Source organism: Paenibacillus polysaccharolyticus (genome assembly GCF_023714295.1).
In the GTDB taxonomy this organism is placed as follows: domain Bacteria; phylum Bacillota; class Bacilli; order Paenibacillales; family Paenibacillaceae; genus Paenibacillus; species Paenibacillus polysaccharolyticus_A.
Genome location: NZ_JAMAUN010000006.1, coordinates 230,687 through 288,357 on the forward strand (window position 1 = coordinate 230,687; position 57,671 = coordinate 288,357).

Here is a 57,671-nt window from a genome sequence, read left to right on the forward strand (position 1 = left end):
AAATCTACAGAAATTGTACTGCTTGTGTGCGTTTCGTATCCGTCCTTCGTTACGACCAGATAGTAATCTGCTTCAGGGAATACCATGTACGCATAGAATCCATTGACGTCGCTATCCTGCTCTGGACTCTTGTTGTCATGCGGCGGGAAATTCGGAACCGCCGGGAGCGTTACTTTTGTACCCGGAATGCGACCTTTATCTCTATTCCGCTGTGTATCCGCATAATACAGTGTAACTTTGGCTCCTTCAATTTTCTTGCCCGTGCTCGCATTTCCTGTAGTTTCATCATAGACCGTACCGTAAGGGTCAACTAATTCCTCAGAGATATTCAACTCTCCGTTAGCTTTCACGTCAAGTTGCGTCACTTTAAGGAGCAACTCCTCACCAGTCTCCACTTGATAACGAACTTCCATGGTGTACTTCTGTTCGCTTAACCCTTCCACGGAGAAAGTTCCGTTTGAAGCCATTGGAAAGGCCTTAGGGCTACCATTTTCCGTAATATAATTACCGTTCCTGTCCTTCAAGTAGATATACATATGGCTGGTATACAAGTTGTTAAATAACTCGGTTGTTCCGTCCATTTGTTTGAGCAGAATGATACCTACAGCCGTAATATCCGCTGGAACGGTCTCGTCTGTAACACTGCTATTCACATTCGCTTTTTGTGTAAACTTAACAGGTACATCTTTGCCGCCTACCCGATACACCTTCGTATATGTGATTGTGTAGTCCGTATCAGCTACGGCTGGAACAGCATATTCACCCTTCTCGTTCGTCTTAATCTGAAGCTCTTCGCCTGTCTTCAAATCGGTCACTGTGATGGATGCATTCGGAATGATTTCTCCTGTATTGTTGTCACGCAGTACACCTTCCAGATAAGGGCGAGTATTCTTGAATTTAGCTTCAGCCACGTTTTTCTCCGGAATCACACCCGTGCGAACAAAACGTTCAGGGTCCGTCACATAACCATCTTTCGTATAATCATTCTGGGTTACCGTATACTCAAGAGATGACGGCAGTCCTTGCACAACAAGTGTCTGGCCATCGGTAAGCTCGAAGTGATCACCGTTCTTGATTACGCCCTTGCTACCATCTGATTTCTCATAGACATAGAACTCATCTGATCCCTCACCTGTGAAGGCGATGGTGTACTTAAACAGCTTGCTCTTATCTTCCTCTTTGCCTTTCACTGTGTTGCTGATGAGTAGTCCGCCCTTCAAGACGCGCACGTTCGTGAATGGAGCTTCTTCATCCATGCCTTTCATCACTTCGGTATAATTCCGTTCCTCCGGAGTAGTCATGTATTCATCGGTCGTGTAGTCTTTTTGGCTAACGGTGTATTTCAGATTTTTAGGCAAACCTGAAATATTCAATGTCTCTCCATCCTTAAGGCGGAAGGTATCGCCAGACTTGATCGTACCTGCACTACCATCCGACTTCATATAAGAGTAACTTTCAGCTTTGCCTGTATTCTCAAAGTGAATGGTGTACTCGAACTCCTTCGTCTTATCGCCACCGTTGCCCATGACCGTATTACTAATGGTCAGCTTATTAACGATTCGTTCGTTGATGAAGTCCGCTTTATGATCACCTTTGTTCACAATAGAGCCGGATAGCTCTCTCGTATCAGGAGTTGTCGTATAGCCATCAACGGTCGTATAATCGTCCTCGGTTACGGTATAGCTCAGATTCGCAGGCAACGCCGGAAGAACTACAGATTCCCCATGCTTGAGGACAATCTGGTCTCCATTTTTGAATGTTCCCGACGTATTATCCGACTTTTTATAGGTATACTCTCCGTCCTTACCTTCACCAGTGAAGGTCACGGTGTATACAAACCCTTTGTTCGGATCACTTCCGTTGCCTTCTACCTTATTGGTAATGGTCAGCTTGCCTTGGGCAGGTGTAGGCACAACCAGCGGTTGATCGGAGGTTACTTTTACTCCGTCTACCCAGAGCGGTTTCCCCGGTGTATTTCCTACATAAACTTGATAAATCCTTGTCGTAGGCAACCAAGTATTTGTATCAATATATGTTTCCTTCAGCTCATAGTAGCCTGGGTCAGGGAATAGCAGATTAAGTTTCCCTAAACTATCGGTTTTCCCTTTGGTAACTGTAGTTCCATTGTCTTTTTTATAGAGTGTAAATTCTACGTCTTTAAGCGGATTTCCATTCGGATCTACTTTTCTTAGAGGCAACAAGGCATTCGAGCTTGAACTGCCTGCTACGTCTGAGCTGTCCAATGTACTTTCGCTTCTGGCACTAACAGCACTCAGACTGTCATCGCCCTCCAGTTTTACCTCGTTGCCCATTTTATCTCCGGCTTTCGCTGTAGAGGGATCAACTTCTGTCTGGTATACAAACTGGTAAAACTTATTAGGGTCATTCATTTTGAATTTCAGAACCGTAGTTCTTCCTGCACCTGGTGCAACCTCTACTTGAACTTCGCTATTTGGGTCGCTTAGGTCGAGTGCTTCGCCTCGTTCCAGAGTACCACTAGCTGTTAGTTTCGCTGGATAGACAGCCATACTAGGTGATGTCAGTACAAGCTTTCCGTTATCTTCATAACGTAGGTTCATGCCTGCGCCAAGGGTATCCTCCAGATAAACGCCCTGTTTCATGTTAAATGGTGGAGTATAGTTTACTGTCCATTCCAACACACCTGGAACAGGTTTCGTTACCGATTTGCCTAAAGTCTGAATAGGTACGATAATCTTACGCTGTTCAGAGACAATCTTTTCGACTCCACCCCAAGACATATGAAGGTCAGCTTTGTTATATAAAACCTGCTTGTCGGTGCCATTGGTGGTGTAGTCGTTCAAATATTCCTCTAAAGCTGAGTTAGAAGGTCTTGCCTTCACTAAGATAACATAAGGACTTTCCAATTTAGAGAAAGTGAACGTTCCCACGTTGCCATTATGGATAAAGGAGCTTACGACATGAGCATCCGTGCCTGGTTCAATAATGGTTTTGGCATCGTTTCTCGTACCGTATTCTGTACCTGCACCATTGTCGGAAAACCCTTTCCAAAGCTCATAATCTTTACCTTCAGAAAACGGAACAAACTCCCATCCTTCAGGCAAAGTGTCCACCAACTTCATATTGCTAATGACTCGATTACCGCCATCTTTAGCCATTTCTTCTGTGTTATATCCAGGCATGTTTACCCCTAGACGGAAGGTGACTGTTTTGGTTGTCCGGTCATAAGCCGAAATCGTCCATGGATCATTATTATCGTTTCTAATGTAACTGTTAACGTTATTTGGGGTAACATTTTCGAGTGTGCCATCGACTTTCAATGGTCTCGAAGCAAAGAGCATATCCTTGTTCAGCATACGCAAGTGTAGATTGGCACTGTTTTGTGCTTGTCTTACGGTTTCCCCATCAATGAGCAAAGCACGATTCGAACTTGTTTTCCCTACGTTGATGTCCTGTCTAAAAAGGATATCTGGGTTGGTCTCCAGTGCACGGAAGCTGAAGGATGCGGAATTTTCCGTATACCCAGTCACCTTAATCAAGTCCGCCACCACTTTACCATCCACCGTTAAAGGGATCGCCTTCATCGTCAGATTGGTCGCGCCCGTTTTCAGCGTTCCTGCCTTGTACTGCTTCCAAAGTTGAGCGGAAGTTACATTTGCTTTGATCTTCGCAATGGTTTCTGCACTCACTTCACCATTCTCATCTACAGCGTTGTCCAAGACGTCCAAATTACCGCCATGTACCAGGACATCATATACCGCCGCATTCGGCAGAGCATATTGTGGAGCAAGGTTGACTGTCCACGTGATGCTGCCTTGGTTATAATCCTCTATTGAAACAGCGCCTGATTTTGTAAAATTGTGCGCACCGATGTTGACGATAGCCTCGTCCGTTACTGCGGCAGGTCTTATACCCGCTTTCACATCGTTGTTCTGTATGCCAGCCGGTGTATCCAAATTCCAGTTGGCACGAGGATCAATTTGAAAGCTGGAACCACTGATTACTTTGCTTTTAATAATTAAATCCACTTTACCGTTAATATTTCCAAAAGAATACACGCCGTTTGCATCCGGTGTAATGGGTGTTACTCCAGAATCGGTGCCCTCCTCTTGCCATTCAGCCGATACAAAATTCAGACCGGCAGGTAAAACATTGGTAATCGTAACGTCCTTCAACCCATTTTTGTTATATCGGTTAACTGTGACTCTCCAAGTAATAGTTTCACTCGCATGATCGTAAGAAGCACTGGATTGAATCCAGTCGGGAGCAAAGGACATCTCCAGCCCGGCCTGCACCAGCATGCTAGTGTCTTGTCTCAGTTCCACTTTACCAGTCGTATCCCGATGGCTGCGCCCCAAATTGCTTGGTGGATTCCGATACTCGTAATAATACGATTCCTTAGGAATCCAGGTTTTATATTCAACTTTGGGATCGGGACCTGTTCCCGATGGAAAAATGTAAGTCAGCGATCCGTCTGCTTCAACCACTGGGGTCACGTTCTGATCGTTAACTTTGAAGGAACCTTCCACATAAATACCGCGTGAATTTCCAAAGCCTGTATTATATGCTGAGGGATTCGTATAAAACGTCTTTCCGTCTAATGGCAATTTGATCGTTTTATCAAACTGATCAGATGCAGATACGGTTGACTGCCAAGTAATCGCACCTTCAACGAATTGAGCCGGCTGAAGCCCGCGATAACTATACTGATCCCATCTGATCATTCCAGGCGAGGTCAACGTGATACCGTACTCTGCTGTAACATTGGGATTCTCTAGCTGATATGTACTACCAAAGATGCTGACAGGTTTTTTATCGCCATAATTCAATCCTGTTACATCTGCATCAGCTGTCGTTTCAAAGCTGAAAGTAATACCCCGTCCTACCCCATTGAAAAAGTTATCATCACCGTCGAAGACAACTCGAATGCTGTTTGGAGTAAAATAGGTCGTACCAAGCTGTTTGGTGCCTGAGTCCGTCTGTGCATACAGGGGTCTCGTCGCTGTCGGAAGCACGACTTCCTTAAAGTGATCTTCTCGTTTCAGCTCAATCCAATCACCCTTTTGAATGTATTTCTCAGGATCTGCATTCGTTGGATTGGAATCATCCCCATTGACGGGTACCTTGAGCCCTTCGGATTTGAGCGTAAATGGTTGTCGTCCCTGAATAGTGCCGTTCTGATTAATGACCACATTCCCTTGCTTCAACTCCAGCGGAAAGGATGCATTGGATCCCATAAATACAGATGTTTTATCCATTGGGACTGCTGCCATCATTAAGGATTGTTCAGGTACATCTTGTACTTCCTCCGATCCCGAGGACGGTTCGTCCACAATCGGTGAGTTGGGCTCGTTAGCCGTTTCCTTGGATGGTTCGTCCACAATTGGCGAATTGGGCTCGCTAACCGCTTCCACTTCAGTATCGTTAGGTACACTCTCTGCATATGCAGCAGTAGAGAACATCACTGTCTGCATAACAAGCATAATTGCCAGAAATAAGGACAATAACGGTTTACCTACATTGCGTCTTTGCTTCAATACGAGAATCTCCTCCATTTCTAAAATTTTGGCGGGACCGAGAGACTTTTTTTCTCTCCCCCTACCCGCTTTTCTCCTTACGATAGGAAATTGATGAAAGATCTCATCAAATTTATATGGCATACCTGACCATTATAAATTAGAGGTCTAACCAAATTCTGACCACGGGTATATATGCCCTTATAGACGTGTTTTGCACTGAGTTACTTCTATTAAATATGTGCTACATTTTAGCGATAATATGGGTCACGAATCTTATATAGAAGCAAAAAAACGCCCTGTCTACTGATTTAATACTCAGTAAACAAAGCGAAAATGGAGAGCCTGAATTCAATTTTTAATTTTTAATTCTAATTTCACATCATATTTATTCCCTGCACGATGTCGACGTGGCGTGCTATTCTATCAAATCTATTCGGGTATATACGGAAGATCCAACATCTTCGGAACGTTGATCACATGCTTTTCCGTATACGTGAGAATACCCTCTGCCCCGTATTCACGTCCAATACCCGATTGTTTGAAGCCACCAAAAGGGAACCGAACATCAAGCCCCTGCACAGCAGCTGTATTGATCATCGTCGTTCCAGCTTCGAGCTCACGCGCCAGGGAGATGGCATCCTCTTCTTTTCCCCACACAGAACTGGTAAGTCCATATATACTTTCATTGTGCAGTCTAATGACCTGCTCTTCATCGTCAAATGGCAGAACCGGAACGGTAGGACCAAATTGCTCCTCCACAACGATCGGATCATGAAAATCGCACTCCAAAACAAGCGTAGGTCGCAGGTAGTAGCCTTGTTCAAACTGCTCTTGATCCAGGATTTGGCCAAGAGCAATGACCTTGGCCCCGCGTTTCTGTGCATCTTCAACCAAACCATTCACGTACTCTCTCTGCTTCAGGTTATTGACGGGCCCCACCGTCGTATTTGGATCAAATGGGTCACCAATTCGAATCCAACGATTGGCGGCCTCTATATATTTTTCTACAAATTCATTATAAATCGAACGGTGTACATATACGCGTTTGGCAATCATACAGATTTGGCCTGTCGTCAAGAAGTTAGAGATGACAATCCGGCGCATCGCTCGCTCATCATGAACATCAAAGCTTTCCAAGAAGATTGCCGCATCATTCCCACCAAGCTCCAGCGTCATATCTTTAATCGTTTCGGAAGCGGCTTTGATAATATGCTTCGCTGTCGCGGTTCCACCCGTAAAGGCGATTTTCGTAATAAGAGGATGACTCGTCAGTTCAACGCCCACATCCGCATCACCGTATACAACATTGATTACACCAGCCGGGAACTCGCTCGCAATGATCTCTGCCACCTTCGCCGCCGCCAGTGGTGCATATGGACTCGGTTTAAGCACGATCGTGTTGCCCGCAAGTAAAGCTGGAGCGATCTTGATCGTAGATAGAGCAATCGGGTAATTCCATGGACTAATCGCTGCCACCACACCTATTGGATCATAGGATACAATCGTTTTACCATGGTCATGCTCGTGGATCTCTTCCGCCAGAACGGCTTTAGCTTCATCACAAGCAAACTCCATCCACATCAGCGAAACAAAAATCTCACCATGTGCATCATACAGCGGCTTACCATGCTCTCTAGACAGCAATTGCACAATGTCATTCTCTGCTACTCTAATTTTCTCTATCGCCTTGCGCATCCGATTTATGCGCTCTTCAACGGAGGTCTGTTTCCATGTTTTAAAAGCGCCTGCCGCCACTTCAATAGCGGTGACTGCCTGTTCTTTGGTCGTGACTGGAAAATACCCTACGATTTCAGATGGATTAGCCGGATTTTCTTTGGCTAACTGCGAAAGGGATTTTGCATGTTGACCGTTAATAAAAGCTTCAACTGTAACCGTCTCTTGATCTGCTTGAATTGTCATATGAAATCCCTCCGTTATTTAGATAAGTTGAACTAAAGATTTTACACAATCACTCCGATGACAGAGTAACCTTCCAATCGCTGTTATCCCCAGATTTTCTTCGATTCCCTTTTTAAAAGGGAAAATCCGGTGATAAAGGCGAGGCGGTTGCTTCCGATGTGGCTTTCTTTCAGAAAGCTTTTAGCTCCGCTTTTTCAGGTTTTTTCTGTCCTCTCCGTTAATGTGTAAATGAATCCAACTTATGAAAACTTATTAATTCCATACTTCCTCTGCAATTTCCTTAACGTAACGAAGTTTACGCCATTGTTGTTCTTCAGTTAAAATATTGCCTTCTTCCGTAGAAGAAAAGCCGCATTGTGGGCTCAAACAAAGCTGCTCAAGAGGTACGTAGGTTGTCGCTTCTGCAATCCGCGCTTTGATCTGCTCTTTATTTTCTAATTCGCCGGTTTTCGATGTGATCAACCCAAGCACGATTTTCAAATCTGTTCGATTTACATATTTTAATGGCTCGAAACTACCTGAGCGCTCATCGTCAAATTCTAAGAATAAGCCATCTACGTTTAAGCCTCCAAAAATAACTTCGGAAGCATAATCGTAACCACCGGTTGAGAAAAAGTTGGATTTATAGTTACCCCGACAAATATGCATCGTCACAACTAAATCTGCCGGTTTATGAGCCAAAGTTTCATTAATCATACGTTGCATCGTTTTCAACTCTACTGCCGGTTCCAACCCTTTAGCGCGCAGTTTATCATGACCAGCCTCTGAGAATAGGTCTGCCCAAGCTGTATCATCTAATTGTAGATAACGACATCCTGCATCATAGAAGGCTTGAATGACCTTTTGATAGGCTGCAATCGTATCCTGAAGGAATTGCTCACGATCCGTATAGCTGTTGGCGCCGTTTTCCAATCGATAGAGAAGCATATTCGGACTTGGAATAGTTTGTTTTGCCACGGCGTCCACTGCATGTTTTTTCAAAAACTTAAAATGATCCACAAAGGGATGCGTAGAGAAATCAACCTTACCTACAACTCGAATTCCGCCCTTGCGAGTCTGCATGTTATGGAATTGAGGTCCATCAATCTCCTCATACAGCTCTACACCGTCCAAACCACCCAGGAAATCAAAGTGCCACCAGCTTCTGCGAAACTCACCATCCGTGATAGCGAGTACGCCATTTTCTTTTTGTTTTTCAATCAATCCGATGATCTCTTGATCTTCCACATCTCTTAGTTCTTCATATGTAATAGTGCCAGCTTTATATTGTTCACGCGCCTGACTCAAGTTCGCAGGACGTAGGAAGCTTCCAACATGATCGTTACGGAATGGTATCATAGAAAAATCTCCTTCTAACATTTAGTTTCCTGAGTATAGCATGATCAAAATGATTACCTGTAATATGAAAAAAGCATGACTGGTCATAGCTTTTAGCAATAACAAAAAGAGTTCAACGGCAAAAAATCCACAACCTCATAGGGAAGTGGATTTATAGGGTAGAGCGAGATGCTGTGGTCATCATGATCACGACCATCTCATGTGCACTGGAGAACAAACGTAATCATTTTGGACTGAATATAATCGAGATACGGAGCTCGGTCTACTTGCTGAGCGCCAGCATTGATGATTATAGCTGCTTAATGATTCCTTCCAGCTCATCGACCAAGCCTTTTGCATGTTCAAAATCGGTATTTTTCAAAGCCAATTCAATCTGCATTTCAACAGCCTTTTTATTTTGTTCATTTTGCAAATAGTCTTTATTGAAATGACTGGCGTATATCATCTGTCTGAACTTGCGCATACTCATTTTTCTGATCGTCTTATTCTCAATGATGAGTACATAATCCATACCGTTGACGACCGAGTAGAAATCATGCGAAACCATGAGGATCGCGCCTTGATATTCTTCGATGGCTTTCTCCAGTGCAATCTGCGAATAGATATCCAGATGGCTTGTCGGTTCGTCAAGAAGCAACAGGTCCGCTTGCACCCCGGCAGCTTTAGCCAGTTGAAGCATGTTTTTTTCGCCGCCGGACAGTGATTCGATCTTTTGATCCATGATTTCGCCTTCAAAGCCGTAGTTCACAAGATAGGCTCTGATCTCATCATACGTTTCAAACCCGGCATCGATGAATTCATGTAGGATTGTATTCGAATCTTTGAGCGTTTCGCCTTGAAGCTGTGATAAATAAGCCAATTTGAGATCCTCATTGATTTCGATGGATGGCTGATTGTTTTTGAAAATATCCCGAAGCAACGTTGTTTTTCCAGTACCATTGGGGCCGATGATGGCCACTTTATCTGTCGATTTGATCTCGAAGTTCACATCTTGCAGAACTAACTCATCAAAGGAAACACTATAGTTATTGACCTTGATCGCGATGCTGTCTTCCACTTGATGATCCAGGCCAAACCGAATATTCGGCTGCTTGATGTCGACAAACGGTGCTTTGATTCTGCGCGCTTCCAAACGTTCTTGAAATTTCACTCTCGCTTTTAACGCTCTTCCTCTGGAAGCTTCCGAATTAATCGTTGCTATGGCTCTGAGATTTTCGATGACACCATCGTATCTTTCGATCTCTTCCGCTTCAGCAACTGCGATTTCCTGCAGTTCAATCTTCGTCTGAAGCAAGGAGAAATTATACTCGATATATCGTCCGTCAAACTCCTGAAGCTCCATGTTCTCAAGGTGAATGATTTTGTTGAAGCAATGATTCAACAGATAGCGGTTATGCGTAACGACGAGTAACATGCCTTTATGGGAATTAATCAATTTTTTTAACGCATTGAGATTTTCAAAGTCTAGAAATACATCCGGTTCATCCATGATCATCAGATCCGGACTGCGGAGCATTTCCTTCATGACTTGAATAAGCTTGAATTCGCCACCGCTTAAGGACGATAGCCTTGCATCCTTCAGCTTCATGAGATTGGCCAGATTCAACTGTTTATGAATGGTGTTTTCATAATCATCTCCGCCCATAGCCTCCAGTGCGTCCAAAGCCAATTGCACTTTTTCCATCAGTGAATCCATATCCGATGTGTTGCCCATTTCCGCATATATTGCTGTGATCTTATCCTGAAGCTTGATAAATTCTTCTGCGATATATTCAAAAACCGTCATTTCGGTCGTTGGGTCTACCTGTGAGAACTGACTCATATACCCGATTGTACAATCCGGATCGATCTCCAGCTTCCCCTCGAACAAATGTCTTTCCGGATCCATCAGGATTTCAATCAACGTACTTTTGCCACTACCACTTGTGCCGATAAAAGCGCAGTGTTGGCCCTCTTCGAGTGTAAATGAAATGTCTTTATAAAGTTCTTTCTGCGGAAAAGAAAAAGATAAGTTTTGGGCTTTGATCATGGTGTTACCTTTCTTGGTATCTAGAATAGTAATTTATTGTTTGGGGTTGTTACAGAACGTAAGTTTGAATAAACCTGAGGTTGTCGATTCTCAGCGTAACACTGATTGAGGGCGAGTACAATTGATTTGTATTTCTAGGCCGAAACCAAAGTTTGGCTATGTCGATTACGCATATGACCAAAGAAACCATGTCTTAAAGAGAAATCTGTATGCCGCCATATGAGGGCAAGCTTTCTAAATCCTCTATATTCTCTTTAAACTGCACGTTTAAGGGCATCCTTTGTCGGATGTCCCTGTCGTTATGCGTTATTACGGACGACTAAATAGCTTCATAAAATGGACATAGATCGGGTGGACCATAAGACCTGTCGGGCTTACGGAGTATCTTTTTCCCGTATCCAAGCGGCGAATTTGTTCCATTTCATCTGTGTTCAACTCAAAGTCGAATAGATCACTGTTCTCTCGTATTCTTCGAGGATTGGACGATTTCGGGATCGCAATAATGCCCCGCTCCAGATGCCAGCGCAAAATGACTTGTGCCACCGATTTTCGGTGTTTATTAGCGATTGCGAGCAGTTTCGGGTGCTCCAGCAATTCTTTGCTCCCCTGACCCAGCGGGCCCCAGGCCTCGTGCAGAATCTGATTTTTCACCATATAATCATGCAACTCTTGTTGCTGGAATTCCGGGTGTGTCTCGATCTGATTCACCATCGGCAAAATCCGGGCATGTTTCTTAAGATGCTCCAAATGCTCGATCTCGAAATTAGCTACGCCTATGACTTTGAGCCGGCCTTCGTCGTATAACTCTTCTATCGCTCTCCAGGCATCCACATAATGAGCACCAGCAAAATGAATTAAATACATATCGAGGTAGGTTACGTTCAGTCTTTGGCACGTTTGCTCGAATGTTTTTCTTGTCGCGTGGTATCCGAGATCCGTTGTCCATGCTTTCGAGGTGATGAAGAACTCCTCTCGAGGAATATCACTTTTTCGAATGATTCGCCCTAGCGCTGCTTCATTCCCGTAGATTTTCGCAGTATCGAAATGGCGATACCCAACTCGAATAGCTTCCTCAACCGTTCTTTCGAAAGACTCCCCTTGCTTAATCTTATATAGGCCGAATCCGAGTTGCGGAATATCGACTCCGTTTGATGCTTGTATTGTACGTTTCATCGAAGATCGTCCCTTTCATTGGTTCGGGGTCGTGATTCCGTGGCTGGCTCCTCGCATTGTTCAAATAGCTTATCAATTTCACTCGCCAAGTTTTTCAACGACTTCAGCTTGCTTCCGGCGTCCAGCCGATAAAAGTTACGAGTTCCTTCTTTGTGAACGCTGATAATCTGCGCGTCTTTCAATATTCTCAGGTGATGCGATACAGCAGGCCGGGAGAGGTGTGTTTGCACTCTGATCTCACCCACACGCATTCCCGTTTTCTGCGGCCCTTGAATCAAGGCCATTAAGATCGCCTGCCGAGTCTCGTCTCCGATGGCATTCAGCACCTTCTGGTTGTTCTTAAATTCGATCGCGATTGTATTTAAAAATTGCTGTTCGACGGAAATCTCCCCTTTTCGTTGAACCGTTTAATTCTTTTGACGAATATAAGATACCACGATCTCAGACACAGCAGCACTTCGGGAAAGAAATCCAAGAACAACATTTTTCCAGTTACTTTTTTCAGTTATAAGGGGTTCTCAAAAAATTGCTGTTACTTGTGGTGGTGCGCTTCACCATGTTGTCTAGAGCATATAGCTTTATAGGCTAGACATACTGATCTTCCATCTACTACATAGATAGCAGTGTAAATCAACTAGGCCATATTTTCAAAATGAAATGTGTTAAACTTAAACGAGCATTGCGTGTCTATCCTAAAGAATGCTACATACCTGAATGTACGCCGCTTATACAACAAATATAGTTAGAAAGGAACTGCCATGAAGCGTTCTCCGAAGCAACCAATGAAGTCATTATTAATGCCTGTGATTCCCGGTGGAATCATGACGATTCTTATACTTTATTTGGATTACTTCCAATTCCAACTTGTTGAAAAGTTCATACTGTATGCGGCATTCGTCATCGTTCCTCTTGTCATTTTACTTTTGAGATATGATGCACAGAATAAACAGCAACGAATAATGTTTGTTCTTATGAAGTGGCTTCAATATCCTGCCGCGCTTCTTACCCTATTTTCCGTCATGAGCAATAAGATGTGGGGTTTCGAAGGCACGGCAATACCAGGCATGCTCTCCCTGGGTTGGCTACTGTTCACACTACTGCTGGGCATCTATGGCTTGACCACGATTGTGATGGCTAAAGGAAAAGCAGCGGAAATCGCGATTGGCGCGGGACTTGTTTATTTTTTTATCGGGGGAATATGGTTTACGTTATATCAATATCAAGTGGAGCTTTTCAATGCCAATGTTACTACGCATGCCTTAAGCTCGGTTCACTTTCATTTCTCATCTGCGATCGTTCCGATTTTCATTGGTGCACTGGGACGGATTATGGCGAAAAAAAGCTGGTATCCCTGGGTCGTTGCCATCGATATTATCGGACCGCTATTGATTGCTTTTGGTATGATTTTCTCCAAGCCGATCGAGTACGTTGGTGTCGCTTTGTTCGCTTGTAATATTGTGGTGTATACAGCTTATCTCCTGACTTACTTGAGGAAAAATAATTTAAATATGAAGGCATCCTTCTTCCTGGGCCTTTCTTGCCTGGCCTTTTACACAGTTGTTATCATTTCCATCTTCTATCCGTTACTGAAAAAGATGTACTCCTTAACCATACTCGACTTTATACCTATTTACGGAGCTCTACACGCATTTGGTTTTGTCTTATGTGGACTGATTGGATGGGTGTACGTGGTAGACTCTAGCTCTAATCAGAAGTGGGAGATTGGCAATGAGGGTAGATCAGTTGGAACATCTTTATGAATTGGGTGAAAGTGGTTTAGACTAGCCCATCGGCTTCAGAGGAGTAGTTTAGCAAGGTTAGTGCTATAATAGGGATCACATAAATAACATTCATCATTTGCCAAGACGGCGATGATTAAGGAGATTGAATTTTGACGAACAACCATGATACTGAAGCAGTTAACGGACTGCCGGAAAATTTTGAAGAGCTCAAACGAGCGGCTAATCGGACATCAAGCTGGAGAGACAGACTGAACGCGGTGAACGAACTGGGGAACTGGGATACAGAATCAACCATTAAGTTGCTGCAGAATGTTTTGAAAAATGATCAAGTGTTTCAAGTGCGCGAAGCCGCATATCTCAAACTCAAACATTTGGGCGAAGATGTACAAATGCCTGCCAAAAACAAAGGCGAGCTGTTCAAAGGCACTCACAAAATTTTGCTACGGATCAAAAAAAGCCTTCCCGAAGGTCACACATTCGAGGAATTCAAGGAAAAACTGCAAAAGACACGTCTGGATCTCTATGATACTTACGAGGGCGACAAAGATGCTGAGTTCGACTCCTGGCTCCATGGAATTTGGGAGACACTAGGTAGAAGATAAGATGTTTGCTGTTCACCATATGAATAGACGAATGCAAAATAATAGCCAAGTAAGAAACCACTCCAAAGATTGGAGTGGTTTCTCTATTTCTTCAGGGTCATCTCCATCAGATCAATGTCACCAGAGCAGCTGTTCATAAAACATCCATCTTCCTGTCTCTCCCATTACATTGATTTTCTAGTATAATAATGGAAAACAATAAAACATTTTAAAATGAGTCTGCCTTAAGCTTGCAAGGAACGCTTACGAGCTGTTTAAGGTAGGGAGAAGGAGAGCTGTTATGGAATATCATGTATCCATACACGGGAATGATCAGGGCAAGGGAACAGCCGATCAACCCCTTCGTACCATATCACGCGCTGCGGCTCATGCCCTGGCTGGTGATACAGTTATCGTTCATGCCGGAGTATACAGGGAATGGGTTAACCCGGCGAATGGAGGAACAGCGGAGCATCGAATCGTCTATCGATCCGCAGGAGACGGGGAAGTCGTCATTACAGGAGCTGAGCGGATTACCGACTGGAAGTCCGAAGGAAATGACGTTTGGAGCACCGAAGTGCTCAATTCGATCTTTTCCGTTCGTAATCCCTTTGAGGTGGAACTCAGTGGAGACTGGTTGTTTGACGGGCCCTTCCCGGTTCATCTCGGCGACGTCTATTTGGATGGCAAATCATTGTATGAATGCGCTAATGTTGAAAGCGTTCACAATCCCGAAGTTTGGTCCCAAGCCAAGTATCCCGAGGATTCACTGTTAAAATGGTATGCCGAGGTCGGTTCTACCACGACGAAGATCTGGGCTAGTTTTGGCGGAAAAGATCCTCGTAAGGAAAATGTAGAGATTAATGTACGCCCTTATTGCTTCTGGCCCGAGAAACCAGGATTGAACTATATCACCGTGAGTGGCTTCACATTGCGTCAAGCTTCGCCTCAATGGGCACCCCCTACGGACTACCAGGAAGGTCTGATCGGACCACACTGGAGCAAGGGCTGGATTATCGAGAACAACATAATCAGTGAATCCAAATGTGTTGGTGTTAGCCTAGGTACCGAAATCGGGACAGGTCACACCAACGCTTTGGAGAAGCGTAGTAAAGGCGGGACTCAACGGGAGCAGGAGGTTATTTTACGCGCATTACGCTCCGGTTGGCATAAAGATCACGTTGGCAGTCACATCGTTCGAGGGAATATAATTCATGATTGTGAGCAGGCAGGTATTGTGGGTCATATGGGCGCAGCTTTCAGCCACATTTACCAGAACCGGATTTATAACATTCATCACAAACGGCTCAGACACGGTGCCGAAGTCGCGGGAATTAAACTGCATGCTGCACTAGATACTAAAATTAATGAAAATATAATGTATAGTTGTTACCGCGCGCTTTGGCTTGACTGGCAGGCACAGGGCACTCGGATTAGTCGTAATGTATTTTTCGACAACATTTCAGAAGACCTCTTCGTTGAGGTATGCCATGGTCCATATATGGTGGATCACAATCTATTCCTCTCACCTATGAATTTCAGAAATATGGCTCAGGGCGGGGCATTTGCTCATAACTTATTTGCTGGCCGATTTGTCGTCCGTTCCGAAATCATGCGGATTACGCCGTATCACTTCCCTCATGAGACAGCCATGGCGGGATACTCCAATATCACTGGAGGAGATGACAGGTATTACAACAATATCTTCTTGGGTGATAACAACGCTGACACCAATAAGGAACCTGTTCCAATCACCTTTTTTGAACATCTCCCCCTCAAACCAAGGGATGCCATTGGAGAGAACGGGAAGACGGTCATGGATGGTGTGCCGGACGATTCCATTTGTTATCTGCATGCTGTGGGACTTGGCGATTACGATCAATATCCGAATGTGAAAGATAAGAAGTGGTGGGAATACACCAAAGAGGAGCTTATGGAGCTTGGCGATGCCGCGAAGGATTTCTTTATAGGAAACGCTGTTCTTCCGGTAGCTATGGGTGGCAATGTATATCTCAATCATGCGGTTCCAAGTCATCACGAGTCAAATGCGAAGATACATTCACAGAAGGGCATAAACATTGAGGTTGATCCTGCTCTAGGTAAGGTGCACATTCAGATTAATGAGCCCGAATTGCTTCGGGGCACCTCTGCCATGGTGATTACCACCGACCTGCTTGGAAAGACGTATCACGCCGATATGAATTACGTGGAACCCGACAGCACTCCATATCGCTTCGACTCCGACTTTTTCGGCACAAAAAGACCCGATGCAGATGTCACACCAGGTCCGTTTGAGTTGAGCGAGAAGGGTAATGTTGAGTTTGAGTTTGAGATTTAGATTGTTATTGAGGGTCCAGTCACTTTGGGTGACTGGACCTTTTTTGTGTGAAGCCTATATTTCGATAATCAGGAAATAAGGCTTTGCTTGAAACAACACTCTAATTGTATTTGGGATAGCCTCTTACTTCAAAGAGGTTCAGATCGTTTCTGATCTCAGAATGAAGTTCGTCCACTAATATCTTTAGGATTGTTATGGAAGTGGCTACATTGCTCATTGGAGCAACGAAAACATATGATAAAGTTACAGAAGCCTATGTTGAGAATGCTATCAAAAATGAGTTTAAAGATGAACTTCCCTTCTTAGTCACTCGGAATTCTTTAATTGAGGAATTTGGGCTTATTGGAACGAATGAATATGTGAAACTTAAATTCGGTACTAGTGACTGAGGATTAGAACATATCTTAAGCAAACAATAGTAGTAACGTTTCAGTAGATGGTACTTGTGACGTTAAAAAGTATAGACTTGTTGTTAGTAGCGACTATGAAGTAGTACTTTATATCCTTTGGGCTGGAACCTAGCTGAATCTAAATCAAAACGATATACTAATAAACTACAATTCCATCCATTTAATACATGTTGGACGAGTTTTCGTCTTGAAAAATTCTGTGCACGCATCAGTCATTTGTTTAACTGTAATAACCATTGTACTTGCTAAAACTACTTCTGCGCCATGAACATCCTCGTAAAAGGTAACCGTTTCGTCCCTAATATTGTCATCACCGTAAGAAGCAAAAGTTCCCTTTTGTTCAGCATCTAAAAAGTACAACACACAATAATCATCCCGAACAAAAGCACATAATTGAGGGGCACCACTTCCTTCAAAGGTAAAAATAAACTGATTGGCATTAAATGCTGGACGATTTCGAATAAACTCAATTACCTGCGATTCTTTATTTATTACAATTTCTCCATTAAAATCATTAGCATACATTTGTAAGACCTACTTTCAGTAGCATAAAAAGGGATTTCCTCACCTATACAAGTCCTTGAGGCACATAAGCTAAAAAGAGTTTAAGAGCCCTCCTTATTTATTCTCATGTCCAATTTTTCACCCTACTTGTGGTACGGTTCTCCGTATCGGGTCTATCGGCGTAAATTGTGCTGCGATGTACCGTAGTCAAGATTCTATACCCGCTTGGTGAATTTCCATCAAACCTTAACATAAATGAAATGCCACCAAAGTAATCAGTAAGATAATTTCGCTAAATAGCTTCGGAGGCGTTATCAACGGGTATTCCTTACCCAACAACGATGCTTCTTTGTAACGGTAGAATCCCGGGCCCATCTACTATTATTTCGAGAGCTTGCTCAGAGGTGATTTTTTGATTCGGATCTCCGCTGCCTCGCACCAGGCGGCAGTTCTCTAAAGGGCTTTTCCGGATCTACTTGTCTTCTTCATTACATTTGAAAGCAATATAATTAGTCCACTTTATTATTAACTAAACATTCCGTCAATATAGAAAATCTTATTTCAATTCCTTTATTTGTTCCCTAATTCAATAACGGAACAAATTCTAATTCAGACATTTAGCCCAAAGCCTACGCACATACAAATCTATTTTACACAATAAAAAGGCTGGGCGAAAAACCGTAAGGTTTTCCGTCCAGCCTTTTGGCATATTTGTCTTGCAAGGAAGTGTGAACTCTCCCTAGTCGCCTTTATGAGATTATTCTTTATTCATATTCAAAAGCATAACAATCGCTTCCGCTCTTGTTGCTTGTTTATGAGGATTAAACGTATTTACCCCCGTTCCGTTCACTATACCGCGTTCTTGCAGCATGGCTACTACGCTTTTAGCCCAGACTGGGATTGTCCCGTCATCTGCGAAGGAAGTAACGGCATTCGGGTCCAGTGGCAGACCAAATGCTTTCCCCAGCATCGTCGCCATCTCTGCGCGCGTAATTTTTGCATTCGCCTGGAAGGTACCATCGCTGTAGCCGCTAATAATGCCCGCTTGCACAGCTTGTGCTACCGCAGCCTGTGCCCATTCCCCAATGGTCGCTTTATCTGTGAAGGTCAGCGCTTCGCCTGCTTCCTGAACCTGCACTGCATTCATCAGCATGACTGTAAACTCCGCACGGGTTATCGTTTTACCTGGCTTAAACGTTCCGTCATCGTAGCCTTTCGCGATTCCGTCTTTGACTGCTTGCTTGATGCTTGCTTCAGCCCAATGTCCCGCGATATCGCTAAATCTACTTTCAGGTTCGGTAGGGGTTACCGCCCCTTCATCTGACACAGGAAGCCCTGTCGCCTGGTCTACAACAAGTACCGCGAACTTCGTAAAGTGATCAACCTCTACTGTAATCGAATTTCCACTTGTCTTACTGCCTTTCACTTCTACCCATTCTTTCTTCTCTTCATCGAAATAGAAGACCGCAACCCCTTGACCGCTCTTCACATGACTCGCATCGAAGGTAAAGGTTAACGTTACAGGCTTGATGAAATTACCCGGAATGTTTTTCAACACTTCATATACCGGGCTTGCTAGCACCTCTTTATGAGTGAGAACACTTTCCGTATCCAGCCATTTTGAAATTGTTAATTTCAGTTCCTGATTGACTGCGCCTACAGGAACAGTAATCTTCAACTGATCTTCCAGACTAACCTCGCCAAGTGATCCAACTGGAAGCGTTAGACTGCCGTCTGTTGACGATACTTTAGCTGGCGTTGATGGTTTTGGCGTCGGCACGATAGCTGGTGTTGACGGTGTCGGCGACGGAACGGTAGGTGTTGGTGTGATCGGTGCTGCTAGTACGGTTACCGTATAGGTCGTTTTCGTTTTTCCATCCTGCGCCGTCACAACGACCTTGCTACCTGTCAATAATGCAGTCGCAAGATCAGTCCCATTCGCCGCATACACCTCAAATGTCGCATCTGCAGATGGAGTGATAGCGGCCTTCAATGCGGCTAACGTTGTTCCGTAAGGAATGTTCGTCAGCGTTTCATTGGCCGTCCCGCCTGTGCTTACGGTTCCAATTGTAGAGGTTAACGTTGAAAGGGTGCTGACCCATTTCGCAAACAATGTCTTACTCGCCGTAATCGTAAAACGATCTGCCTCCGAATAATTTTTGCCGGATCCATCCGCTAAGGTATTCCATCCCGCAAAGGTGTAACCATTTCTGACCAAATTGCCTGTGTTTCCACTAACGCTAACCGTATCTCCTCGAACATGAGAGGTTTGGGCAATCGGCAATTCTCCACCCGTTTTACCATTTCCGTTATAGGTGACTTGAAGCTCTGAGCTCCGCAAGTAAGGATATCCATTATTAACTGCGGAATCTATTGTCCAGATCTGACCGAAATCCCAATCTGTATAACTGGCTTGCGTCTTCATCTCCGCTGTCGTTAGTGCCGTCCCTACACTCGGTTGTCCGGTTGTCTCACTCTCGTAAAAGCTATTTTTTAACGCACCGCCACCCATCCCAACTAAGCCGCTTAAACTTCCTTCTCCTGTTAGGGTAGCCTTTGCATAGCTGTTATCGACACGAAACGAGTTTGCTGCAACTAATCCCGCTGCAACATTTTTCCCATCTACGCTTCCATGGAAGTAGCTATAAGATAGTGGTCCATCATTCGATCCTACAAGCCCACCTGTGTACAGACCGCTAATACTTCCGATAGCAAAGCTATTTCTAATCGTCCCCTCATTATAGCCGACTAACCCGCCTGCAACGTCCGCCGTTCCGCTCACATTTCCCTTATAGAAGCTATCGCTAATTGTGGAGAAGTTATCACCAACCAACCCGCCTGTATATGAGCCGTCCCCCCCGCTTACACGCCCTGTGACGACCCCGCTGTTTGTGATGTTTCCATCGCTCGCTCCAACTAGTCCACCTACATAGCCTTTACTGCTGACTACATCGATATTTTCCAGAATGACATTATTGACCGTCGCGCTTCTCTCGATATAGCCGAATAACCCTGTAAAATCAGAACTTGTTGTATTTATCGTTAAATTCTTGATCGTATAACCATTGCCATCGAAGTTTCCTTCAAACGCATTGTACCAATCGGAACCGATTGGCGCCCAGCCTGCTCCTTCTGCATAGCCGCTCAAATCGATATCCGCTGTTAACTTAAAGCTCGAATCCAAGAAATCTCTAATCTTATTCAGTTCAGATGCCGTTCCAATCAGATAAGGATCCGCTACTGTTCCCGAGCCACCGGAAAATAGGAACTTTGTTGCCGGGAATGTTACCGTCACTACACCGGAATCGGCTGAATTGGTGACAATCGTCGCACCTGCTACCGTGAAGAAATTCGCAGGCACCCCCGTTAACCCATACCCTCTCTTGGGTGTAATCGTCAGGGTAGCCGTGTAAGTCTCTCCCTGAGCATACCGGGAAGCCACCTCTGGAGACCAAGTCACGGATGCGGTATATTCATTTGTATCTATCTGTCGAATTGGCTCTTCGCCCACGACTGGAACAGCTAACCCGCTGATCGCTGCCGTCTTAATTGCCGTTGGAGCACTCATCGTCACGGTATACGTAGTCTGCGTCACTCCATCTTCAGCGGTAACAATGACTTTTATGCCCGTCACCAGTTCAGTGGCTAACGTGGTTCCATCCGATTTGTAAATCTGAAACGTAGCATTCGCCGCTGGCGTGATCGCTCCCCTCAGATCTGCCAAACTCGTACTGTATGGAACATCGGTTATGGATTCATTAGCTGTTCCGAGTTGACTTACTGTTCCGATTGTCGAGGTCAGCGTAGCATCTGTTTTTAAGCCGATATGTTCCTCAGCTACCAGTAACTCTTGCTCATAAGACGCTGGGTTCTCATTGTCGGCAAGGAATCTAACATAGATTTTATCGCCCGGTTGCACAGAAATATTATCTACATTTGTCCCTGTAATACGTTGAAACGCTCCATCATTCACCTTATATTCCATCAGGCTCGTCACATTATTTAGCTTCGTTCCATACTGTGACCCTTTCTCCAACGTTGCGGTTGAAGGAGCTGCTGATCGTACAATCTTATAGCTCTTGCTCATAATCGGGCTATCTAATTTCCCCGGATACACCGCCATCGCTTTGATCGTGACATCGTCGTTGATTACGATTGGCGTGCCTGAATCGTATAATGCACTAGCTCTTGTCGGCGTCTCGCCGTTTGTCGTGTAATAAATTTCAGTATCCGCTCTCTCACCCGTAAGCGTCACTTCTGAACCTACCGCGACAGATCCATCTGCAGGGTCTGGGGAAGCTACAGGTTCAGCATTCACAAATATTCTTAATTGAGGATATTGATGAGGTGAAACAAACCAAATCTGATCGAAATCCCAACCTGCAAATGTAGCTTGGAGCTTCATTTCTTCTGTACTTTTTCCGTTCCCTACACCACTACTAACTCCTGTCGTGATTTGGTCGTAGTAGCTATTAATAACGAGGTTAGATCCACCATCACCTACTATTGCGCCTTGCTGCCGAGTTGCTGCTACGTTTCCTGTAGCATACGTATTTTCGATCATAACCGTTGGATGCTTAAATCCAGCTATTCCACCCACATTACTATTCCCCGAAGCGGCAGCCATCGAATAGCTGTTTTTAATCGACGAATTGTTAACAGCTTGTCCAACCAGTCCTCCTACATAATAACTCGATCCCGATACGGTACCTGTTATATAACTGTTCGAGATCTCACCCTCTAAGCTTCCTGCCATACCTCCAACAACGCCATACCCTATTATACGGACATCTTCCAGACCAATTGCCGTAACAGAACCAGTATCCTTTATAAAACCAAAAAGTCCAACAAGAGAATTAAAAGGAAGGTCTATATTCAATCCTGTAATGATATGCCCGGCACCATCCAATGACCCTGAAAAATTATTGATCGGCTGCCATGACGTACTACCGTCAAGACCATTGCCCTCCTCAAGAAACGCTGTCAGGTCAATATCATTTGCCAGTTTATAATGCTTGTCCGGATAATCACGAATAACGTTTAGTTCCTCCGGTGAAGTAATCAGATAAGGATTCTCTACCGATCCATCACCGCCGCTAAAATCAGCCGCAAAAACCTTACCTCCTTCTGTTGTAAGCAATCCCGGCATACTGCCGATTACCATCATCATGATAAGTAAGAGCGCCGTTACCTTCCTACCTACTCGAAATCTTGTACTCATGTCGTTTTCTCCTCCATACCACTATTGAATTCGGTCCTCAGTATAGGGCCCAAGCCATAAAAAAAACACTAACCAAAGTTAGTGTCTCGAAAATATTGTAGAAAATAGCCTAATTAATGAGTTCCAACTCCTTGGCGCGGGCAATCGCCTGACTTCTTCGTTTCACTCCCAGTTTGCCATATACGTTATGAATATAACTTTTGACGGTTCCTTCTGTTAACCCGAATCGATAGGCAATCTCTTTGTTCGACAATCCATCTGTCAGCGCGTACAAGATCTCTGTTTCACGATTCGTGAGTGATTCGAAGACCTGCTTTGAAGCTACGGCAGGAGTGGATGATGGTTTAATTGACGAAACAACGGGTGAATCACTCTGGCCGCGTGATTCATTCAACGATGTTACATACATCATTTGGGCAATCATTTGCTCTAGCATGGTCCGCGTATCCGGAGTAAAAACGCCGGCGATGAGACTGTTCTCCAAGTAAAGCGCGAAGGGCGTTCGTTCGTTTGTGAAAAGAACAGGCATACACAGTACGGATTGGGACTGGCGGCTACTCATCGAAGGATCAGCCGAATAAGAGCTGTACAAAGCATCCTCAAGTATGACCGACTCTCCTGTTTTCAGAACATATCTGACAATCGACTCCCCATACGAAGCTCCCTTGTGATCGCTCAACGTACCTTCTTTTTCAATGGCGCAAATTGCTCCTTCACTATCGCTACCCACAATACAACCTCTTTCCGCACCCGAATAGCGGATAGCAAGCGCCAGAAATTGATCCATGGTATGACAATGGTCTACTGATTCCATCCATTCTGGCTGTTGCTTGAATTGCCGATTGTTCGCAATACGCCAAGCCATCGCTTCAGAGCTGATATCGATTGCGCCATTCTGCTCTGTGACTGGCTTGTCTTCCTCCACTCCCTCATTCGTAGCTGCTCTTAACTCTGGATGGCTAGCTCTCAGTTGAACGGCTTTAGCCGTAGCACCCCATCTTGAATAAGCGTCGCAAGCATCAGCCATAAGTGCCCTCGCACCGCTCACGCTCTCCATATGCCCATAGAATACAGCGGCTCGTTCACAAGCAATAGCCTCCATGAGCCCCTCTCCTGCGTGGCGAGCTGCTCGTATAGCCTTTTCGTATAATTGTGCGGCATCGACTCTATTGCCCTCTATCCGATAACATTCAGCGGATAACAGCAAATAAGTAGACGAATCCTTGCCGCTATAGCCAGACCATCGCTTCATGGCACGCAAGTGCTTACGCAGCTTCATACGGATCTTCTTCTGCTCGTTGAGTGACGCTTCCGAGTACATAGCAGCAAGCGTCAACGAATGATACATCCTTTGTTTACGAACATGCGGCCGCGTCTGGAGGAATGTATTCTTCTCCCCTCTATGGGCCCATTCAAGAGCTTCATGGTACCGACCGAAGAGATAAGCAATTTCCAGGTTACAGGTACACGTGTAATAGACCTCGTTATTCACAAAATCCTTGTATGTCTCGTTCAGTAATGGCGTAACAGGGTCATCGTGATCTTCAGCCCCATCTTGCATTTGTGCGATATACGATTTTGCCCTCCGGAAAATGTTGCGTGTGACGCCGTCCACAAGCTGCTGCGAAGTCTCTTCATACGCTTGGATCCGTGCAGCTAATGAATGCAAATTCTCGGTGTAGTTGGTTATCGTCGTCATCATCGCAATGTTAACATAGGTTAGATTAGTCGATTCCATCCCGGCTTGGATCGATTTCTCAAACTGCTTGATTCCTTCATCCGGGTCGATAATTCCTACGAGACCTTTCAGATAATACAATCGGCTTTGCAGGTCTGCGCTATCAAAAAAAGAGGCTAGACGGGATGCCTGATCTACATATTGAGTCCCCGTACGGAAACCTGATATTTTGTAAATAACCATCCCGTAGCTGGCAAGCATAAAGGAGAACGCCTCATTGTTTCCATGCTTTAGACCATATCGTACAAATCTTGAGAATAACACAGCTGATTGCTCAATACTTAGTACATAGGCAGGGAGCGAAATTGCCATGACCAAATCTGACAATGCTTTATAACGGGGATCAGAATTAATCGGTAAATGAGAAATATCGTTAGCCTTATTGAACAATGCGCTTTGGGTGAGTAAGATTTCCTTGATCACTAATGCTTTGGAAGGCTTGCTTGGGAACTGCCAGCCCAACTCTGCCAACGCCTGCTGCCCAATATGGACAGCTGTATCATCCTTCTTCAAATACGAATACATGGCAATACGGATCAAATAAATACGGGAACGTTCCACATCGTTCGTTGTACAAGACATCAAGTTCGCCAGTAGTTCCTCTGCACGATCTGTATGACCACACATGTATTCACATTCGGTTATCTCCAGCATGATACGGTAATCAAGGGAGGCTGTATTCTTCCAATCACCATCAGACAGACGTAAAGCAATCTTATAGAAGTAAAGGGCAGACGCAAATGCGGTTGATGCCTTAGATTTCAATCCCGCCTCATAGTTAAATTCAGCCAGCTCTCTTTTCTCTGCGTCATCCTCTATCTTCTCACTACCCAAATTCAAGTGGTGTACCCGATCAAAAATCGTAAATCCACCTTCATTGGATAAATCATCGCGTATCACCCGGCCAATGGTCAGATGTAAGCTCGTTTTGTTTGATTCAGACATGGTCATGTAAGCCGCCTGTTGAATACGGTCATGCAAAAATCGATAACGTTCCACATCGTCTGATGTATCGCTCTCATGTTCTCGACAGATTAGCCCCTCTTCCTCTATAGCATGCAGAAGTCTGCGTACTTGCAGCAGAGGATGTCCACTTACTAATGAGATCGTTAATGAATGGAAACGATGTCCGATAGCGGCACCTATCGCTAACAGCTCGATTTTGGCAGGGGATAGCATACGAATACGAGCCTCAATCAAGTGGGCAATGTCAGGATCCTCAGGGATTTCCATAATGACAGATGGATTCCATGCCCATGACGCTTCTATCTCATCATAATAAATCTTATTCTCCCGATATAACTTATCTAGCAGACGATTCAAATAGAGGGGATTACCGCCTGTTCGGTGGTATAACACCTCAGCGAGCGCACGAATACGGGCTGAATTCTCATTCAGAACATCGGATACGAATTGTCTCACTTCGATATAGGACAGCGCCTCCAGATGGATATGATGGACAGATAATTGTGATTCATCGTCCAAGGCAAACGACTCTGCCATCCATGCTGCTGCATCTACTTTATTTCCTTCGTTTGTCTTCCAGCCTGGAGCGAACTCCTCCCGAAACGCGCTGATTACTAGTAAACCAGGTCGTGCCTGATCGTGTACAAGGGTACGAAGAACATCTATCGTGGCAGGATCTGCCCATTGCAGATCATCGAGGAATATAATTAAGGGATTCTGCTTATCCACAAACACCTTGATGAATATGGGTATTAACCGGTTAAAGCGAATTGCAGCCTCCGCAGGATGTAGCGGTTCTATCGCTGGAATGACATCGAACAGCTCAGCAGCTTCCGGTAAAAGCTCTATAATAACAGCTGCTCCCTGGCCTAAAGCCTTTGTTAATTGCTTCTTCAGTTCCGCTACTCGATCCGGCGATTCACTCCATATTTGTCGGATTAGGCTTCGCAAAGCTTCTAGTAAAGAAGAGAACGGAATGTCGCGATTCATCATATCGCATTTGCCGCTAATGAACCGACCTCCATCCCTTCTAACTACCGTCTGAAGCGCTCGGACGAGTACCGTCTTGCCACTGCCTGCACTTCCGCTGACGAAAACGAACGAGGATTCACCCTTTTTAGCCTGTTCGAAAGCATCTCTTTGAGCTGCTTCTTCCCTTTCACGTCCAAAGAGAGTCTGAGGAAGCCGAAACCGGCTGGCCTCATCTGCACGGGCGATCTCGAAAGAAGTCAATTCTCCCTTTTCTTCCAGCAATAAAGCGCACCGCTTCAAATCACTTAATAAACCATAAGCACTCTGATAGCGCGCCTCCGGATCCTTCGACAACAGCTTCATAATAACAGCCTCAAGCGAGTCGCTCAGATCTGAACGCCATTCACTCAGCGGCTTCGGTACAACAGCAAGGTGCGCATGTATCCATTCTTCCACACTGTGTGCGTGAAACGGCAGACGGCCTGACAGCATTTCATAATAGAGCATACCCAGGGAATACAAATCGCTACGCCCGTCTGGGATATAATTGATTTTGCCCGTTTGTTCGGGAGACATATAGGTGTAATCCGTCAGTTGCGAATCTGTAAGAATAACGACTTCCCGATTGAACTGAATACGGATATTCGCCGGATTCAAATTCCCACATCGTTCCTTCCGCTTATGAGCATGATGCACCGAATCCGTCAGTCCTATTGCTATATGTAAGAAGGTACCGACTTCCATTAAGGCACCGTCCATCAATTCATTTAAAAGAATCCCTTCTGTAAAAACCATCCCTGTTCCCTCTCCAATCCGAACGCAGTGCTTCTTGTTATTTTATCATTATTTTTGGGATGTTAGAGCCACGAATTTAATATTAAAGGGTATTATATGACGAAGGGCTTTGCTTATTTATGATACGGTTCACCCCGATTTATCTTCACTGCGCGATAAATCTGCTCAACCAACACCAGCCGCATTAATTGATGCGGCAGGGTCATTCGCCCAAAGCTCAAGCGCTGCTTCGCGCGGCGCAACACCTCATCGGAGAGCCCGTGGCTTCCTCCGATGACAAACACGACATGGCTCGTCCCATACGTGCCGAGCTTGTCGATCTCTACAGCCAGCTCCTCCGAACTCCAGAGCTGGCCATCCAGTGCGAGCGCGACGACATGCGCCTCGCTCTTCACATGCGCGAGGATGCGTTCGCCCTCGCGCTCTTTTACCGCCCTTACCTCAGCTTCGCTCAGGGTATCGGGCGCTTTCTCGTCTGCGACCTCGATCATCTGAAACTTGATGTACGGGGCGAGTCGCTTGGCATATTCCTGAATGCCCAGCGTTAAATATTTTTCCTTCAATTTGCCTACGCCAATAATTTGAATCAACATCTCATCATTCCTCCTGAATCGTCCTCTTGCCATCCAGCTATATGTTAGATGCTTCAATCGCATCGTTCATCCACACCAAGTTCATTCCAAAAACTCTAACGATCACCACAAACCTTATTCAGCCCGAATTGCCCACTTTTAAAATCTAACGATCACAGATGACGCTATTTCCTCCAAACTGTGCATTTTTCACCCTGTTTGAGGCAATTTTATCAAAATAAGCTCTATACGGATCGTTAGAATTTCAACCATGCTCATTCTCCCCAAATAAGCTCTCTCATGATCGTTACAATTCGCACTCGCTAACCACGCCCTCAATCACCACCCAAAGCTCTAGCCCATTCTGCTTTTACCGCTCTCCAGCTCTTACATGCCGATGCCTACGCTACGCCTTGCCGCTCCACACTTACCTTCGCAAAGTTCTGCAGTCACCCTTTCTCTTACCGCTAAAACTCGCTAATTCTTAATTCTAGTCCACTGTCACTTTATTTCGCATGGCTCTAAGCGCTTTTCCTGCCTGCGTCTTACCACTTTCATTCTCTCCGCTCTCCTCCTTGCCCCAGCCCATTCGCTCACCAACACACACTCACGCCACAGCCTCTCGCTCTCCCCACAAATACAAAAAGAGCGCTCAACACGCTCTCTCTGCACCTTGCTGTGATGTTCATACCGGATCGAACCAAGACTAACGCCAAGCGCTCTACCGCTGCTACGCCATGCACAACAACATCATCATCTCATAGCAACATCCAATAGCACCCCTGGCGGCCTGCTCTACAGTACGCTAAACGACAAGGAATTCCGCGTGCTGATCGCACTCAGCGCATTTGGCAGGCGGGTCCCAGTCGGCAAATTCCGTCTCCTTCAGATCCACGATATCCGGAGCGTCCTCATATTCATCTACAAACATGTCGATGGCAATGTCCACGTGTTCTTTGCATACAACGTACATCCGTTAAGCATCCTTTCTGTCACCAGCTATGTTCCCGAATCACAACCGCTTATCCCATTACAGGATAGCCACTTCTCAGTTCTATCACACCTGCCGCGGAAAAGAAACCCCTACATCGCTGATCCGCGCAAAAACTTGCCACTCTTGCAACGAAAAAAGCCTCTTCCTCAAAATGTGCACATCTATCTTTCCCATAAGATCAAAAAAGCACCCCCCCAACGATACCCACCCACAGGTATCCTTGCTGGAATGCTTCAACTTTAATTTTAACTTCAAGCGTCCATTCACGTTTTTACTCTTATCCTTGCTCTGCCCTTGTCGTTACCTATACTCTACTCTTATTCAATTCTTAACTTGCTTCTTACTCCTCAGCTACCAGCCTACTCCAATCCCGACTGCGCCTTCGTGAGCAGTTTTCCGCTTTGAAAAGCAATTACTGCGTTGCCGCCGTTGCCCGCGGTGCCTTTATAGTTGTACACCACCATGTTCTCCGCTTCACTTAGCGCTTCACCTTCACCGCCTAGAATGTTGATGACCTCTTCAACAGTCATGCCAACCTCCAGCTTCTCATACTGTGCAAACGTAATCAGCACTCCGTCTCCTTTTCCAGCAGATCCGTTGTTTCCGCCAGCCACAGGCTTCTGACCGCCAGTCCCTTGTCCAGCAATGCCAGCTGTGCCAAATTCGTTCAGCTTTTTCTCAAGTGCAGCAATTTTCCGTGCTTGCTCATCACTTTTGATTCCCTGCTCGGTCAGCTTTTTCTCCAGCCCAGCGATCCTCTCTTGTAGCGCACTTGTATCTACAGATGCAGCTGGTGTGCTCTCCGATCCACAAGCTGATAGCAATAGCATCGATAATGCTAGTCCTGTTCCGCCAAGTACCTTTTTCTTCAATAGATTCATCTCCGAATCCCTCCATTCTCAGATTAGCCAGTTAAATCACACGTTATCCAGCTGTTATTTGCAACAACGATCTATGTAAACACATTAAGAACAGTTTACCACACAGACACATATATGTATCTGCGCCTTTCGTTTCAAGTCTTTCTATCTATATAAATTGAACTAAAGGTTTTACACAATCCACTCCGATGACAGAATAACCTGGAGAGTAGCTGTTATCCCCAGATTTTTTTTAATTCCCTTTTCCAAAGGGAAAATCCGGTGATAAGCGTATGCTTCCGATGTAGCTTTCTTGCAGAAAGCTTTCAGGCGAGCGCTTCGCTTTTCCAGGTTTTTTCTGTCCTCTTCGTTAACGTGTAAAAGAATAGTTCAACTTATATAGTTGTGTCCTGCCCTACCCTTAGCTTCTACCTCATGCCCCATGAACATAAAAAGAGTGGTCAGATATTCTGATCACTCTCTCTACTCTCATCTTGTCTCATGATCACTTTATCAGTATGACCATGTTCCATGACATATGATCATTTCAGTGAAAACAACCTGCACATCTTACCCTACTGTCACAGCCCCACAAACTTCATTAGCTCGGCAGTCTTACTCCGGTTTATCGGTCAGCTTCACAGAGATCTTCTCCGCTTTACCATCCCGATAGAACGAAATCTCTAGGGTATCGCCGATCTTTTTCTTATCGTACAGGAATTTCCGCAGGTCCAGCGTGGAGGTAATTTTTTGCCCATCAAATTCCGTAATCACATCGTTCAGCTTCATACCTGCCTCGGATGCCGGGCCGGAAGCCTCTAATACGACTACACCGCTATCCACGTGGGATGGCAGTTTGAGGTCCTTGCGCTGATCATCATCCAGTGGAGCATACGGATTGCTCAGATCAACGGTGTACACGCCAAGATAAGGACGGGATACTTTGCCGTTCAGCAAAAGGGAATCCACCGTTTTCATCACTTCGTTCATCGGAATCGCGAAGCCGAGACCCTCAACGCCGGTATCCGAAATTTTCATCGTGTTGATGCCTACAACCTTGCCGTTCAGATCAACCAGTGCTCCGCCGCTGTTGCCTTCATTAATGGCTGCATCTGTCTGAATAACGTTTTGCTCCCAGTCGTATACCCCGTCCTGATTAATCGATACGGGCAAAATCCGATCCGTATAACTAACGATCCCCGATGTCAGCGTACCACCAAGACCCAGCGGATTACCGATTGCCAGTACCGTCTGGCCGCGTTGCAGCTTGCTGGAATCACCGATTTCCGCCGCGGCTCCTAGGCCTTTATCGTCCGTTGATAGTACCGCAATGTCGCTCACCCGGTCTTTACCTACCAACTTGGCTTTATGTGTTTCCCCGTCCACCGTCACGATCTCCAGATCACTGGCACCTTCCACGACGTGGTGATTGGTCATAATGTAGGCTTTGCCATCTTCTTTTTTGAAAATAACCCCGGACCCCAGCGCGGAATCTTCCATCGACAGGCTGCTGCCTGTTTTATGATTCACGATGCTGACGACCGAAGGACGTACTTCTGCCGCAGCATTGATGATGCGGTCATACGGGTCAGCGACCTGTGCGGTCTGTGCAGTTCCACCACCTTGACCTGCCGCATTCGCCAGAGGCAATTGAGATGCAGGCTGGCTGATGAAGCTGAACAGCGTGACCGTCACGATGGAGCTGATTACCGAACTGATCACGGCTACCTTAACGGTAGAACTGAATTCCGAGCGCGATTTACGCGGATTGCTCCAGCGATCACGTGCGCGTCTTCCGCCTCCCGGGCGGATGATCTGAAGTTTGCCTTTCTGTTCAGGTTCGGCGCGTCTTGATACCTTGGTTGAATAAAAATCGTCTCCAAACAATCCCATCGTGATCCTCTCCCCTTCGTTGTCACGCATCAAGACCCTGACTGCCGCCCAAGTTATAACATGGTATAACGATAATCGTCTACGTTACCCCATGCCTTTTTTGCATTTTCACAAAATGGTCTTGCACATCGCCGCATCCCGGAACCAGACCGGGAACAACGTATATATACAACAGGATGGCACTGCATCCGTGTGCTCTATCAATTATGCTCTCGCCTATTGCGAGATTCGAGATTCCATTTCATACGCAAAAACAGCCAAAATCATAATACTCCTTATATACTAAACACTTTATATCCCAAAAAGTTGCATAATTACGTAAATAAACGTAAATTTTCGCGATAACTCCCTTAACAATAAAGGTTCATACTATCTATCACCACAAAACGGGGTGTGCTAAGCGCAGTTCTCTCGAATTCATTAAACTTTTTCAAGCCATTTCCACTCCGAGTTCCAGGCAAAAGAGGGTCAGTTTCAGCATACACATCCTGCCCAGAGAATGTTAGCGGCAAAAAGAGGAATGTTTTCCCCCCAGCCTGACTACAATAATAGTAAAAGAACAATTCAAAGCTTCATAGAATGAAGGAGGATTCCCCAATGGAACGTACACGAACACTCACGGCTATGGACGAAGTTCATATGGCGGCCAAGCTGGCTGATCTCAAAGAAGAACATTACTGTAACACACTGGCGCTCAGCACCATCATTGAACTGCTTATCGATAAAGGCATCCTCACGCGCGAGGAAGTGGAGCGCAAAGCCGCCGAACTGGACAGCTTTATGGCTCACCCACCCTATCCCATGGTGTAGGTCGATCATAATACGTATCACAGAGCTTGAACTCATGATCCCGATAAAAACAGCCGCGGCTTTCCATCGCGTCACGCACCGACATTTTAGCCAAATCCATCATATTATGATCCCGGCTGAGATGTGCCAGATACGTTCGCTTGATGCGTCCGTTCATCAGTTCACTAAGCGCCGCACCCGCGGCTTCGTTCGACAAATGCCCGATGTCACTCAGAATCCGGCGCTTGGTGTTCCACGGATACCGCCCCATGCGCAGCAATTCGACATCATGATTCGCCTCCAGCACGAGCACATCCGAGTCCGAGATCGCATCGCGAACCTTGTCGCTCATATATCCAAGGTCTGTTGCCACGGATAGCTTCTCGCTGCCATCGTCGAACGTGTAACCTACCGGTTCAGCCGCATCGTGCGAAATGCCGAACGACTCTACGCGCAGCGAGCCAAAATCATGCTTTTCACCCGTTTCAAAAATCCGCCGGTTCTCCTCCGGAATCGCTCCGATCGACTTCTCTAAAGCCGCCCACGTATTCGTATTTGCATAGATTGGTAAATTATATTTCCGAGACATCGCGCCTAGTCCTTTAATATGATCCGAATGTTCATGTGTCACCAGAATGCCATCCAGTTCGATTCCCGAAATCTCCCGTTCCAGAAATAATGCCTCCAGCCGCTTCGCGCTAAGACCCGCATCAATCATGAGTGAGGTCCCCCCATGCTGAATGACTGTGGCATTACCTGTCGAACCACTGGATAACACCGTAAAATATATCCCCATAACGCATTACTCCCCTGGTTTATCTGACTTGGGACTGAATACATCCCCGCTGATGCCCTGCACGTACAACACTTCGCCACTTTCCAGCACGAACCGCCATGCCGGCATCGCTACCTGTATATCTGAATTGAACAACTGGCCGTAGTAGCCCAGCTGTATGTCTTTCACAATTGCATTGTTTGGCAAAAAGTTTTCGATCAGCGTTCCCAGCGCCTTTGACGCCGGAAGTACCTGCTGATCGCTCTCCTCGGCGGTGGTAATCCGCACGGGAGTCTGATGATAACCCGTGATTTTCTGATCGCTGTAGAACAGCTCCAGACTCACGTTAAAGAGCGGCCATTTGCCGTCCACCAGCGGGTGGAGCACAAAAGCCCCATCTTCCGCCATCAGCTGATCCAGCCGGTACGTGCCGATTTGCGGAATCTCCGCCTGCAGCGCGTCCGCGAGCTCGCTTGGCGAGAAGATCAGCTTGCTGTCCACCGGCTCCTCCAGCTCCACTTCCATACCCGACTTGTCCTCTTCGTTAAACTCATAGGACAGCTTCGGCAGCTTCGGAGTCTCATTTGGAATTGGTGCCAGCACCTGGATGCCCTTCTCTTCCATCGCCTGCTGTGTATTATCTGCGAGCGAGGTGAAGTCCAGATTGGCTCCGGCCGTCTCCCGCGCATCCATCCAGATCTGATATCCCAGCACCAGATTCAGCAGCAGAAATGCATAAATTAATACATTTTTCGCTCGTCCCCAATCCAGACCATTCACCTCCTTATTTACCTGATCGCCTAATATATCCTTGCTTCCACGTTGCCAACGCAGCCTCGTATCCTAATAACCCGTAGCCAGGCACACGTTTCGCCTTCTTGTTCAGCTACTTAGAGTTTGTTTGAGCTCGTTTTGTCTCGTTTTGGCTTATGTGACTTTGGTTTTGCTTGGCTTGGTTTGACTTGTTTTGGCTTGGCTTTGTTTACCTCTATGCCGATGGCCCCTTCAGGCTAACGATCACCAGGAACCTTATTTGCCTCATTTCAGGCTCATTTTAATTCTAACGATCAGGAGAAGCCTTATTTCGCGTAAATTCAGACTTTTCAGCCATAATTAGCTCATTTCCACCGAAATAGCGTCTGTGGTGATCGTTAGGTTTTCAAAACGTCGCAAGTCTAGCATATAACGTCTCTGGTGATCGTTAGAATTCCAGCCGCGCATAAATGCTTTCGATTTAGTCCCAGCTTCTAATTTTCCTGTTTATAGAAGGATAACATCCTTCTTGTGTTCTGCTAAGACACCGTCGTTTCCTCACCGTTGCCAAAACGGATCACCCAGACGGGGATCAGCTTCAGCCCATCCTCTATGGTAGATGGACGATATGCCGGATATACATCCACGACTTTGCGATTTCCACCAGCTACTTTGCGTATCAAGTTTTTCAGTTTATCCCCGCCGGGCAGCTTGATCGACTTCTTCGTCTCCGCACCTTCGTTGAGATATTCCAAGGACCGTTCATAACTCGACACGGTCTCCTGCTGCATCTCCATGTTGATCATGCCGAAACGGAATTGCATCGAATCTAAGATGGGAAAACTGCCGTAATACTGCTGGAACTGAAGCTGCGTTTTGTTGTCAGCCGATCTCAGCATCATGCGGGAACGTCCTTTCCAGCCCCCATGCTGATTGACGAAATCTACCGCAGACAGCGCATCCTTGGACGCATCACTCTGCCCTGCAGGCGGTGCTGCCGGGTCTGTATAGCTAATCCAGCGCTGCTCCTGCTTCACTTGCAGACTACGTTTGCTATCCGTATAGATCTCTGATCCATCCTTTTCCCGAATATTCCGGGTCATGCTCGGATCAAAAAACAGACTGCGCTGCATCTGCTCTACCGTGAACTGTCCTGTCGGCACATCCGCCTCAATCGTATCCAGTGCCTGCGCCGGAATGTAATACCCGCCTTCCATCAGCGTATATGGTGTCCAGCTCGTCCCAAAATCGACATGTTGCTGCACATCCTGCACTGTCAAATCTGCCTGGGTAGCCTCATAGACCACATCTCCCTTGGCACTGAAAAACAGCGCATGAGCCTTTGTCTCGTCTGGAGTGGTGTATATGGCAATGCGGTTGATTGTCTCTCCCTGAAAAAGCGAATCCGTGCCCAAACGCATCACGCGCTGTAACAAAGCCACCGGCATGCCTTCCTTAAATGACAATTCGAAGCCAGGGCTCTCCTTACGGATCTGGTCCCAATTCACTGACTGCACATTACGACGCTGAAAATCCTCGAACGTGCGGCCTTTCAGCCTAGAATAGATTAATTGATAGAACGTGTTGCCCGGATAGAACACCGTATGTTTATCCTGACCCAGATGAATAATCATCTGATTCGGGAAAATTAACTCCTCAATATTGCGCTCTTGACCCATATTTTCGGTCTTCACGTAGTTTGTCTCCGAGGTCACCACAGAGTCACCGCCCCCAGGAAGGCGATAGATCAGGAAGTAACTCTGGATCAGACTGGCTGCAACCAGTGAAGCGAGCACCAGAGATTTAATCCGTTCCTTCAAGGTGCTCACCTCCCTTATCACGCATTGGCAATGTGAATGTTACCGTTGTGCCAACGTCTACCTCAGACTCCAGAGAGATGCTACCATCATGAGCTTTTACAATTTCCCGGGCAATGGACAATCCAAGTCCTGTGCCCCCCATGCTGCGAGAGCGTGCTTTGTCAACGCGGTAAAAACGTTCAAATATCCGATCCAGATCACGCTGCGGAATACCCATACCTGTGTCAGATACGGAGATGGCTATTGTATGCTCATCGCTGCGCCGGGCGGCAATCGTAATGGTGCCGCCCTCCAGCGTATACTTCAGCGCATTGGATACCACGTTATCCAGGACCTGATCAATCTGATCCCGATCCAGCGGAACTGCTGGAATGTCATTCTCCACAGACAGGACAGACTGAATATCCTTCTGGTGCATCTGGAAGGAGAACCGGTCTGTCACTTCCTCCAGCATCTCCAAAATATCGATAGGCTGCTTGCGCAGCAACGCTTCTTTGGAATCCAGTCTGGACAGGTGCAATAGATCGGTCACCAAACGGATCATGCGCTCGGTCTCATTTTGAATAACACCGACAAAACGTCCCGCTAGTTGTGGATCTTCCAATGCCCCGTCATCCAGCGCTTCGGCGTAACTTTTAATCGTGGTCAGCGGTGTACGCAGCTCATGTGATACATTCGCTACGAACTCACGCCGGGAGTTTTCCAGCTCTTCCTGCTCCGTTACATCCTGAAGCACTGCAATCGTACCGGTGATTCCTAGCTCCCGCCGGTGCACGGGCGTGAACGTCATACGAATCACGACCGGCTCCTCCTGACCTGCCGGAGCAATCTGGAGCAATGTTGAGCCGGTGAAACCACTTGCCAGCACTTCCGCATCCTCCGGATCAATACCCAGCAGGACGGCAAAATGCCGGCCTTCGATATCCGATGGACGCATGCCCAGAATGCTGCTGGCACGGCGGTTAACGAGAATGACCTTGCCATACTCATCTGTCGCAACAACACCATCACTCATATTGGTCAGGATGGAGGTCAGCTTCTCCTTCTCCTCTTCGTTCTGGGAAAGAGCATCTCGCAACCTGCTGGTCATATAGTTAAAGGCCTGACTAAGCTGACCGATCTCATCTGTCCCAAATACCGGTGTCTGCTGATCAAAGTTTCCTTCCGCAACCGCGGTTGCCCGCCTCGTCACTTCCTTAATCGGCTGGGTAATTGTATGTGACAGAATAACACCTAGCACCGCCGTTAACACCAGGGCTATCAGAATACCGGAAATGAAAATCTTGTTAATGCCCTCCATCGTTGCGTACAGCTCGTTCATCGAAGCGGCGATGTAGACCGCACCAATAATTTTGCCACCGGATAATACCGGCTTGGCTACAACTTTTTTGCGAACATTATCCTCGTCTACGATGTATTCCTCATTATCCCGAATGCCTTGTAACGCACGGCTGACAACGGTCTGAGTATTTTTTCGCCCGATATAATCAGAATGTGAACTTAGAGAGGTGGTAAGAACCTTGCCACTGGCATCCAGCACCTGAATCTCGGCACCGTTGATGTTAAACAAATTGTTTACCAGCACACGCAGGTTTTCCGTTTTGTCCTCTCCAGCCTCTGCCTCTCCACCAGCCATCGTCTGACCCACTAACACCGACAGCATCTCTGCCCGTGCTTGCAAATCCTCCGTGAAGTTGCTAGTCAGCGAGTTCTTCATTGCACTTACAAAATAAACGCCGATCAATTGCATCGCAATTAGAATCAGCAGCACATATATAATAATTAATTTCGCCTGAATCGTTCGAAAGAACGAAAATTGCGAGAATCGGCCCATTATATCCCCACGCTTTTGGCACTGCGCACGAGATAACCAAGTCCCCGGCGAGTCAGAATTGTTTCCGGCTTGCTCGGATTTTCTTCAATCTTCTCCCGCAGCCTGCGGATGGTCACATCCACTGTACGCACATCTCCAAAATACTCGTATCCCCATACGGCTTGCAATAGATGCTCTCGTGTCATAACTTTGCCTGAATGCTTAGCCATATAATAGAGCAGCTCGTATTCCCGATGCGTCAGATCAAGCGGTTCCCCGCCCTTGTACGCCGTATACATGTCCATATCAAAAGCCAGATCAAACAGCCGCAGGATCTGCTTCCCTTCTTCCTCTGGCGCTTCCACAATCGTTGCGGGTTTCTGCTGTCTGCGCATCTGAGCCTTGACCCGCGCAAGCAACTCCCTTGTGCTAAAAGGTTTGGTTACATAATCATCTGCACCTAGCTCCAGACCCAGAACCTTATCGATCTCTCCATCTTTGGCTGTCAGCATAATAATGGGGATCTCCAGATGAGCACGCACCTCGCGGCATACATCCATCCCGTCCTTGCCCGGAAGCATCAGATCCAGAAGCATGAGATCCGGTTTCTCGGATAACGCCAGTTCGACCGCTCGAATACCATCAAACGCACAGATGACCTCGTATCCCTCTTTTTCCAAATTAAACTTCAGAATATCTGCGATGGGTTGCTCGTCGTCCACCACCAAAATCTTCCCCTGCATCGGCTGAATTCACCCCTATATCCTGCTTAATCCGCCACTGGCGCTGTCTCTCTAATCTATTCTATTGCTTATAATCCATATCGTGTTGTGTGTTGAATATAGTCAACGACTTATACTCTCTAGTTTAACATACCTGAGGCACCGTCACATCCCGATCCCCCTCTTGGAAGCCGTTTCCTGTAAAAATATTTCACACCAAAAAACAAGGCCAGCTATACAGCGGGCCTTGTTCTGATCTCAGCATCATGACGTGATGCCTTGTGTCCTATACTCAATCTCGTGGCCTATCTCTAATTCAGATAGGTCATTGGATTTTCTGCTGAGCCATTTTTCAAAATTTCAAAATGCAGATGTGTTCCTGTAGAACGTCCGGTATTGCCCATAACGCCAATGCTGTCACCCTTCTCTACCACCTGGCCAACATCAACGCCGATGCTATTCAAGTGGCCGTAGAGTGTTTCATATCCATTGCGATGGTTAATAATGATAACATTCCCATAACCGCTCTTTTGTCCTGCAAAAGTAACTACACCTTCATCTGCAGATTTCACATCGCGATTACCGACCAGATCGACACCTTTGTGCTGACGCCCCCAGCGTTGACCGAAGCTGCTACTCATGGTCGCATTGGATACAGGCCATGCAAACTGTCCTGTGCCTTCGCCAACCACTTTGGTTCCGCTCAAGACAACCTCAGTCACGGCTGTTTTGAGGACTTCCTGACCCAACCATTCTTCACGAACGACTTCGCCGTTTTCCTTGGTGATACGATACTGCATATTTTTCAACCCGCTTTGGCCTGGACGAACCACTTTCGTCGTACCTGCCTTCAGTTCAGCGCTTTTGCGCACCTCAACCTGTGGTTTCACTTCAATCTGCTCTACCACTTGTTCCACCGATTTAACTGTGATTGCTGGCTTCGGTACCGTCAGAGTCAACTCTTGTCCGATCTGGAGCGATGTCTCCTTGATACCCGGGTTATGTTTGCGAATCTCGCTTTGCGTAATTTCATATTTAGCTGCGATCGAAGAGATGGTATCTCCTTCTCGAACCGCGTAAATAACAGGCGCGTCTTTACCAACGGTTAAAGCTTTAACCGCCTCGGACACATCCCATATTTTATTCGGGTCCGCCTTCACCGTATCCGTTGTCACTTCTTCCTTGATGTCTACGGATTTTAACGTTGTACTCGGCCCGTTATCTTTTTTGGAGGAATTAGCCGATACCGACTTGGTTTTCAGTGAGCTTCGTACAGCCGATGCCGGTATGTATTTGCTCTGTACTTGTTGCAGGATCTTGTCTGCCGTTTCCTGATCCTTCACAATGCCGACGACTTCACCGTTCACTTTAAGCTCCACGCCTTTAGCGTAAGCCGTTAACATGTTGCCCAATTTGTCCAGCGTTTGCTCGCTGTTCACTTCGGGTTTATATGCCCTTACCGTTTCCGTTGTGATCCCGTCTGTGTTCAGCACCATCTCTGCATCCGGATACTTCTCCCGATATTCTTCGGTTTTCTTCGCGAACAGCTGCTGAAGTTGTGCCTCATTGGCAATGGTTCCAACTTCAATGCCTTTGACTATTACCTTATAATAAGGAACCGTATTGGATGCCACATATTGCTTAACTCCGAATCCAACCGATGCTGCAATCAGAATGCCACAAGTTGCGGTAATGATCCATTTGCGCGATGACAAAATTCTTTTCTTATTTGAACTGAAGTTGGACATGCTCATGCTGTTTTTGTCTTCGGCCGTCCGGTGTTCCCCGGATTGTTCGTGTACCCGGTGTTGATCCGGTTGGCGTTTGCCTCTGAAACCTTTCATGATTCTCTCCTTTTCAGTACTTCTTAATCCGCATTTTTAGTCGGACTTCACCTCACGGTGAGTCTTATGCAAGTAAGTTCATTATTATGATGATTTGAAAAAACAGGACTTTAGCTGTGCTCTTAAAAGTGTCAAAATTTTAACCTTTTATCACACCCGTATACTTTAACACAGGTTTTACAGTCATTTCAACTCTTATCCTTACAACGCAAAGCCGCGTCCTATCTGGTTTCCCTGATATATCCATTGCATAGAGCGTCTGTTCCATCACCCATTATGCCTCAACTTCAGTTATACTATGTACTTTTTATCTCAATCTAAGACTAGGTTCTAAGACCTACTGAATTGCATTCAATTTTTCATGTAAATACAAAAAAATCCCCCATCAGAGTACCTCTGATGAAGGATTAAAATCGACTTGTTCTATTCTTAGTCTGGCAGGCTCATCACGCCTAAAGCAAGATTCATTTTCGCTTATACTTGGTTGCACCTATGATAAACCGCTTTTGTTGCACTTCCCAGAATCCATGCCGCTCCATCTCCAGATGAATCTCCCATAATGGATCACGGAATCGTTCCGCCGTAAAATCAGGTACTTGCCAAGGGATGGTGTTTAGATAATAAACCAGTGCCCCGATATCATAGAAACGCTGTACAGGCGTAGCTTCACGCTGGTTCCAGATGTGGAAACCGTTTTTCACCAACTGATCTACAGCGAAATCCAGTTCCCACCCAGCATAATCAGATGGCATCGGAATGCCTAATCGATCATTAATCTCAAGGCAGTCCGACCAACCTACCTGCTGTGTCAGAAACACTCCACCTTCTGAAAGCACGCGCCAGACTTCCCGTGGATCATACGATTCATGCCGATTGAGAATTAGATCAAACTCCCCATCTGCAAAAGGAAGCTGCGTATCCTCCGTTACAGGATATACATTTACGCCTAACGGGCTAAGACGATCCTTCGCAATCGCTATATTTGGGGCATATCCTTCCGTTGCACAGGTGTATGGCGGTAACGGATACAGACTCGACAGCAGCTCGCCACCGCCTGTGCCCATATCCAGCATTCGCTTCTTATCCTGCATGCAACTCCGTGCCATCTCCCCGTAAGACCAGGGCAACATGCCACTCTGCATCCGTTCGGTACCCGTAATATATCCAAAATCCCAACCATGGAAAGGCTGTTCTGCTTCCTTCAATCCTTGCTCAAATCGTTTCTTCATTTCAGCAAGTTGTTCAGTCGGTATCATTGATGATGTATTTATCGTATTTTTAACACCTGTATTATTCGATGTATTCATAGTTATTAGGCCTCCAATAGTCCATTTTCATGCTCTTCTCCGGTATCGGTACAACGTACCTCTGGTACAAAGGCATGAACGGAGGGCCACGACTCCTCGGCCTGAGATCCGGTGTTAAGGAGAGGTTCTGTTGTTATATATCGTGTTCTTTACGGTTCATTCTCATATACTCTTCCTCCTGGGTAGGTACGTTTCTCTACTAATTCAGGCAATTATATGGGAAAAGTGTCGTGAATTTCAACATGGATGTTTCATTTATCCAGTTTAACTGGTCGTTCTAGTTGGAGGATGCAGGGCTAAGAAGTTGCAGCATGCCTACTTATTCCGCTTGCAATACTTGCATCAAATCATCGTATTCTTCACTCGTAAGATACTTCGAGATCACCTGTTCAATCTCTCGCAGTTCCTGCTCGGTCAGTCCACCCTCCATCGCTCCTGAGATCTGTTGCATTTCCTTTTGGGGTAGCTTGTTCATCAACAGCGTGAAAATACGTTCTTTTTCCTTCGTTGGCAGTTTGTCTTTGGCACCTGTAATGTCATCTGGTGTAACAATGATTGCATCATTGCCCGTCGTATCGTTACTGTTGGCTCCCTGACCACTTGGCGTGTCACCTCCAGCCGCTGTTCCGTTGCCATCTACTACTCCATTGCCAGAATCACCGCTTGTCCCTGATCCACCCGTTTCATCGTTGCTAGATGTTCCGGAGTTCGTCGTTCCGTTACCCATCACCGAAATTGAATTCTCCGGAGCTTTTTCCTCTTCCGTTCCCGTCGGCTGATCCGTAGACGTACCCCCGGACTTTTCTCCCTCACTGGACTGCTTGCTGCCCAAGGCCCCCTGGAACATACCCATCAAACCCATAGGCTGACCTTCCCACTGTATATTAAAACTAGCAAGTAATGACTTGGCATACGATTGCACAATTAAACCTGTCGTAAGCAATGTCAGTGAACTGACCAGCAACACGATAAGTACCATTTTGACAAACCACATCAGTAACTTCATCTCTGTTTCTCTCCCTCCATATACATATCATTCGTTCAACGTATATCCTGTTAGCCAGTATTGACGGAAATCTCGGGATTATATCGAAACAGACACAAAAAAACCTCCAGTCGCTGCTGGGCAGCAACAACTGGAGGTGTATCTGTCATTCAAATATCATGTTATACGTAGATTGGCAGAACCTGATTTGTCTGCTCACGGTTACGGCCTACAGAGAAGATCGCAATAGGAATGCCTGTCAGTTCAGATACACGCTTCACGTAGTTCTGTGTGTTCACCGGCAAGTCTTCCAGCTTCTTCGCTCCTGTAATGTCCTCGCTCCAACCTGGCATTTCTTCGTATACGGCTTCACATTCAGCCAGCATTTTGAGGCTTGCCGGATAGTGAGTGATAACTTCACCACGGAATTTATAACCTGTGCAGATTTTCACGGTATCCAGACCTGTCATAACGTCCAAAGAGTTCAATGACAGCCCTGTGATGCCACTTACACGACGAGCGTGACGAACAACCACACTGTCAAACCAGCCCACACGACGTGGACGTCCAGTTACTGTTCCGTACTCATGGCCTGTCTCACGAATCTGGTCGCCGATCGCATCGTGCAATTCGGTTGGGAATGGGCCGTCACCTACACGAGTTGTATATGCTTTCGCTACGCCAATAACTTGCTGAATGCGTGCTGGCCCAACACCAGAACCGATACATACGCCGCCTGCAGACGGATTGGAGGAAGTTACATATGGATATGTACCTTGGTCCAGGTCCAGCATCACACCTTGTGCGCCTTCAAACAGTACTTTTTTATTCTCATCAATGGAATCATTCAGCACAACCGATGTATCCTTCACATATGGACGAAGAATTTCTGCATAGCCGAGGTAATCTTTCAGAATCTCTTCCACATCCACCGGAGTACCATTGTATACTTGCTCGATGACACGATTTTTCTCTTTAACCAGGTGACGCAGCTTCAATTCAAAATCTTCTGCATCCAGCAGATCCACCATGCGGATACCGATCCGGGCAGATTTGTCCATGTAACAAGGGCCGATCCCTTTGCCGGTTGTACCGATTTTGTTCGGTCCTTTACTCTCTTCCTCCAGCGCATCCAGAACCATATGATAAGGCAGGATGATATGTGCACGCTCGCTGATGGACAGGTTCTTCGTTGTAAAACCGTTATCATGAATATAATTAATTTCTTCGATAAGTGCCTTCGGGTTGATAACCATACCGTTACCAATCACACAAGCTTTGTCTGTGTAAAAGATACCCGATGGAATCATCGTCAATTTATACTTTTTGTTGTCGATTAGGATTGTATGACCTGCGTTGTTACCTCCTTGGTAACGAGCCACCACATCCGCGCTCTCGGCCAAATAATCCGTGATTTTACCTTTGCCTTCGTCTCCCCATTGCGTTCCCACTACAACTACCGTTGACATAGTTAACATACCTCCGTGGGTGCCTTGCGCACCTTTGTATTGGTCTGTCCGTCCTCTATCCCGGCAGGCATGTTACGCAATAAACCGACTGAGAAGCGTGCTAACGGACAGTAAAAATGTCCTTCCGTTACATTCAAGGGAAGGTTTGCGCTGCTTTAACGCAGCAATATTAGTGTACCAGTCCCCTTTTTCAAAGTCAAATGAAATGGCGAACAATTTGATAAGCTACTAACTTAATGTTCGGAATTATGGCCGTATTTCACAGCAAAAAACCGGTGATTCCAGTCTGGTTTACGTTGACTGCATTCACCGGTACTTTTACATTTGCCTTCATTCACGCTATATAAGGTATGAATCCTGATATTCAGCCGTGTTATTCTCCGATTGCTGGTTGTACCGGATAGCCTGTGTACCCCTGTTCAGAGTATCGCAGTCTATCCCCTACATCGCGAAGGCATCATTATGCGCCCTCTCGTAATTGACGAATTTATTGAAGTTTTTCAGGAAGACCAGCTCTACCGTACCTACCGGACCATTACGCTGTTTGGCAATAATGATCTCAATAATATTTTTCTTCTCGGTTTCTTGGTTATAGTAATCATCCCGGTACAGGAAGGCCACGATGTCGGCATCTTGCTCGATCGAACCCGATTCCCGCAAGTCACTCATCATCGGACGTTTATCCTGACGTTGCTCTACACCCCGGCTAAGCTGAGACAAGGCGATAACCGGAACTTCCAGTTCCCGGCCAATCTGCTTCAGTGTACGTGATATCTCCGATACCTCTTGTTGACGATTTTCTCCGGCTTTTCCACGTCCACTGATCAATTGAAGGTAGTCGATCAGAATCATACCGAGACCCTTCTCTTTTTTCAGACGACGGCATTTCGCACGAATATCAGCTACCGTGATCCCTGGCGTATCGTCAATATAGATGTTGGCTTCGTTGAGAGCGGCAATACCCATGGTCAGCTTCTGCCAGTCTTCATCACCTTTGAATTCCCCTGTACGCAGAACTCCCGCGTCCAGGTTGGCCTCGGCGCAGATCATACGTTGTACGAGCTGTGCCGCGGACATCTCCAGACTGAAAATGGCTACCGTTTCTTGCGCCCTGATGCCTACATTCTGAGCAATATTCAAAGCAAAGGCTGTCTTACCTACAGATGGACGTGCCGCTACAATAATCAAGTCACTACGCTGGAATCCGGCAGTCATCTTGTCCAAATCGATGAAGCCGGAAGGGATTCCCGTTGTCGTTCCCCGGTTCTGATGTAGCGTCTCGACTTTATCGAATACTTCCATGAGTACATCCTGGATTGCGATAAAACCACTACTGGAGCGTCTGTTGGAAATTTCCAAGATGCGGCGCTCTGCTTCGCCGAGCATGCCCGCGACATCTTCTCCACCTGTGTATCCTTCGCTTACGATCTGCGTAGCTGTACGAATCAGACGACGAAGCATCGATTTCTCTTCGATAATCTGCGCATAATAATCCACGTTGGCCGCTGTTGGCACACCGTGTGCAAGCTTGGCAAGGTAGCTGACGCCACCAATGTCCTCCAGCTCGCCTTTATCCTTCAGGCGCGAAGTCAACGTAACAAGGTCAATCGGTTGATTTTCCTCACCCAGCTGAATCATCGCTTCATAAATCAATTGATGGGGCTTATCGTAGAAATCCTCGGTTTGCACCCGTTCCATCGCTGTAATCAGAGCTTCGCTCTGCAACAGGATTGCACCCAGCACTGCCTGTTCGGCTTCCAGGTTCTGCGGGGGAATCCGGTCGAATAACATTTCGCCGCCCATCTTACTCCTCCGTGACCTGTACCTTCAAGGTTGCCTTCACTTCAGGGTGAACCTTGACGATCACTTGTGTTACACCAAGCGTACGAATTGGATCATGCAGCTCGATTTTACGCTTGTCTATTTTCAGACCTTTTTTGGCCAGGGCTTCCGCAATTTGTTTGCTTGTAATGGCGCCGAACAGACGGCCACCTTCACCTGCTTTTGCCTTGAGTTCCGTCACTTCTGCTTCCAGCTTCTTCGCGAGTACTTCGGCTTCAGCTTTCTCTTCCTGCTTGAGTCTTTCTTCAGCTGCCTTCTGATTATCCAGTGTTTTCATGTTGCCTTCTGTTGCTAGACGTACAATTCCCCGTGGCAACAGGAAGTTCTGTGCGTACCCTTCCGATACTTCCTTCACTTGCCCCTTCTTGCCTTGACCCTTCATATCTTTTATAAAAATGACTTTCATTCGAATAACCCCTCTTCCTTTTCGATTTCAGCCAGGACGTTCATCAGCCGTTTCTCCGCTGCTCCCAGCGTTCCTTCAAGCTGCACCGCAGCATTCGTTAAGTGGCCGCCGCCACCTAATCGTTCCATAACGACCTGGACATTCATGCGCCCCAGTGATCTCGCGCTGATGCCAATCAGTCCATCCGGACGCTCACTGATCACAAATGAGGCGACCACGTCGGTCATGTTCAACAATGTGTCCGCCACCTGGGCGATCATCATCTGTGAAATCTTGTTGCCTGGGCCCGTAACTGCCAGCGCAATGTTCCCATATACCATTTTAGCATGCTTTATGATTTCTGCCTTAGCAATATATTCTGACAGATCCTCTTTCATCAGCTTCTGCACCATAATGGTATCTGCGCCACTGCGACGAAGGAAGCCAGCTGCTTCAAATGTCCTCGAACCCGTATGCAACGCAAAATGTTTCGTATCCAGTGTGATGCCGGCGAGAAGTGCCGTTGCTTCGAGTGGAGTAAACTGTACCTTTTCGTGAATATATTGCAGAAGTTCCGTCACAAGTTCGGCGGCAGATGAAGCATAGGGCTCCAGATAGATCAGTACTGCATCATTAATAAATTCCTCACCCCGGCGATGATGATCCACTACGACCACACGTGTTGCAGATTGCACGAGTTTAGGTTCCATCGTCATTGAAGCTTTATGGGTATCCACAACAACCAGCAGTGTGTGCTCTGTCATCAGCTGCGTTGCTTGCTCCGGCGATATCAGAGCTTTGGATAGCTTCTCGTCCTTGTTGACCTGTTCCATCAGCCGTTCAATAGAAGGATTCATCCCGTCCAGCACAATACGAGCCTCAACGTTGTACAGACTCGCTGCCTTCCACACCCCAATAGATGCACCGATGGCGTCCATATCCGGCATTTTGTGCCCCATGACGATTACCCGGTCACTCTCCTGCATCAAGTCCCGCAGGGCATGGGCAATTACCCGCGCTCGAACGCGTGTGCGTTTCTCCACTGCATTGGACTTTCCACCGTAAAACGATAAACGTTGACCCGACTTCACAGCCGCTTGATCCCCGCCTCGTCCGAGTGCCATATCCAGACTTGATTGTGCCAGTTCTCCCATCTCACTGATGCTGTCTGAGCCCGATGCAAGTCCAACGCTTAGCGTCATTGGCACTTTCAGATCGGCTGTCATCTCCCGGACTTCGTCCAGAATAACAAACCGGCTCTGCTCAAGTTCCTGCAGAGACTTATGATTCAGCATCATCAAGTAACGATCCGATGAAAGGCGACGGAGATACACGCCATATTGCTTCGCCCAGGCTGTAATCTCACTGGCAACTCGTGCAATAAGCGCTGTACGTTGCTGATCATCCATGCCTTGAGCAGCCTCATCCAGATTGTCCAGAACAAGAATGCCCAGAGCAATGCGTTCATTCTCATATTTGTCCCGCAAAATAGCTAACTCGGTGATTTCGTACACATATACGTACCGTTCCTGCGGGTTGTGAATTACACCGTAATACCGATCATCCAGTTGGAATTCATCATGGAATTCCTTGGGTGTCGGTTCTTTCGATCCATCCTTATCCTTCTTCTCCTTCGGTTGGGGAAGATGTGGGAACAGGTTAAGCAGTGAACTGCCGACGACCGTCTTCTCATGGAACATCTCTGCAACGAAGCGGTTATGCCACTCTATCGTACGATCCTCGCTGTACAGCACAATTCCGAAGGGAAGCATGCTAACTGCTTCACCTTCCATGCGTTTAATACGAATGGTAAGGCCATTAATATAGTCATTGAGCTCCCGGCGGAATGCGAGTTCTGCCTTGATCATGACGATTCCCAGCGCCGAAGCCAGTATCAGACTAATCAAACCAAGCGTCCAGTTATAGATGGTAACCAACATCACTAGTAGCAACAGCAGTATGAACGCCCATACGGTATAATAGCCGTGCCAGCGTTTCTTTAGAAATTTAGGCATGACTCATCACCCTATCGTTTTGATTTCGATATTGCCTCACGGATCGGGAACGCCAGGTCGATAATTCCGACAATGCGGAGCGGACCAATGAAGAACACTGCCGCACCCAATAAAAACGGAATAACCGGATTCCATCTTCTGGTATGTGAGAGGAAGAAGAAGAAACCGATGGCCTGAATCATGAAACCAAGGTTAATTAATGGCGACAAGTTCATTGCAATCATCTTCCAATACGATCCGTCATTTTGTCTGGATACTACCTCAATAATCAATGCGAGGAAATAATACCAGATCAATGCACGTGGCATACGCCATTCTCTTGCAGGTGGTAGTTTGGATACGTTCAAGCCCATGACACTCAGAATCGGACGAGCAATGATATGTGTAATGAATGCCATGACCATCGACGTAACGACCAATGCAAAAGGAATCATTAACTGCGTTTGTTTAGCAACATCTTCGGTCATTTCAGGCGTCCAAACGAAGCCATTGATCATCTGATTCGAAGAATTCGTAAGCGGTTCAATCGTTAATTGCACCACATCCCGGATATAACTGGACAGATCAAATTGGAAAATGAGACTGCCCACCAAAAGTAACAAAAGGTATTCCGCAAGCATTGTTCCGGCACCTGTCATTAAAGCAAATAACGCCGATTTTTGATTTTTATAGGCATGACCCATAGCGATGGCCGGCAAAATTAAGATCACCATGAACAACAGATAAATCGGATGGACCATGACCAAAATAATAGCAACCGGCACAAGATGCAAAATAAAGGATTTTACAGATAGTGAGGCATACAAAATGACTCCCGGAATCATCATAAAAAATATAGAGAGCACCGATAAAGGAGTTAATAGTGAAAGCAGCAAAAGTAAAAGCACTGCACTCCAGACAGCTGATTTAAAGCTAAATTTCAACAAATTCACCTCTTACGCATATGATCTTCTAGCGCGGAAATATCCTGGTACCAGTCTTCAAGCTGGTGACCCTCCTGTTTATGCTTTTTCAACTTCTCTACAAGCAGAGCATCGAGGTCCTTAAACGGAATACCGAGCCGGCGGCCCAATATGTAACTGCTCATCATTAAACTGGCAAGACTATCTCCGATTCGAATCGTGCTGCCTTCCCACAATGCTTTGAATAATCGGGATACCTGATCAAGTACTTCGGTTTTCAGCCATTCAATCACTTTAGCCCGCTTGGCTACATCCAGTTCTTTAGGCATTTGACGAAAGTCACTCTCCCCCGAAAAAGCTTTATTCTCGATTATAGCATAAAAAAGGGGCCTGCAAAATTACCCCCAAAAACGAAGAAAGTCTCCGAAACCCCATGTCAGGTGTGATCCCGAGCCCCGTATGTCTTATTCATATATATTCGTAATAATCGCTGTGATTATCCCTGTCAGCATCATCATTCTGAAAAGACTTCATCTATTTAGCCTTCATGGACTCCTTGGCAACAATTCCTTCGCAGTATTCAATGATCTGACTACGTCTTACAATCCCGATAAAACGTTCCATATCATCTACGACGGGAACAAAATTCTGTACCTTGGCTAGGTTAATTAAATCCTCCATATTGGCATCGATGGATACCGGCTTGATATCGAGTCTTAGTGGAACGTCCTTGAGAAGAAATTTTGAAGCGTTTTCAAACGATATCTTTCCTTCCGCATTTTTCATATACCACAACAGATCGCCTTCCGTAACCGTACCAATGTATTTACCTTCCTTATTCAAAATAGGCACTGCTGTAAACCGATGATATTCCATCCGTTCCAGCGTTTGCCGCAGTGTAGAGTCCGACGTCACACATGTAACCTCTTGTTTGGGTAGCAAAAAAAATGCGATGTTCATACCCTCATATATCCTCCTTGTGTATTTCTCGTTCAACTAGATCGCTCAACTTATATTATACGTTATAGAACGAAGGATGTTCCAAAAGGATGAAGATCTTACAAGATGAAAAGTCTCACACAAAGAAAAAAACAGCAGCCCGCTCATTAAACGTACTGCTGATTGTTGTGTAAGACAAACCATCTGTATGGAGTTAACTATTCAATCTTCTGCCGGTCAGGGATCATGACTTCACCGGCTGGGGTCGATTGATCCATCCAGTTTTTAATCAGCTCTTTGGCATATTGGACATCTTTCTCATCGGCACGGCCATAATAGATGCCATTCTTACGCATACCTTCGCTCAAAATCGTAAAGCTGGAAACCTGTGGTTTCTCCTGTGTCAGCACTTGTTTTGCCAGATCAATGATAAAGTTTGGCTGCATGTCAGTCTGAAAATTATCACCCATGATCTGGAATAGCTCAGGGATCTTTGCAATTTGATTCAGGTTCAACATCTTGTTTGCAAAAGCATTCAGGAAAATTTGTTGCCGGTTCGTGCGGTTAAAGTCACTGTCTTCCCGATATCTCACGTAATAGAGTGCTTCCTGCCCGTCATAGATCGGTTTACCGCCTTTAATCGTGAACTTTTCATGATTTGGATCTTTGTTCACGATATCCTTATCAATCGGTAGTGATATGCCCCCGAGGGCGTCAACCACCTTTTTGATCCCCTGAAAGTTAATCGTTGCGTAATAACCTACGTCCGCATCAAGAAACTTTTCCACCGTACTGATGGACATATTCTCCCCGCCGAAGGCGTAAGCATGCGCAATTTTGTCATAATCATCTGTCCCGTCTTTGTCCGCGTCTCTTCCTACGATCTGCACATAAGTGTCCCGCGGAATAGATACCAGCAATACCCGCGATTCCTTCGGACGAACCACAGCATAGATAACGGCATCCGAACGTCCACGTGACTTCTCATAGTCTCGTTTATCGGAACCCAGGAGCAACACGGAAAATGGTTCCTTACGATATACGGTCGGATCAGGCGTTTTATTGCCTTCCTGCGGCACGTAAGAATGCGTTAGCTGTGCTTCTACGGTATCCGCCAGAAACAGGTCAAATGCAGCCACAGCGAGCTGCTGACGGAAAACATAACCGCCAATGATTAAAACGACGAGGGATATAAGTGTTATATAGAGGCCTTTGCGACTTTTTTTCTTCTTTTCTTTAGTTCTGCTTTTCATCCGTCGATTCCTTCTTCACTCTCGAAATTGAAATTCATTAATACCCATTAAACGTGAGCAACGTCTGATGACACGCAGTTCTCCAAACTTTTATTTCTCTTTGAGCCGGAGTACCGCTGATGCTCGTTCTATTGTAATCATTCCTGCATCATGAAAAGTTACAATCGGGTTAAATTGAAAAGAACAGCGAACCCTTTTTCGGTTACAAAAGGTTCACTGCTCCTCTATATCTTCTCATTTTACTCTCTACATATTATGTGGATCCCAACGATCCATCTGGTTTCTGCTTCTGTTTCTCACTTTGACGAAGACGCCCCGTTATAAGGGCCACAATCAAGGTTAACACGCTAAAAATAACTGCTGACCAGAAAAGTCCATTGTAACCCTGGCCTGTCGTTTGATGTACAGCCTGGAGCAACGTTTCCCGTATGTCAGCATCCGGAATCTTGGATAACCCCGTCATGAGACTGGAGACATCATTACCGGATGCTCCACCAGAAGCATATTGCTCCAGTGCGGCTGGTGGTACTTCGATTCCTCGATCCGCCAGACCTGACTGGATGTTCGAGCCCAGGTTAGAAAAGGAACGTGCCAGGAATCCGGCGAAGATCGTCGGTGCAATCGCCATTGCCATTTGGCGGAACAAGGAACTCGTTGCTACCGCAATACCTTTATTGTTCTCACCTGCCTGTTCCGTCACCAGAACGTTGACTGGCGCACCCAGCATCATACCAAAACCAATGCCGACAAGGGTACTCGCGATAACAAACTGCCAAATCTGCTCTACCCACAGCGGGAATAACAGGAAACCAATGGCAGAGAGCAAGCCAGCTACCGACAATGTCCAGATTGGCCCTTTGCGGTCAACGAGGTACCCTCCTCCTCCTGCTCCAATCCCGGAGGCCAGAGCGAGCGGTGTAAACCAGTAGCCCGAAGCGGTGCTTGATACGCCTAGATATTGCTCTACAAAGCCAGGAATGAAGATAACGGAGGCCAGAATGGCTCCTGAGGAAAAAGCAATGAGCAACGTCCAACGGAAGGACGCGATGCCAAGCAGTTTAGTGGAAACGACCGGTTCGCGGTCCGACCCTTCCAGCCTTTTTTCCATAAAATAAAAGATGACCAGCACAGCTACACCCACTAAAAAGAAGCTATAAAACATAGGTGAGGCCAAGCTTTGAAGCATATTCACACCGTCGAGATTGCTGAAGCTATACATCAGACTCAGTACGCCTAAAGTTAAAACGGCTATGCCGCTCCAATCGACAGCTGCTTGGCTTAACTCCTGTTCTTCCTGGATATAACGAATTCCGGCAACGAACAGCAGGATTGCAATCGGTACGTTGATGAGAAATAACCAATGCCAGTTCCCCGTAATATCAAGGATGAATGCGCCAATGTTAGGGCCAAGAATAGCCGCAATGCCGTTCATACCTCCCAAAAGACCCAGCGCTGTACCCTGCCTTTGAGCAGGAAATTTGCTGAGAACATAAGAACTTGCAATGATAAATATCCCGCCCCCACCAAGCGCTTGAATGACCCGGGCGATCAGGAAAAAGGTAAACGAAGTACTTAAAGCGACAAGGAGCGATCCGGTTCCGAACAAAGCAACCTCAATCAGAAATAGCTTTTTTCGTCCAAATCGATCGGACAGCTTGCCCGCGATTGGTACACTGATTGCAAGCCCAAGCGTGTATAACGTAATCGTCCAAGCCCCCCACGTTGGCGACACACCAAACGAGGCATTCAATGTAGTGAGCGACGATGTAATAATTCCGTTATCCAGTGCAGCCATAAATACACCCACAGCGAAAAGGATCAATGGCCATTTCATTTCTTTTTGCATCCCGGATTCCCCCTTCATCTGATTTTGTACGTTCTCGTAACAACTCCTAATACGATCTATATAAACCTGTATGAATAATAATGACTCACTGGTCATTTTAAAATAAAGCGAGTCTATATGTCAATTGATGAATATATTCAGATACCAAAAAGTAGCATTAGCTATCCATTTCAATGATGCATTTCTCTATCTCATGAACCTCAAAAAAAGAGGTTGTACCCGAATTCCGTATAGGAATCAAAGTACAACCTCAGCTCATAACTATTGCATCAGATGACGGTTCAGGAACTTTTCTATAGCACGGTACAGATCCAGTTGATTCTCTACATTGGCGTAGCCGTGCCCTTCGTTCATTTTCAACATATACGGCACATCGACTCCGCGTTTGCGCAGTGCTTCTACAATTTGATCAGACTCTGCCTGTTTGACACGTGGATCATTGGCCCCCTGAACAACAAGTAGCGGTGCTTTCATTTGATCCACATGGAAGAGCGGTGAGATCGCAGTAAGCAGCTCTTTGTCCTTCACAGGATCACCGACACGCTCATAAAACAGATTGCGCCCTGATTCCCAATATGGCGGCAGCGAGTTAAGCAGCGTAAAGATGTTGGATGGACCCACATAGCTAACCCCAGCAGCATATACATCCGGGGTGAAGGCCAAGCCAGCGAGGGCTGCATAACCTCCGTAAGATCCTCCATAAATAGCGACTCGCTTCGGATCAACTGTACCTTCTTTCACCAGCCAGTTTACACCATCCGTGAGATCATCCTGCATGGCTTTACCCCACTGTTTGTTTCCTGCCTCTAGAAACTTCTTACCATAACCTGTTGACCCGCGAAAGTTAACCTGGAGGACTGCATATCCACGACTTGCCAGAAACTGAACATCCGGAATATATCCCCATGAATCACGTGACCACGGTCCACCATGCGGAAGAACAACTAAAGGAAGATTCGATGCCGTCGCACCTTGTGGCAGTGTCAGATATCCATGAAGGTCCAGGCCATCCCGAGACTTGAACATAATTGGTTTCATATCTGCCATTTTGGTCTCATCAATCCATGGAGCCGTATCCGCCAGCTTATCGAGCTTGCCTGTTTTGGAATTATAGAAATAATATGTGCCCATCGATTTGTCACTGTATGATATAAAGAGTGCCTGCCCATCATCACTTGTGCTTATAATACCAACCTCTTTGCCAGGCACCTTGGCTTTGATATCCTGCATGAGTGTCTTGAACTCGTTGTCAAAATACTCATAGTTGACCTTGTCTGTCTCATAGACTGCTGCAAGGATCTTGCCTTTTTCTTTGGAAGGAATAACATTGCTGACATCCACATCTTTGTTTTCAAAAAGAGTTCTGGTTACCTTCTTTGTTGCCAGGCTATATTCCACGACAGCCATCTTGTCTTGCTCCAGATTGGATACTGCGTACAGGTTTTTGTTGTCGCTTGTGAACATGACAGGAACAAACGTATCTCCTAGATCTGTGGTAAGCAGCGGCTGAAACGGCTGATCTTCCGCATCACGGTACAACAAGGAAGATACATTGCCATCACTGGATATGGCCACACGAATTTTTCCTTCATGGTCTGTCATCCAGCCAGTAATGTTACCCGGATTCTCCGCGGCAATAACCGCCTCTCCTGTCTTGATATTGATACGGTAAACGTCAAAAACTCTCGGGTCACGCTTGTTCATGCTCACCAGAATTTCATCTGGAATATTCTCCAGAGGATCAACAAGCATCGCTCTTGTGTTTGGATAAGGCGTCAGATCTTTGCTATTTTTGCCATCAATATCTGTAACATACAGGTGATAGTTCTCATCTCCGGCTGCATCTTTCGCATACAGCAGTTTGTCATTCGTTGCCCATGCAAAACTAGCAATACTGCGATCTGTTTCACTTGTAATACGTACAGGCTTATCTTGACCATTTGTCGTAACCACGATGTTCATCCGATTGTTCCACGGCTCCATGTAAGCCAGATGTTTGCCATCTGGTGACATTTGGAAACCTGCCTGAGCAGGCTGTTTGAAGAAGTCCTCAAGCGGTGTAACCCCTGCTTTCTTCACATCAAGTCCTAGGGCAAGGTACAGAGCACTCGCAAATTCCCCATGTGTTACTGCTTGTTTTGCATGAAATGCATTACCTTCGATAATAAAATGTTGTTTAATTCGGACAGCGTCATTCACATGTACAGCTGGAATTTGGTCAGTATCACTGTAGACCACCTGGATCCCGTTATCCTTCAGTTCAAAAGCTCGTGTAAACAACGAAGCCATCTGAGCACGTGTGAGCGGAGCATCTGGCGCATACCCTCTGATATTACCTTGAATGAGATCACCTTGTTTCAGTGCATAAATGGCTGGTGCTGCTGCATGATCGGGCAGAACGTCTGCAAAGCCTGTAAGGGTTGCCGGAGCTTTCAGTTCAAGCACCCGCTGTAAAATAATCGCAGCTTCAGCACGTGTAATAGGTGTTGCTGTTTCTCTCATTCCATCTGTGGTGCCATCTATGTATCCCAGTTGTTGCAGTGTCTGTGTTGCCTTGGAAACGATCGATTCCGATACAGCTGCGGTAGGCTTGACTGCTTCGGCCGCCTGTACAGCAGGTTGAATCAAGGCAATCGACATGGCTATAGACAGCGTGAGTACATGCACTTTTTTGCTAATCGAGTTCAAATGTTTTCCTCCTTATAAGTGAATGGCAGGATAATATGGAACTATACGCATCCTATTCTACTATAATTATCCATATAACAACAGCGGCAACTCTCCTTGACACGGAGGTATGTTTAATTTACCTTTGTGTTCGAAAATCCGTAATTCAACAACTTGCGTGTTTCAACAAACCGGCCTTCTCTCGTTTCCGATCCAAATATAACCGAAATTAGCCGTTTGCCATCCCGCTCAGCCGTTCCAACGAAATGATATCCTGTATCCTCATCATATCCCGTCTTTAATCCATCATTACCTTCATAAGCATAAGGACCACCGATCGAAGATAACATCCAGTTTGTATTGCTCATATAAATCCCCTTTTGGTGCAAGGAAACTTGCATTTGATTGGAAACTTTAAGGATTTCGGGATGATGGTTAAGTAAGTATCGGGCAAGCTTGCAGGCATCCATTGCAGTCATTAACGTTTGACCGTGGATATCCTGTGGACGGTAAGGACCAAGCATAGTTTCGCCTAAACCTGTGGAGTTGGTGAAGTGTGTGTCCCCTGACAAACCGATCTCGGCAGCCTTCTGATTCATCCTCTGTACAAATTGGTGCTCTGAACCGCTAATATGTTCGGCCAAAGCAACGGTAGCATCATTAGCAGAGTATACCGCCACCACCTGGAATAGTTCCTGAACAGTGAATCGATCTCCCTGCTTGAGTGCAAGCTGATTCCCGCCAACAGAACTGGCATAACGGCTGATATTAACAGGATCATCCCAACGAATATCTCCTCTTATTGCAGCCTCCATTACAAGCAGCTCGGTCATTAACTTGCTGACACCTGCAGGGGCAATCTCTTCCGAACCATTGTAATCCATCAGTACCTGTTCCGAATTCATATCCATCAAAACAGCCGACTCTGCTTTGATGCCTGGTTTACCAACCAGCATGTCCGGTTTTACGCCCAAATATATAATAACTAGTAAAGTGAATAACATTCCTGCGCGTTTCCACCATATTTTCATCGATTCATCACCTCTTACCTATATAGACGTAGCAAAGAGGCGTTTTGTCTGCATTTTTTTGAGAAAAAATTAAATTTTTTTTATTTTTTGGTTACAAAAAAAACATGGACTCCATACACCCCATGCCAGAGTGTTGGAATCCATGTTTATTATTGATTACTGAGCAACAACTGGTTTGTCTGCATTTACAGCCAGATCGCTCAAGTATACGCCAGTTCCATCACCGATCGCATAGTTCATTACACGTTTGTTAACTGGTGATACCACAGCACGATACAATGTTGGGAATACTGGAACTTCATCTACCATGTATTGTTGCCACTCATTGTAGATCTCTTTACGTTTTTCTACGTCAAATGCTTCGGCAGAGATACCACGTGCCAGCAATTTGTCGTTCTCTTCACTGGAGAAACGAGGGAAGTTATAGAGTGCATCACGTCCATACAGACCTGATGGGTCTACGTCAATACCAACGCCCCAAGCTGCTTGATACACATCGACATTTGGATCATCTTTACCTGTGTTACCCACACGGTCGTAGAAGTTGTTAAACTCGATCATTTCCAAGTTTACTTTCAGACCGATTGCTGCCCAAGATTGAACATAGTAACGTGCGAGTGGCTCAGCTGTGTCGCCACCTGTCATAGAAATAAAATTGATTTCAAGTGGTGAACCATCTGGCTTCGTACGGAATTCTCCGTCCATTTTATAGCCAGCTTCGTCAAGCAATTTCTTTGCAGCTTCCGGATCATATTTCACACCCGGATTGTTGGAATCATGAAATTCAGGGTGAGAAGGCGGAATCAGCGTTGTTGCATTCCAGCGAAGACCATTGTAGAAACGTTTACCTACCTGGTCATTATCTACAGCCATCCACATCGCTTTACGCAAGTTTTTATCTCCCATTTTTGCGTCAGGATTGGATTTAACTTTATTGTTTTCGGCATCCCATGTTCCCAGTTTGAAACCG

The 57,671-nt window shown here is 46.0% G+C and carries 38 protein-coding genes (2 of these 38 running past the window's edge); 5 read left to right on the plus strand and 33 right to left on the minus strand.

What is annotated here, in order from left to right:
* The 6 genes from M3629_RS16600 to M3629_RS16625 form a co-directional block, all read right to left on the minus strand.
* On the minus strand, positions 1–5,516 hold the 5' portion of the coding sequence (locus M3629_RS16600) for a DUF7601 domain-containing protein (protein ID WP_251508489.1). Its footprint begins 553 nt before the window's first position; only the first 5,516 of its 6,069 coding nucleotides appear in the window; it begins with the start codon at positions 5,514–5,516; its stop codon lies off the left edge, out of view.
* A 411-nt stretch (positions 5,517–5,927) separates the two neighbouring features.
* A complete protein-coding gene (locus M3629_RS16605) occupies positions 5,928–7,418 on the minus strand; it encodes an aldehyde dehydrogenase family protein (RefSeq protein ID WP_251508491.1) in 1,491 nt (496 codons plus the stop codon).
* 252 nt (positions 7,419–7,670) lie between these two features.
* Positions 7,671–8,756 carry a 5-methyltetrahydropteroyltriglutamate--homocysteine S-methyltransferase gene (locus M3629_RS16610; protein ID WP_251508493.1) on the minus strand — a complete coding sequence of 362 codons (1,086 nt, stop codon included), beginning with the start codon at positions 8,754–8,756 and terminating at the stop codon, positions 7,671–7,673.
* A gap of 289 nt (positions 8,757–9,045) precedes the next feature.
* Positions 9,046–10,785 carry an ABC-F family ATP-binding cassette domain-containing protein gene (locus tag M3629_RS16615; RefSeq protein WP_251508495.1) on the minus strand — a complete coding sequence of 580 codons (1,740 nt, stop codon included), beginning with the start codon at positions 10,783–10,785 and terminating at the stop codon, positions 9,046–9,048.
* A gap of 309 nt (positions 10,786–11,094) precedes the next feature.
* Positions 11,095–11,958 (minus strand): aldo/keto reductase, encoded by an 864-nt coding sequence (locus M3629_RS16620; protein ID WP_251508497.1) that lies wholly within the window; start codon positions 11,956–11,958, stop codon positions 11,095–11,097.
* Positions 11,955–12,344, minus strand: a complete 390-nt coding sequence (locus M3629_RS16625; protein ID WP_251508642.1) for an ArsR/SmtB family transcription factor — start codon at positions 12,342–12,344, stop codon at positions 11,955–11,957. Before M3629_RS16625 ends, M3629_RS16620 begins: the two co-directional genes overlap by 4 nt.
* A 372-nt stretch (positions 12,345–12,716) precedes the next feature.
* On the opposite strand from M3629_RS16625, the gene M3629_RS16630 reads away from it, so the two are divergent.
* The 4 genes from M3629_RS16630 (at position 12,717) to M3629_RS16645 (ending at position 17,008) form a co-directional block, all read left to right on the plus strand.
* On the plus strand, positions 12,717–13,718 hold the full coding sequence (locus tag M3629_RS16630; RefSeq protein WP_251508499.1) for a YndJ family transporter: 1,002 nt from the start codon (positions 12,717–12,719) through the stop codon (positions 13,716–13,718).
* Between the two features lie 131 nt (positions 13,719–13,849).
* Positions 13,850–14,302 carry a HEAT repeat domain-containing protein gene (locus M3629_RS16635; protein WP_251508500.1) on the plus strand — a complete coding sequence of 151 codons (453 nt, stop codon included), beginning with the start codon at positions 13,850–13,852 and terminating at the stop codon, positions 14,300–14,302.
* A 280-nt stretch (positions 14,303–14,582) separates the two neighbouring features.
* Positions 14,583–16,619: a right-handed parallel beta-helix repeat-containing protein gene (locus M3629_RS16640; protein WP_251508502.1), complete on the plus strand. Its 2,037-nt coding sequence runs from the start codon at positions 14,583–14,585 to the stop codon at positions 16,617–16,619.
* A 200-nt stretch (positions 16,620–16,819) separates the two neighbouring features.
* Positions 16,820–17,008, plus strand: a complete 189-nt coding sequence (locus M3629_RS16645) for a hypothetical protein (RefSeq protein WP_139168929.1) — start codon at positions 16,820–16,822, stop codon at positions 17,006–17,008.
* A 165-nt stretch (positions 17,009–17,173) separates the two neighbouring features.
* On the opposite strand, the gene M3629_RS16650 is transcribed toward M3629_RS16645, so the two are convergent.
* From M3629_RS16650 to M3629_RS16680, 7 genes are all read right to left on the minus strand, one after another.
* The gene (locus tag M3629_RS16650) at positions 17,174–17,554 is read right to left on the minus strand and encodes an Imm1 family immunity protein (protein ID WP_090923558.1); all 381 of its coding nucleotides are present in this window, start codon (positions 17,552–17,554) and stop codon (positions 17,174–17,176) included.
* A gap of 736 nt (positions 17,555–18,290) precedes the next feature.
* On the minus strand, positions 18,291–22,754 hold the full coding sequence (locus tag M3629_RS16655) for an S-layer homology domain-containing protein (RefSeq protein ID WP_251508504.1): 4,464 nt from the start codon (positions 22,752–22,754) through the stop codon (positions 18,291–18,293).
* A 109-nt stretch (positions 22,755–22,863) separates the two neighbouring features.
* The gene (locus M3629_RS16660; RefSeq protein ID WP_251508506.1) at positions 22,864–27,225 is read right to left on the minus strand and encodes a BREX system ATP-binding domain-containing protein; all 4,362 of its coding nucleotides are present in this window, start codon (positions 27,223–27,225) and stop codon (positions 22,864–22,866) included.
* A 113-nt stretch (positions 27,226–27,338) separates the two neighbouring features.
* Positions 27,339–27,818: a 23S rRNA (pseudouridine(1915)-N(3))-methyltransferase RlmH gene (gene rlmH, locus M3629_RS16665; RefSeq protein ID WP_123067026.1), complete on the minus strand. Its 480-nt coding sequence runs from the start codon at positions 27,816–27,818 to the stop codon at positions 27,339–27,341.
* Between the two features lie 784 nt (positions 27,819–28,602).
* On the minus strand, positions 28,603–28,770 hold the full coding sequence (locus M3629_RS16670; protein WP_090923561.1) for a CxxH/CxxC protein: 168 nt from the start codon (positions 28,768–28,770) through the stop codon (positions 28,603–28,605).
* 380 nt (positions 28,771–29,150) lie between these two features.
* Positions 29,151–29,672, minus strand: a complete 522-nt coding sequence (locus tag M3629_RS16675) for a hypothetical protein (RefSeq protein ID WP_251508508.1) — start codon at positions 29,670–29,672, stop codon at positions 29,151–29,153.
* 594 nt (positions 29,673–30,266) lie between these two features.
* Entirely contained in the window at positions 30,267–31,544 is a 1,278-nt protein-coding gene (locus tag M3629_RS16680; protein WP_251508510.1) for a S1C family serine protease, read from the minus strand.
* Between the two features lie 597 nt (positions 31,545–32,141).
* Here M3629_RS16680 and M3629_RS16685 point away from each other — a divergent pair.
* Positions 32,142–32,354: a hypothetical protein gene (locus M3629_RS16685; protein ID WP_251508512.1), complete on the plus strand. Its 213-nt coding sequence runs from the start codon at positions 32,142–32,144 to the stop codon at positions 32,352–32,354.
* Here the strand turns inward: M3629_RS16685 and M3629_RS16690 are convergent.
* The 20 genes from M3629_RS16690 to M3629_RS16785 form a co-directional block, all read right to left on the minus strand.
* The gene (locus M3629_RS16690; protein WP_251508514.1) at positions 32,323–33,129 is read right to left on the minus strand and encodes an MBL fold metallo-hydrolase; all 807 of its coding nucleotides are present in this window, start codon (positions 33,127–33,129) and stop codon (positions 32,323–32,325) included. The two genes, M3629_RS16685 and M3629_RS16690, sit on opposite strands and share 32 nt — an antisense overlap.
* A gap of 6 nt (positions 33,130–33,135) precedes the next feature.
* Entirely contained in the window at positions 33,136–33,879 is a 744-nt protein-coding gene (yycI, locus tag M3629_RS16695) for a two-component system regulatory protein YycI (RefSeq protein WP_251508643.1), read from the minus strand.
* A 521-nt stretch (positions 33,880–34,400) separates the two neighbouring features.
* Entirely contained in the window at positions 34,401–35,681 is a 1,281-nt protein-coding gene (locus M3629_RS16700) for a YycH family regulatory protein (RefSeq protein WP_251508516.1), read from the minus strand.
* The gene (gene walK, locus M3629_RS16705) at positions 35,665–37,515 is read right to left on the minus strand and encodes a cell wall metabolism sensor histidine kinase WalK (RefSeq protein WP_251508519.1); all 1,851 of its coding nucleotides are present in this window, start codon (positions 37,513–37,515) and stop codon (positions 35,665–35,667) included. Before walK ends, M3629_RS16700 begins: the two co-directional genes overlap by 17 nt.
* A complete protein-coding gene (gene yycF / locus M3629_RS16710; RefSeq protein WP_251508521.1) occupies positions 37,515–38,237 on the minus strand; it encodes a response regulator YycF in 723 nt (240 codons plus the stop codon). Before yycF ends, walK begins: the two co-directional genes overlap by 1 nt.
* Positions 38,238–38,527: 290 nt before the next feature.
* Positions 38,528–40,060 carry a peptidoglycan DD-metalloendopeptidase family protein gene (locus M3629_RS16715; protein ID WP_251508523.1) on the minus strand — a complete coding sequence of 511 codons (1,533 nt, stop codon included), beginning with the start codon at positions 40,058–40,060 and terminating at the stop codon, positions 38,528–38,530.
* 464 nt (positions 40,061–40,524) lie between these two features.
* Positions 40,525–41,289 carry a class I SAM-dependent methyltransferase gene (locus tag M3629_RS16720; protein WP_251508645.1) on the minus strand — a complete coding sequence of 255 codons (765 nt, stop codon included), beginning with the start codon at positions 41,287–41,289 and terminating at the stop codon, positions 40,525–40,527.
* A 397-nt stretch (positions 41,290–41,686) separates the two neighbouring features.
* Positions 41,687–42,373 carry a hypothetical protein gene (locus M3629_RS16725; RefSeq protein WP_251508525.1) on the minus strand — a complete coding sequence of 229 codons (687 nt, stop codon included), beginning with the start codon at positions 42,371–42,373 and terminating at the stop codon, positions 41,687–41,689.
* Positions 42,374–42,534: 161 nt separating this feature from the next.
* Positions 42,535–43,821, minus strand: a complete 1,287-nt coding sequence (locus tag M3629_RS16730) for an adenylosuccinate synthase (RefSeq protein ID WP_090923571.1) — start codon at positions 43,819–43,821, stop codon at positions 42,535–42,537.
* A 441-nt stretch (positions 43,822–44,262) separates the two neighbouring features.
* Positions 44,263–45,624 carry a replicative DNA helicase gene (gene dnaB, locus M3629_RS16735; protein WP_251508527.1) on the minus strand — a complete coding sequence of 454 codons (1,362 nt, stop codon included), beginning with the start codon at positions 45,622–45,624 and terminating at the stop codon, positions 44,263–44,265.
* Position 45,625: 1 nt separating this feature from the next.
* Positions 45,626–46,069: a 50S ribosomal protein L9 gene (rplI, locus tag M3629_RS16740; RefSeq protein WP_251508529.1), complete on the minus strand. Its 444-nt coding sequence runs from the start codon at positions 46,067–46,069 to the stop codon at positions 45,626–45,628.
* A complete protein-coding gene (locus M3629_RS16745; RefSeq protein ID WP_251508531.1) occupies positions 46,066–48,063 on the minus strand; it encodes a DHH family phosphoesterase in 1,998 nt (665 codons plus the stop codon). The genes rplI and M3629_RS16745 overlap by 4 nt, the downstream gene beginning before the upstream one ends.
* Positions 48,064–48,074: 11 nt before the next feature.
* The gene (locus tag M3629_RS16750; RefSeq protein ID WP_251508533.1) at positions 48,075–48,986 is read right to left on the minus strand and encodes a DUF2232 domain-containing protein; all 912 of its coding nucleotides are present in this window, start codon (positions 48,984–48,986) and stop codon (positions 48,075–48,077) included.
* 5 nt (positions 48,987–48,991) lie between these two features.
* Positions 48,992–49,294, minus strand: coding sequence for a MazG-like family protein (locus tag M3629_RS16755; protein ID WP_090923575.1), 303 nt, complete (start codon positions 49,292–49,294; stop codon positions 48,992–48,994).
* A gap of 205 nt (positions 49,295–49,499) precedes the next feature.
* A complete protein-coding gene (locus M3629_RS16760) occupies positions 49,500–49,925 on the minus strand; it encodes a CBS domain-containing protein (RefSeq protein WP_090923576.1) in 426 nt (141 codons plus the stop codon).
* Positions 49,926–50,122: 197 nt separating this feature from the next.
* Positions 50,123–51,157 carry an LCP family protein gene (locus tag M3629_RS16765; RefSeq protein WP_251508535.1) on the minus strand — a complete coding sequence of 345 codons (1,035 nt, stop codon included), beginning with the start codon at positions 51,155–51,157 and terminating at the stop codon, positions 50,123–50,125.
* A gap of 253 nt (positions 51,158–51,410) precedes the next feature.
* On the minus strand, positions 51,411–53,003 hold the full coding sequence (locus tag M3629_RS16770; protein ID WP_251508537.1) for an MFS transporter: 1,593 nt from the start codon (positions 53,001–53,003) through the stop codon (positions 51,411–51,413).
* A gap of 261 nt (positions 53,004–53,264) precedes the next feature.
* A complete protein-coding gene (locus tag M3629_RS16775; protein WP_251508540.1) occupies positions 53,265–55,691 on the minus strand; it encodes a S9 family peptidase in 2,427 nt (808 codons plus the stop codon).
* A 113-nt stretch (positions 55,692–55,804) separates the two neighbouring features.
* A complete protein-coding gene (locus M3629_RS16780) occupies positions 55,805–56,701 on the minus strand; it encodes a D-alanyl-D-alanine carboxypeptidase family protein (RefSeq protein ID WP_251508542.1) in 897 nt (298 codons plus the stop codon).
* A gap of 156 nt (positions 56,702–56,857) precedes the next feature.
* Positions 56,858–57,671, minus strand: partial view of an oligopeptide ABC transporter substrate-binding protein gene (locus tag M3629_RS16785; RefSeq protein WP_251508544.1) — the final stretch only. It continues 1,013 nt past the right edge of the window; the window shows 814 of its 1,827 coding nt (coding positions 1,014–1,827); its start codon lies off the right edge, out of view; the stop codon is at positions 56,858–56,860.

Coding starts and splice junctions, on each gene's coding strand:
- M3629_RS16605 (WP_251508491.1), bottom strand. CDS start 7,418: ATGACAATTCAAGCAGATCAAGAGACGGTTACAGTTGAAGCTTTTATT.
- yycF (WP_251508521.1), bottom strand. CDS start 38,237: ATGCAGGGGAAGATTTTGGTGGTGGACGACGAGCAACCCATCGCAGAT.
- M3629_RS16725 (WP_251508525.1), bottom strand. CDS start 42,373: ATGAAGTTACTGATGTGGTTTGTCAAAATGGTACTTATCGTGTTGCTG.
- dnaB (WP_251508527.1), bottom strand. CDS start 45,624: ATGGGCGGCGAAATGTTATTCGACCGGATTCCCCCGCAGAACCTGGAA.
- M3629_RS16655 (WP_251508504.1), bottom strand. CDS start 22,754: ATGAGTACAAGATTTCGAGTAGGTAGGAAGGTAACGGCGCTCTTACTT.
- M3629_RS16670 (WP_090923561.1), bottom strand. CDS start 28,770: ATGTACGTTGTATGCAAAGAACACGTGGACATTGCCATCGACATGTTT.
- M3629_RS16685 (WP_251508512.1), top strand. CDS start 32,142: ATGGAACGTACACGAACACTCACGGCTATGGACGAAGTTCATATGGCG.
- M3629_RS16615 (WP_251508495.1), bottom strand. CDS start 10,785: ATGATCAAAGCCCAAAACTTATCTTTTTCTTTTCCGCAGAAAGAACTT.
- M3629_RS16675 (WP_251508508.1), bottom strand. CDS start 29,672: ATGAATCTATTGAAGAAAAAGGTACTTGGCGGAACAGGACTAGCATTA.
- M3629_RS16680 (WP_251508510.1), bottom strand. CDS start 31,544: ATGGGATTGTTTGGAGACGATTTTTATTCAACCAAGGTATCAAGACGC.
- M3629_RS16620 (WP_251508497.1), bottom strand. CDS start 11,958: ATGAAACGTACAATACAAGCATCAAACGGAGTCGATATTCCGCAACTC.
- rlmH (WP_123067026.1), bottom strand. CDS start 27,818: ATGTTGATTCAAATTATTGGCGTAGGCAAATTGAAGGAAAAATATTTA.
- M3629_RS16610 (WP_251508493.1), bottom strand. CDS start 8,756: ATGATACCATTCCGTAACGATCATGTTGGAAGCTTCCTACGTCCTGCG.
- M3629_RS16745 (WP_251508531.1), bottom strand. CDS start 48,063: ATGCCTAAATTTCTAAAGAAACGCTGGCACGGCTATTATACCGTATGG.
- rplI (WP_251508529.1), bottom strand. CDS start 46,069: ATGAAAGTCATTTTTATAAAAGATATGAAGGGTCAAGGCAAGAAGGGG.
- M3629_RS16755 (WP_090923575.1), bottom strand. CDS start 49,294: ATGCCTAAAGAACTGGATGTAGCCAAGCGGGCTAAAGTGATTGAATGG.
- M3629_RS16690 (WP_251508514.1), bottom strand. CDS start 33,129: ATGGGGATATATTTTACGGTGTTATCCAGTGGTTCGACAGGTAATGCC.
- M3629_RS16715 (WP_251508523.1), bottom strand. CDS start 40,060: ATGAAAGGTTTCAGAGGCAAACGCCAACCGGATCAACACCGGGTACAC.
- M3629_RS16765 (WP_251508535.1), bottom strand. CDS start 51,157: ATGAAAAGCAGAACTAAAGAAAAGAAGAAAAAAAGTCGCAAAGGCCTC.
- M3629_RS16630 (WP_251508499.1), top strand. CDS start 12,717: ATGAAGCGTTCTCCGAAGCAACCAATGAAGTCATTATTAATGCCTGTG.
- M3629_RS16640 (WP_251508502.1), top strand. CDS start 14,583: ATGGAATATCATGTATCCATACACGGGAATGATCAGGGCAAGGGAACA.
- walK (WP_251508519.1), bottom strand. CDS start 37,515: ATGGGCCGATTCTCGCAATTTTCGTTCTTTCGAACGATTCAGGCGAAA.
- M3629_RS16770 (WP_251508537.1), bottom strand. CDS start 53,003: ATGCAAAAAGAAATGAAATGGCCATTGATCCTTTTCGCTGTGGGTGTA.
- M3629_RS16760 (WP_090923576.1), bottom strand. CDS start 49,925: ATGAACATCGCATTTTTTTTGCTACCCAAACAAGAGGTTACATGTGTG.
- M3629_RS16660 (WP_251508506.1), bottom strand. CDS start 27,225: ATGGTTTTTACAGAAGGGATTCTTTTAAATGAATTGATGGACGGTGCC.
- M3629_RS16650 (WP_090923558.1), bottom strand. CDS start 17,554: ATGTATGCTAATGATTTTAATGGAGAAATTGTAATAAATAAAGAATCG.
- M3629_RS16730 (WP_090923571.1), bottom strand. CDS start 43,821: ATGTCAACGGTAGTTGTAGTGGGAACGCAATGGGGAGACGAAGGCAAA.
- M3629_RS16780 (WP_251508542.1), bottom strand. CDS start 56,701: ATGAAAATATGGTGGAAACGCGCAGGAATGTTATTCACTTTACTAGTT.
- M3629_RS16720 (WP_251508645.1), bottom strand. CDS start 41,289: ATGAAGAAACGATTTGAGCAAGGATTGAAGGAAGCAGAACAGCCTTTC.